General features: G+C 69.1%; 55 protein-coding genes and 1 tRNA gene (2 of these 56 only partly in view). 32 read left to right on the forward strand and 24 right to left on the reverse strand.

What is annotated here, in order from left to right:
* Together IEY63_RS02725 and IEY63_RS02730 are read left to right on the forward strand one after the other, a co-directional pair.
* Positions 1 to 1,206, forward strand: the 3' portion of a protein-coding gene (locus IEY63_RS02725) for an ABC transporter substrate-binding protein (RefSeq protein WP_189067408.1). Its footprint begins 33 nt before the window's first position; 1,206 of the gene's 1,239 nt are visible here — the last part of the coding sequence; the start codon falls outside the window, past its left edge; its stop codon occupies positions 1,204 to 1,206.
* A gap of 69 nt (positions 1,207 to 1,275) precedes the next feature.
* Positions 1,276 to 3,309 carry a beta-N-acetylhexosaminidase gene (locus tag IEY63_RS02730; RefSeq protein WP_189067409.1) on the forward strand — a complete coding sequence of 678 codons (2,034 nt, stop codon included), beginning with the start codon at positions 1,276 to 1,278 and terminating at the stop codon, positions 3,307 to 3,309.
* A gap of 78 nt (positions 3,310 to 3,387) precedes the next feature.
* On the opposite strand, the gene IEY63_RS02735 is transcribed toward IEY63_RS02730, so the two are convergent.
* The 3 genes from IEY63_RS02735 to IEY63_RS02745 form a co-directional block, all read right to left on the reverse strand.
* On the reverse strand, positions 3,388 to 3,906 hold the full coding sequence (locus tag IEY63_RS02735; RefSeq protein ID WP_189067410.1) for a hypothetical protein: 519 nt from the start codon (positions 3,904 to 3,906) through the stop codon (positions 3,388 to 3,390).
* A gap of 131 nt (positions 3,907 to 4,037) precedes the next feature.
* Positions 4,038 to 5,819 carry a translational GTPase TypA gene (typA, locus tag IEY63_RS02740; RefSeq protein WP_189067411.1) on the reverse strand — a complete coding sequence of 594 codons (1,782 nt, stop codon included), beginning with the start codon at positions 5,817 to 5,819 and terminating at the stop codon, positions 4,038 to 4,040.
* 136 nt (positions 5,820 to 5,955) lie between these two features.
* Positions 5,956 to 7,257: an AI-2E family transporter gene (locus IEY63_RS02745; RefSeq protein WP_189067412.1), complete on the reverse strand. Its 1,302-nt coding sequence runs from the start codon at positions 7,255 to 7,257 to the stop codon at positions 5,956 to 5,958.
* A 148-nt stretch (positions 7,258 to 7,405) separates the two neighbouring features.
* Between IEY63_RS02745 and IEY63_RS02750 the strand changes: the two genes are divergently transcribed.
* Positions 7,406 to 8,212, forward strand: coding sequence for a TerC family protein (locus IEY63_RS02750; RefSeq protein WP_229784437.1), 807 nt, complete (start codon positions 7,406 to 7,408; stop codon positions 8,210 to 8,212).
* On the opposite strand, the gene IEY63_RS02755 is transcribed toward IEY63_RS02750, so the two are convergent.
* Positions 8,213 to 9,148: a GNAT family N-acetyltransferase gene (locus IEY63_RS02755; RefSeq protein WP_229784438.1), complete on the reverse strand. Its 936-nt coding sequence runs from the start codon at positions 9,146 to 9,148 to the stop codon at positions 8,213 to 8,215.
* 131 nt (positions 9,149 to 9,279) lie between these two features.
* Between IEY63_RS02755 and IEY63_RS02760 the strand changes: the two genes are divergently transcribed.
* From IEY63_RS02760 to IEY63_RS02770, 3 genes are all read left to right on the forward strand, one after another.
* Positions 9,280 to 10,926, forward strand: a complete 1,647-nt coding sequence (locus tag IEY63_RS02760; RefSeq protein ID WP_189067414.1) for a methylmalonyl-CoA mutase family protein — start codon at positions 9,280 to 9,282, stop codon at positions 10,924 to 10,926.
* A 116-nt stretch (positions 10,927 to 11,042) separates the two neighbouring features.
* Positions 11,043 to 11,237: a hypothetical protein gene (locus tag IEY63_RS02765; protein ID WP_189067415.1), complete on the forward strand. Its 195-nt coding sequence runs from the start codon at positions 11,043 to 11,045 to the stop codon at positions 11,235 to 11,237.
* Positions 11,238 to 11,339: 102 nt separating this feature from the next.
* A complete protein-coding gene (locus IEY63_RS02770) occupies positions 11,340 to 12,275 on the forward strand; it encodes a diacylglycerol/lipid kinase family protein (RefSeq protein WP_229784439.1) in 936 nt (311 codons plus the stop codon).
* Between the two features lie 5 nt (positions 12,276 to 12,280).
* On the opposite strand, the gene IEY63_RS02775 is transcribed toward IEY63_RS02770, so the two are convergent.
* Positions 12,281 to 12,868 (reverse strand): RecX family transcriptional regulator, encoded by a 588-nt coding sequence (locus IEY63_RS02775; protein ID WP_229784440.1) that lies wholly within the window; start codon positions 12,866 to 12,868, stop codon positions 12,281 to 12,283.
* A gap of 239 nt (positions 12,869 to 13,107) precedes the next feature.
* Here IEY63_RS02775 and rpsT point away from each other — a divergent pair, with 239 nt between their 5' ends.
* On the forward strand, positions 13,108 to 13,386 hold the full coding sequence (gene rpsT / locus IEY63_RS02780; RefSeq protein WP_189067418.1) for a 30S ribosomal protein S20: 279 nt from the start codon (positions 13,108 to 13,110) through the stop codon (positions 13,384 to 13,386).
* Between the two features lie 218 nt (positions 13,387 to 13,604).
* Here rpsT and IEY63_RS02785 read toward each other — a convergent pair whose 3' ends face one another.
* Together IEY63_RS02785 and lepB are read right to left on the reverse strand one after the other, a co-directional pair.
* Positions 13,605 to 14,117 carry a hypothetical protein gene (locus tag IEY63_RS02785; protein WP_189067419.1) on the reverse strand — a complete coding sequence of 171 codons (513 nt, stop codon included), beginning with the start codon at positions 14,115 to 14,117 and terminating at the stop codon, positions 13,605 to 13,607.
* 67 nt (positions 14,118 to 14,184) lie between these two features.
* Complete coding sequence (gene lepB, locus IEY63_RS02790) at positions 14,185 to 14,784, reverse strand: signal peptidase I (protein WP_189067420.1); 600 nt, start codon at positions 14,782 to 14,784, stop codon at positions 14,185 to 14,187.
* A gap of 227 nt (positions 14,785 to 15,011) precedes the next feature.
* Between lepB and IEY63_RS02795 the strand changes: the two genes are divergently transcribed.
* The 7 genes from IEY63_RS02795 to IEY63_RS02825 all read left to right on the forward strand — a co-directional run bounded on the left by IEY63_RS02795 (position 15,012) and on the right by IEY63_RS02825 (position 22,507).
* Positions 15,012 to 15,356 (forward strand): FKBP-type peptidyl-prolyl cis-trans isomerase, encoded by a 345-nt coding sequence (locus IEY63_RS02795; protein WP_189067421.1) that lies wholly within the window; start codon positions 15,012 to 15,014, stop codon positions 15,354 to 15,356.
* 135 nt (positions 15,357 to 15,491) lie between these two features.
* Complete coding sequence (locus IEY63_RS02800) at positions 15,492 to 16,250, forward strand: DeoR/GlpR family DNA-binding transcription regulator (RefSeq protein WP_189067422.1); 759 nt, start codon at positions 15,492 to 15,494, stop codon at positions 16,248 to 16,250.
* A gap of 64 nt (positions 16,251 to 16,314) precedes the next feature.
* Positions 16,315 to 18,369, forward strand: a complete 2,055-nt coding sequence (locus IEY63_RS02805) for a beta-galactosidase (protein WP_189067423.1) — start codon at positions 16,315 to 16,317, stop codon at positions 18,367 to 18,369.
* Positions 18,362 to 19,858 carry a glycoside hydrolase family 36 protein gene (locus IEY63_RS02810; RefSeq protein ID WP_189067424.1) on the forward strand — a complete coding sequence of 499 codons (1,497 nt, stop codon included), beginning with the start codon at positions 18,362 to 18,364 and terminating at the stop codon, positions 19,856 to 19,858. The genes IEY63_RS02805 and IEY63_RS02810 overlap by 8 nt, the downstream gene beginning before the upstream one ends.
* Positions 19,855 to 20,985 (forward strand): galactose-1-phosphate uridylyltransferase, encoded by a 1,131-nt coding sequence (galT, locus tag IEY63_RS02815; protein WP_189067425.1) that lies wholly within the window; start codon positions 19,855 to 19,857, stop codon positions 20,983 to 20,985. Before IEY63_RS02810 ends, galT begins: the two co-directional genes overlap by 4 nt.
* A complete protein-coding gene (gene galK / locus IEY63_RS02820; RefSeq protein ID WP_189067426.1) occupies positions 20,982 to 22,025 on the forward strand; it encodes a galactokinase in 1,044 nt (347 codons plus the stop codon). Before galT ends, galK begins: the two co-directional genes overlap by 4 nt.
* Positions 22,026 to 22,084: 59 nt before the next feature.
* Complete coding sequence (locus tag IEY63_RS02825; protein WP_229784441.1) at positions 22,085 to 22,507, forward strand: GNAT family N-acetyltransferase; 423 nt, start codon at positions 22,085 to 22,087, stop codon at positions 22,505 to 22,507.
* A gap of 3 nt (positions 22,508 to 22,510) precedes the next feature.
* Here the strand turns inward: IEY63_RS02825 and IEY63_RS02830 are convergent, their stop codons facing one another.
* Genes IEY63_RS02830 through IEY63_RS02845 form a run of 4 tightly spaced genes read right to left on the reverse strand, consistent with a single transcriptional unit; the run spans position 22,511 to position 25,214 of the window.
* Entirely contained in the window at positions 22,511 to 22,960 is a 450-nt protein-coding gene (locus tag IEY63_RS02830; RefSeq protein ID WP_189067428.1) for a hypothetical protein, read from the reverse strand.
* 16 nt (positions 22,961 to 22,976) lie between these two features.
* Complete coding sequence (locus tag IEY63_RS02835) at positions 22,977 to 23,378, reverse strand: DUF4259 domain-containing protein (RefSeq protein WP_189067429.1); 402 nt, start codon at positions 23,376 to 23,378, stop codon at positions 22,977 to 22,979.
* Complete coding sequence (gene ispG, locus IEY63_RS02840; protein WP_189067430.1) at positions 23,375 to 24,598, reverse strand: flavodoxin-dependent (E)-4-hydroxy-3-methylbut-2-enyl-diphosphate synthase; 1,224 nt, start codon at positions 24,596 to 24,598, stop codon at positions 23,375 to 23,377. The genes IEY63_RS02835 and ispG overlap by 4 nt, the downstream gene beginning before the upstream one ends.
* Before the next feature lie 46 nt (positions 24,599 to 24,644).
* Positions 24,645 to 25,214, reverse strand: coding sequence for a TetR/AcrR family transcriptional regulator (locus IEY63_RS02845; RefSeq protein ID WP_229784442.1), 570 nt, complete (start codon positions 25,212 to 25,214; stop codon positions 24,645 to 24,647).
* Between the two features lie 125 nt (positions 25,215 to 25,339).
* Here IEY63_RS02845 and IEY63_RS02850 point away from each other — a divergent pair, with 125 nt between their 5' ends.
* Both IEY63_RS02850 and IEY63_RS02855 read left to right on the forward strand, forming a co-directional pair.
* A complete protein-coding gene (locus IEY63_RS02850) occupies positions 25,340 to 26,083 on the forward strand; it encodes an MBL fold metallo-hydrolase (protein ID WP_229784443.1) in 744 nt (247 codons plus the stop codon).
* 112 nt (positions 26,084 to 26,195) lie between these two features.
* Positions 26,196 to 26,531: a DNA-binding protein gene (locus IEY63_RS02855; protein ID WP_189067431.1), complete on the forward strand. Its 336-nt coding sequence runs from the start codon at positions 26,196 to 26,198 to the stop codon at positions 26,529 to 26,531.
* A 50-nt stretch (positions 26,532 to 26,581) separates the two neighbouring features.
* Here the strand turns inward: IEY63_RS02855 and IEY63_RS02860 are convergent.
* Positions 26,582 to 26,656, reverse strand: a tRNA-Val gene (locus IEY63_RS02860).
* 198 nt (positions 26,657 to 26,854) lie between these two features.
* Between IEY63_RS02860 and rimP the strand changes: the two genes are divergently transcribed.
* From rimP to infB, 4 genes are read left to right on the forward strand one after another with little or no spacing between them, the layout of a single operon-like run.
* Entirely contained in the window at positions 26,855 to 27,310 is a 456-nt protein-coding gene (gene rimP, locus IEY63_RS02865; RefSeq protein WP_189067432.1) for a ribosome maturation factor RimP, read from the forward strand.
* 55 nt (positions 27,311 to 27,365) lie between these two features.
* Positions 27,366 to 28,550: a transcription termination factor NusA gene (gene nusA / locus IEY63_RS02870; protein ID WP_189067433.1), complete on the forward strand. Its 1,185-nt coding sequence runs from the start codon at positions 27,366 to 27,368 to the stop codon at positions 28,548 to 28,550.
* 3 nt (positions 28,551 to 28,553) lie between these two features.
* Entirely contained in the window at positions 28,554 to 28,832 is a 279-nt protein-coding gene (locus IEY63_RS02875) for a YlxR family protein (protein WP_189067434.1), read from the forward strand.
* A gap of 30 nt (positions 28,833 to 28,862) precedes the next feature.
* Complete coding sequence (gene infB, locus IEY63_RS02880; protein WP_189067435.1) at positions 28,863 to 30,680, forward strand: translation initiation factor IF-2; 1,818 nt, start codon at positions 28,863 to 28,865, stop codon at positions 30,678 to 30,680.
* A 103-nt stretch (positions 30,681 to 30,783) separates the two neighbouring features.
* On the opposite strand, the gene IEY63_RS02885 is transcribed toward infB, so the two are convergent.
* Positions 30,784 to 31,386: a hypothetical protein gene (locus IEY63_RS02885; protein ID WP_189067436.1), complete on the reverse strand. Its 603-nt coding sequence runs from the start codon at positions 31,384 to 31,386 to the stop codon at positions 30,784 to 30,786.
* A gap of 137 nt (positions 31,387 to 31,523) precedes the next feature.
* On the opposite strand from IEY63_RS02885, the gene IEY63_RS02890 reads away from it, so the two are divergent.
* The 3 genes from IEY63_RS02890 (at position 31,524) to argC (ending at position 35,381) form a co-directional block, all read left to right on the forward strand.
* Entirely contained in the window at positions 31,524 to 31,865 is a 342-nt protein-coding gene (locus IEY63_RS02890) for a hypothetical protein (RefSeq protein ID WP_189067437.1), read from the forward strand.
* A 58-nt stretch (positions 31,866 to 31,923) separates the two neighbouring features.
* Positions 31,924 to 34,212: a protein translocase subunit SecD gene (secD, locus tag IEY63_RS02895; protein ID WP_189067438.1), complete on the forward strand. Its 2,289-nt coding sequence runs from the start codon at positions 31,924 to 31,926 to the stop codon at positions 34,210 to 34,212.
* 125 nt (positions 34,213 to 34,337) lie between these two features.
* Positions 34,338 to 35,381: an N-acetyl-gamma-glutamyl-phosphate reductase gene (argC, locus tag IEY63_RS02900; protein WP_373290893.1), complete on the forward strand. Its 1,044-nt coding sequence runs from the start codon at positions 34,338 to 34,340 to the stop codon at positions 35,379 to 35,381.
* Positions 35,382 to 35,477: 96 nt separating this feature from the next.
* Here argC and IEY63_RS02905 read toward each other — a convergent pair whose 3' ends face one another.
* The 8 genes from IEY63_RS02905 to IEY63_RS02940 form a co-directional block, all read right to left on the reverse strand.
* A complete protein-coding gene (locus tag IEY63_RS02905) occupies positions 35,478 to 36,320 on the reverse strand; it encodes a DegV family protein (protein ID WP_189067440.1) in 843 nt (280 codons plus the stop codon).
* Positions 36,321 to 36,413: 93 nt separating this feature from the next.
* Complete coding sequence (gene recQ, locus IEY63_RS02910) at positions 36,414 to 38,618, reverse strand: DNA helicase RecQ (RefSeq protein WP_189067441.1); 2,205 nt, start codon at positions 38,616 to 38,618, stop codon at positions 36,414 to 36,416.
* Positions 38,619 to 38,665: 47 nt separating this feature from the next.
* Positions 38,666 to 39,562, reverse strand: coding sequence for a hypothetical protein (locus IEY63_RS02915; RefSeq protein WP_189067442.1), 897 nt, complete (start codon positions 39,560 to 39,562; stop codon positions 38,666 to 38,668).
* A 47-nt stretch (positions 39,563 to 39,609) separates the two neighbouring features.
* A complete protein-coding gene (locus IEY63_RS02920) occupies positions 39,610 to 40,122 on the reverse strand; it encodes a GNAT family N-acetyltransferase (protein ID WP_189067443.1) in 513 nt (170 codons plus the stop codon).
* A gap of 59 nt (positions 40,123 to 40,181) precedes the next feature.
* A complete protein-coding gene (locus IEY63_RS02925) occupies positions 40,182 to 41,279 on the reverse strand; it encodes a polyamine ABC transporter substrate-binding protein (RefSeq protein WP_189067444.1) in 1,098 nt (365 codons plus the stop codon).
* On the reverse strand, positions 41,276 to 42,085 hold the full coding sequence (locus IEY63_RS02930; protein ID WP_189067445.1) for an ABC transporter permease: 810 nt from the start codon (positions 42,083 to 42,085) through the stop codon (positions 41,276 to 41,278). Before IEY63_RS02930 ends, IEY63_RS02925 begins: the two co-directional genes overlap by 4 nt.
* Before the next feature lie 88 nt (positions 42,086 to 42,173).
* Positions 42,174 to 43,001, reverse strand: a complete 828-nt coding sequence (locus IEY63_RS02935) for an ABC transporter permease (RefSeq protein ID WP_229784444.1) — start codon at positions 42,999 to 43,001, stop codon at positions 42,174 to 42,176.
* A gap of 88 nt (positions 43,002 to 43,089) precedes the next feature.
* Positions 43,090 to 44,220, reverse strand: coding sequence for an ABC transporter ATP-binding protein (locus IEY63_RS02940; protein WP_229784445.1), 1,131 nt, complete (start codon positions 44,218 to 44,220; stop codon positions 43,090 to 43,092).
* Between the two features lie 142 nt (positions 44,221 to 44,362).
* Between IEY63_RS02940 and IEY63_RS02945 the strand changes: the two genes are divergently transcribed.
* The 3 genes from IEY63_RS02945 (at position 44,363) to IEY63_RS02955 (ending at position 47,393) form a co-directional block, all read left to right on the forward strand.
* Positions 44,363 to 44,929: a hypothetical protein gene (locus IEY63_RS02945; RefSeq protein ID WP_189067446.1), complete on the forward strand. Its 567-nt coding sequence runs from the start codon at positions 44,363 to 44,365 to the stop codon at positions 44,927 to 44,929.
* A 192-nt stretch (positions 44,930 to 45,121) separates the two neighbouring features.
* Positions 45,122 to 46,111, forward strand: coding sequence for a peptidoglycan-binding domain-containing protein (locus IEY63_RS02950; RefSeq protein WP_189067447.1), 990 nt, complete (start codon positions 45,122 to 45,124; stop codon positions 46,109 to 46,111).
* 208 nt (positions 46,112 to 46,319) lie between these two features.
* Positions 46,320 to 47,393: a peptidoglycan recognition protein family protein gene (locus IEY63_RS02955; protein WP_189067448.1), complete on the forward strand. Its 1,074-nt coding sequence runs from the start codon at positions 46,320 to 46,322 to the stop codon at positions 47,391 to 47,393.
* 163 nt (positions 47,394 to 47,556) lie between these two features.
* Here the strand turns inward: IEY63_RS02955 and IEY63_RS02960 are convergent, their stop codons facing one another.
* Together IEY63_RS02960 and map are read right to left on the reverse strand one after the other, a co-directional pair.
* Positions 47,557 to 48,216, reverse strand: a complete 660-nt coding sequence (locus IEY63_RS02960; protein ID WP_189067449.1) for a pentapeptide repeat-containing protein — start codon at positions 48,214 to 48,216, stop codon at positions 47,557 to 47,559.
* Positions 48,213 to 48,974 carry a type I methionyl aminopeptidase gene (gene map / locus IEY63_RS02965; RefSeq protein ID WP_189067450.1) on the reverse strand — a complete coding sequence of 254 codons (762 nt, stop codon included), beginning with the start codon at positions 48,972 to 48,974 and terminating at the stop codon, positions 48,213 to 48,215. Before map ends, IEY63_RS02960 begins: the two co-directional genes overlap by 4 nt.
* Before the next feature lie 91 nt (positions 48,975 to 49,065).
* Here map and IEY63_RS02970 point away from each other — a divergent pair, with 91 nt between their 5' ends.
* The 3 genes from IEY63_RS02970 to IEY63_RS02980 all read left to right on the forward strand — a co-directional run bounded on the left by IEY63_RS02970 (position 49,066) and on the right by IEY63_RS02980 (position 51,019).
* Positions 49,066 to 49,926, forward strand: coding sequence for a M55 family metallopeptidase (locus IEY63_RS02970; RefSeq protein ID WP_189067451.1), 861 nt, complete (start codon positions 49,066 to 49,068; stop codon positions 49,924 to 49,926).
* A gap of 77 nt (positions 49,927 to 50,003) precedes the next feature.
* On the forward strand, positions 50,004 to 50,513 hold the full coding sequence (locus tag IEY63_RS02975; protein WP_189067452.1) for a DUF3592 domain-containing protein: 510 nt from the start codon (positions 50,004 to 50,006) through the stop codon (positions 50,511 to 50,513).
* A 62-nt stretch (positions 50,514 to 50,575) separates the two neighbouring features.
* Positions 50,576 to 51,019, forward strand: a complete 444-nt coding sequence (locus IEY63_RS02980) for a hypothetical protein (protein WP_189067453.1) — start codon at positions 50,576 to 50,578, stop codon at positions 51,017 to 51,019.
* Positions 51,020 to 51,080: 61 nt separating this feature from the next.
* Here the strand turns inward: IEY63_RS02980 and IEY63_RS02985 are convergent, their stop codons facing one another.
* Positions 51,081 to 51,287, reverse strand: a complete 207-nt coding sequence (locus IEY63_RS02985; RefSeq protein WP_155297515.1) for a hypothetical protein — start codon at positions 51,285 to 51,287, stop codon at positions 51,081 to 51,083.
* A gap of 218 nt (positions 51,288 to 51,505) precedes the next feature.
* On the opposite strand from IEY63_RS02985, the gene pulA reads away from it, so the two are divergent.
* From pulA to IEY63_RS03000, 3 genes are all read left to right on the forward strand, one after another.
* On the forward strand, positions 51,506 to 55,210 hold the full coding sequence (gene pulA, locus IEY63_RS02990; protein WP_189067454.1) for a pullulanase-type alpha-1,6-glucosidase: 3,705 nt from the start codon (positions 51,506 to 51,508) through the stop codon (positions 55,208 to 55,210).
* Positions 55,211 to 55,290: 80 nt separating this feature from the next.
* Positions 55,291 to 55,581, forward strand: coding sequence for a hypothetical protein (locus IEY63_RS02995; RefSeq protein ID WP_189067455.1), 291 nt, complete (start codon positions 55,291 to 55,293; stop codon positions 55,579 to 55,581).
* Between the two features lie 57 nt (positions 55,582 to 55,638).
* A protein-coding gene (locus IEY63_RS03000; protein ID WP_189067456.1) for a nucleoside hydrolase crosses the window boundary here: on the forward strand, positions 55,639 to 55,837 show its start. Its footprint extends 764 nt past the window's final position; the window shows 199 of its 963 coding nt (coding positions 1-199); it begins with the start codon at positions 55,639 to 55,641; its stop codon lies beyond the right edge, outside the window.

A 55,837-nucleotide genomic window follows, 5' to 3' on the forward strand; every position in this document is an offset into this window, starting at 1 on the left:
GCCGCGATGCTCGGCGGGGCCGCCCACGCGCAGAAGACCCAGCTGGAATTCTGGACGATCAGCCTCGCACCTCTGTTCAACGACGAGATGAACCGCCTGGTCACGCAGTTCGAGAAGGAAAACCCGAACGTGGAACTCAAGTGGGTGGACGTGCCCGCCACCGCCATGGAGCAGAAACTGCTGGCGTCCGTGGCCGCCGGCCGGCCCCCCGCTGCCGTGAACCTCAGCAGCGACATGACGGTCAAGCTGGTGCAGCAGGGCGCGCTGGAGCCCCTGGACCTGAGCGCCGCGCAGAAGAAGCTGTACTTCGCCAGCCCCCTGGACACCTTCACGTACGACGGGAAGGTCATGGGCGTGCCGTGGTACTGGGCGCCGAAGGTCGTGGCGTACAACACCGAGATCTTCCGCAAGGCCGGCCTGGACCCCGCCAACCCACCCCGCACCATCCAGACGCTGATCGCCGCCGCCAAGCAGATCAAGGACAAGACCGGCATGTACGGCTTCATGCCGAACATCAACGGGATCAGCATGCTGTACGTGTTCCAGGAGGCGGGCCTGCCCATCCTCGACAAGAGCGGCAGCAAGGCCGTGTTCAACAGCGCCGAGCACGTCAAGCTGCTCCAGACGTACGTGGACCTGTACAAGAAGGGCTACATCCCCGAGGACACCATGCGCCGCGGGTTCACGGCCGCGACCGAGCTGTACTCGGCCGGGAAGCTGGGCATGCTGATCACGGGCCCGCAGTTCATCCTGCGCGTGCAGAACGACAACAAGGCGATCTTCGATCAGACGCGCGTGGCGCCGTACCCGATCAACATCGCCGGGAACGTCATCCACACCGGCCTGATGGGCTTCATGGTGCCCAAGGGCGTGCGCGACAAGGCGCTGGCGCAGAAGCTCGCGCTGTTCCTGACGAACGACGTGAACCAGCTGCAGTTCAGCAAGGTCACGAAGACGACCTTCCCCAGCACCGTGAAGGCCAGCACCGACAAGTTCTTCAAGCAGGGCGGTGCGGACGCCGTCAGCCAGGGCCGCCTCGTGGCGTCCACGGAACTCAAGCGCGCCAAGGACCTGACGCTGGTGTACCCGGACGCCAGCAAGTTGAACAAGGTCTTCAAGGACAACATCGAGGCTGCGATGGCCGGGCAGAAGAGCGCCAAGCAGGCGCTGGATGACATCGTGAAAGCCTGGAACGCCAGCCTGTAAATGGGTCGTGGGAAGCGGGAGGCGGTGCGGGTCATCCTGCACTCGCCTCCTTCCCCTTTCGGAGGACACATGAAACAGCGAATCTGGGGCCTGGGGCCTCTATTGATCAGCCTGAGCCTGGGCGCGGCGGCGACGCCCGTGACCCTCACCCCGACAGTGGAGGCGCGTGTGCAGACGCCCTTCGCGGCGCTCGTCCCGCAGCCGAAGGCGGCGACCTTCCCGAACGGCACGCTGCCCCTGAGCGGGCTGGGTGTGCGCGTGGTGGGGACGGCGCCGGAACTGGGCTGGGCCGCGCGGGACCTGCGGGCCGAGTGGAAGACAAGACTGGGCCTGACACTGGGCGACGCCGCAGCCGGGGCGAAAAGCATCGTGATCGGCACGCTGGCCGACGCCGATCTGGCCGCCCGCGCGAAGGCGGCGGGCCTGACGCCCAGTGGACCGGAAGCCTACGCGCTGTGGGTGGACGACGGGGGCGCGTTCGTGGTGGGCGCGGACGCGCGCGGCGCGTACCTGGGCGCGCAGACCCTGCGGCAGCTCCTGACGCCCGCCGGCGTGCGCTACGCTCGGATCACGGACGCGCCCGCCCTGCGCCAGCGCGTGGCGATGATCTACCTCGACCAGTACAGCAAGGGCGTGAACGACACCCTGATTCCCATGCTGGCCGCCCTGAAGTACAACGCGGTGCTCGTCATGAGCAACTACGTGCAGTGGGACACGGCGAAGGCCGGGGGTTTCGCGCACCCCGGCGGGGCCAGCAAGGCCGAGGCGCGGCGCGTGGCGGACCTCGCCCGAAGCTACGGCCTGGAGGTCATCCCGCTGATCGAGACGCTGTCGCACGCAGGCTGGATGTTCTACGGCGGGAAGAACCTCGACCTGCGGCAGGACCCGGACAGTCAGAACCCGTGGGCGTACGACACCCTGAACCCCGCCACGTACGACCGCGTGATCATCCCGATCCTGAAGGAGGCCGTGGAAGTCTTTGGGCCGAAGGTCATTCACCTGGGGCACGACGAGGTGCGCAACCGCGACCGCTTCCCCGCCCGCGAGAACGGCAAGGCCCTGGGGTTCGAGACGCTGTTCGTGAACGATGTGGTGAAACTCCACGATTACCTCAAGGGACTGGGCGTGGACAGCATGATCTGGCACGACACCGCCTTCGCGGACGCCGTAATCGGCACGCTGCCCGCCCGCCTGCCGAAGGACCTGCAGGTGGCGTACTGGAACTACGCGCCGGGGAACAGTTTCGGCCTGCTGGGTACCATCCAGAAGCTGGGCTTCCCGACCTTCGGGGCCAGCTGGTCCGACCCGGGCAACGCGGAAGGCCACGCGCAGGCCGCCGCGGGTACCGGCGCGCAGGGCATGATCCAGACCCGCTGGACCGGGTACTTCGGGAACCCCAGCATCTGGGACGGGAACGCCGACCAGGGCACGCCGTTCGTGCGCGCGGCGGGCGCCTTCTGGAACCCAGCTGCGCCGCCCGTGAAGGACGCGGAACTCCGCTACCGCGACCTCTACCAACCCACTCCCTACCGCGCCGAGGCGGGCGCCACGGTGGACCTCTCCCCTGTCGTCACGCGCGCCCTGGCCGACGAGGACGGCAGCGGCTGGATCGGGAAGGGCAGGGACATTGACCTGCGCAACCTGAAGCCGGGCGTGCAGCGGCTCGGCGCGTACCTGTTCGACGTCCGGGGCGCCGTGATGCTGCGCGGCAGTCGCGCGAGCGTCAAGGCCCTGCCCGAGCGCGCCACGGTGGACCTGAACCGCAAGGCCCGCGCCCTGGCGTTCCTGCACGTCACCGGCTGGCCCGCCGCCACCAACCGCGAGAAGGTCGGCCAGTACGAGATCGAGTACGCCGACGGGTCAAAGGTCACGCAGCCGCTGGAGTACGGGCGGCACATCCGCGCCTGGACGGACACCGCGCCCACCAGCATGATCCCCGCCCCCGGCTGGAACGGCGTGACCGGCGAGGGCCTGAGCGTCGCCGTGCCTGTCCTCGAATGGGTGAATCCCAAGCCTGATCAGGTCATCCGCTCGGTGACCCTGGTCAGCGCGGGCGGCAATGCCAACCCTGCCCTGCTAGGCCTGACGGTGCTGGGCGACTGACACTCACCCGTGACGCCCGCGACCACCGGCCTCACGGGCCGTGATCGCGGGCGCCGCACTCGGTCAGGGCGGGCGGCGTCAGGGCAGGATGATGTGGCGGTCACCGGACTGCACGCGCGCCCGGTCCTTCCCGCCGTAGGTGTGGCAGCGGGTCAGAACACTGAACGTCCAGGACTGGTCTGGCAGACGGAATCGGACATCCACGCTCACGTCGTCCCGCTGGGCAGTGACGTGACCATCAACCTGCGTGGCGTCCTGGAATCCGGCGGCCAGGACGGCGCTGCGGATGGCGGCCAGCTGGTCCGCCCGGTCACCTTGTGGGGTTTTCATGATGCCGCCGCCGCTGTAGCGCGACCCGATCCCGCCCGGGCAGGTGAACCAGCGGGCGTCGGCTTTTAGTTCAGTGCCCTGAACGGCGCGGGCGCTGGCGGTCATGGCGTCGCGGAGCGTCGCGTCGGCCGCCGCCTGGGTGGCCTCGGCGGAGCGGTCGTCGCGGCCCAGCGAGCAGGCGCTCAGCAGCGTGGCGAGGGTCAGGGCGGCGAGCGTCAGGGCAGCCAGGGGGAACGGGCGGAATCGGGGGACGGTGGTGAAGTTCACGGGGAGCACCTCCTGGGCACACGGGATGAGTCGAGTGTATGGCGTGCAGGTCGTGAGGGCGGTGAGCGCCGGGACAAGGCCAAAGGCAACACCCCCTCCGGGAAGGGAGGGGGCGCGGTGCGTTCCGGACTTTACTTGCGGAAGCTGGGGTTGAGGATCTTCTTGCGCAGGCGGATGCTCTGGGGGGTCAGTTCGACGAGTTCGTCCTCGCTGATGTACTCCAGGGCGTCTTCCAGGCTCATGCGCTTGGGGGGGATCAGGGTCAGGGCCTCGTCGGCGCCGCTGGAGCGGACGTTCGTGAGCTTCTTGTTCTTGCAGACGTTCACGTTCATGTCCTGCTCGCGGGCGTTCTCGCCGACGATCATGCCGACGTACACGTCCTGACCAGCGTCGATGAAGAAGCTGCCGCGGTCCTGGAGTTTCCAGATGGAGTACGCGAACGCGACGCCGTCTTCCATGCTGACCAGCGAGCCGTTCTGGCGGGTCTTGAGTTCACCGGCCCACGGGGCGTACCCGTCGAAGATGTGGCTCATGATGCCTTCGCCCTGCGTCATGCTCAGGAACTGGGTGCGGAAGCCGAACAGCGCGCGGCTGGGGATTTTGAATTCCACGCGGGTGCGGGTGCCCTGGGGTTCCATGTTGACCATCTGGCCCTTGCGGGCGCCGAGGACGCCGATGACGGTGCTGGAGTGCTGCTCGGGCACGTCGATCACGAGGTGCTCGATGGGCTCGTGCTTCTCGCCGTCGATCTCGCGGATGATGACCTGGGGCGCGCCGACCTGCACTTCGTAGCCTTCGCGGCGCATGGTTTCGAGCAGGATCGAGAGGTGCAGTTCGCCGCGGCCGCTGACCTTGAACTCGTCGGGGCGGATTTCCTCGACCTTCAGGGACACGTTGGTCATCACTTCGCGCTTGAGGCGATCGTTGATGTGGCGGCTGGTGACGTACTTGCCTTCCTTGCCGGCAAACGGGCTGGTGTTCGGCTGGAAGATCATGCTCACGGTGGGTTCGTCCACGGTGATGATGGGCAGCGCCTCGGGATCGGCGAGGTCGGCGACGGTCTCGCCGATCTGCGCGTCCTCGATGCCGGCCAGGGCGACGATGTCACCGGCGCCCACCTGGTCGATCTCGATGCGGCGCAGGCCCATGTGGGTGAAGGGCTGCACGACGCGGGCCTTGGTCATGGTGCCGTCTTTGTGCATCAGCTGGACGAATTCGCCCTTCTTGACGGTGCCGCGGTTGACGCGGCCCAGCACGATGCGGCCCAAGTACTCGTTGTAGTCGAGGTTCGTGACGAGCATCTGGAAGGGGGCGTCCAAGTCGACCTTGGGCGCGGGGATGTGCTCGAGGACCATGTCGAACAGTTCGTGCATGTCCTCTTTGGGCTCGTTCAGGTCCTTGAACGCCTTGCCTTCACGGGCGATGGCGTACAGGATCGGGAAGTCCAACTGGTCGTCGTTCGCGCCGAGTTCGGCCATCAGGTCGAAGGTGAGGTTCACGACTTCTTCGGGGCGGGCGTCGTTGCGGTCGATCTTGTTGATGACCACGATGGGTTTGAGGCCCAGTTCGATGGCCTTGCGCAGCACGAAGCGGGTCTGGGGCATGGGGCCTTCGGCGGCGTCCACGAGCACCAGGCAGCCGTCGACCATGCCGAGGACGCGCTCGACCTCGCCGCCGAAGTCGGCGTGGCCGGGGGTGTCGACGATGTTGATCTTCACGCCGTTGTACTCGACGGCGGTGTTCTTCGCGAGGATGGTGATGCCGCGCTCGCGTTCGAGGTCGTTGCTGTCCATGGCGCGCTCGGCGATTTCCTCACCGTGGCCGAGTTTCAGGGTCTGCTTGAGCAGGCCGTCGACGAGTGTGGTCTTGCCGTGGTCGACGTGGGCGATAATGGCGATGTTGCGATATTCCATGTGGTTCAGCTCCCTTGTTGCCGGAGCGGTTGGCCCTCTGCGCTGCTCGCGCGCCGGCGGCCTTCTGCTCTCGTAGGCATGAAAAAGCCCGCCGCACATCGCGTGGGCGGGACACCCAAACGTAGATTCTAGCAGATCAGGGACCGGTTCGGGGGTCGGCGCTGCCGGACCGCCCTTCCGGGTCCGGTTCAGCCTGCGGTTCGTCCGGGGTGACTTCGGTGGACAGTGCGGCTTCCAGGTCCAGTTCGCCCTGTTCTAGCTGGCGTTCCAGTTCAGCTTCCTGAACTTCCGCGCGAGCCTTGCGCACGGCCTCGCGAGCCTCGTCTTCGCGTTCCAGTTGTTCCTCGACGACGCCGCTGATCAGGGCCATGGCAACCGCGTCGGGGATGTCCGGAGCTTCCCGCAGGTAGAAGTGCTGGTAGATGGCCTTGATGACGATCAGGAACGGAACGGTCAGGAAGGCACCCACCAGGCCGAACACCCCGCCGAACAGAATCACGCCGGTCAGGACGGACAGGGGGTGGAGGTTCCCGGCGCCGCCGACGAGGAAGGTGCTGAGGGTGAAGCCGCTCACCTGCTGGAAGACCAGCACGAACAGCGCGACCCACAGGGCCCGCTGGGGGTCTTCGGCTAGCGTGAACAGGATGGGCGGGATGGTGGCGATAACCGGTCCGATGTTCGGAACGAGTTCCCCCAGGCCGGCCAGGATGCCGAACACCAGCCAGTTCTGCACGCCCAGCAGGTAGAAGCCCAGCGCGGTGCAGCTGCCGGTGACCAGCATGACGAGCAGCGTGGCGCGGCCCCACGCGCCGGTCTGCTTGAGGATCTGTGCCAGGGCGTAGGTGGCTTTCAGGCGGTGGGTGGGGGGCACGGCGCCCAGCACGCCGTTCACGAGTGGGACGGGGTTGCCGAGCACGTACACGACCATGACCAGCGTGACCAGGGCTGTGAAGATCCCGCCGATGATCAGTCCGGCGAGGCTGGGGAGCATCTCGGTGACGCGGGCGCTGAGTTTCGTGAGTTGCGCCTGCGCGCGGGCGAAGGCGTCGTCGGGGAGCATGGCGTCCATCTGCGGGTGAGAGCGGAGCCAGGCGTTCAGTTTCGGTTCGATGCGGCTCAGGTCGAAGGTGCTGCTCCCGATGCTGCTGAGCTGCGCCAGGATCGGGGGGATGGTCAGGTAAGCGGTCACGCCCAGCACGGCCACGACCAGCAGCACCGTGAGGGTACCGGCCGCGGCGCGCGGCATCCAGCGTTCGAGGCGCCGGGCGAGCGGGTTGAGGGCGGTGGCCAGGATGACGGCCAGGGTGATGGCCAGCAGGCTGGGGGCGACCTGCCCGAAGAAGGACAGCAGGAGCAGCAGCGCGATGACGGCCGTGGCGACCGGCAGGAGGTTGACCACGAAGATACTGGCCGGCGGGCGGGAGTCGGGGGCGGTCACGGGCCGTCCCGGCGGGCTGCTGAGCGTCGCATGAGAAACGCAGTGTAGAAGCCGCGGGACCCCACCTGAAAGCGCCCGGCAGAGCGCGCACTTGAGCGTCCCTTCACGCTCTGAGCGGCGGCCTGCGGCGCTGCGTAGGGTGGCTGGTGTGACCGAGTTCCTTCACGTCCTGAGCACCCCGCAGGGCTGGGTGGGCGTTCTGAGCCTCACGCTGCTGGAACTCGTGCTGGGCATCGACAACATCGTGTTCATCACGCTGCTCGCCTCACGCCTGCCCCAGGCGCAGCAGGCGCTGGCCCGCACGGTCGGGCTGGGTCTGGCCGTCGTGACCCGCGTGGCCCTGCTGGCTGGTATCGCGTGGCTCACGCGGCTTCAGGCGCCACTGTTCAGCGTGCTCGGGCAGGAGGTCAGCGTCCGGGACCTGATCCTGATCTGTGGGGGCCTCTTCCTGATGATCAAGAGCGTGCGGGAGCTGTCCCGGATGGCCGCTGATCCGCTGGGCAGCAGTGAGGCGCAGGTGGGGCAGGTGTCGCTGCTGAGCGTGATCCTCCAGATTCCGCTGATTGACATTGTGTTCAGCCTGGACAGCGTGATCACCGCCATCGGTGTGAGCGGCGACGTGCCGGTCATGATCACGGCCGTCGTGATCGCCATGATCATCATGGTGGCCGCCAGCGGCCCGATCAGCCGCTACCTGGACACGCACCCGCCGCTGAAGCTGCTGGCCGCGGCGTTCCTGCTGCTGGTCGGCACGAACCTCGTCGCGGAGGCCTTCGAGGTGGGCGTGCCCAGCGCGTACCTGTACTTCACGATGCTGTTCGCGGGCGTGGTGATGCTGTTCACCGTGCGGGCCGCCCGGACCGTGCGCGGCCAGGCGGTGGAACGCGCCGTGCAGGAGGCCCTCATGAGCCGCAAGGACGAGGCCGCCACCGACGATCCTGGCCGAGACAGCTGATCAGGTCAGGGGCACCCACCACCAGCCGCCCACGTCGTGCCGTCCGGCGCGGGTGGCGGCGCCGAGCGCACCCCGGTTGCGGCCGTGGATGGTGCCACTGAGGACCTGTCCGGCGTCCGGGAGGTGCCGGGTGAGCAGGGTGCTCAGCGCCGCGCCCAGCCCCTGTCCGCGGGCGTGTGGGGTCAGGAGGAGCTCCTGTACGACCTGCGCGTCCAATCCCAGCTGCGGATACGCGAGGGTGCCGGCGTACCCGGCCCATTCGCCGCGCCAGTGAACGTCGAACATGGTGCCGGCGTCGATGCACTCCTGAAGATCGTCGCTGCTCAGCAGGCGGGCCTCGTTCGTGTGATGAGGATGGGCGGCGTCCACCTCGGCATACGCGACCTGCGCGTCGGCGTACCGGGTGGTGTTGGAGGTGGGGGTCAGGCTCAGCCCGTCCGGGACAGGATGGCTACTCAGGTCGACTACGGGCGCCGCGAGGACGCGCCGGTCCGGGTCCAGGTCAGGCCAGTCGGTCATGGGCGCGGCGCTCCAGAACCGCAGGCGAGGCGGTTGAAAGTCGGCGTACGCGCGGGCCGCTTCGGCCAGGGCCGGGAGGTCGGCTCGGGTGACGGGGCGGCTGGTGACGCTGACGTCCACGAAGGGTTTCGTGACGTCCAGGCCCTTGAAGCGGATGCTGAGCATGGCGTGCAGGTCGCTGGTCACTGGCGCCCAGCGGTTCAGGTACGCGGGGGCGTCGGGTCCGGCGTTCAGGAATTCGGCACGCTGCGCGGCGAGGTCAAGGTCAGTGGCGAGCTGAAGATCGAACTCGTGCTCTCCTGTCAGGTTCTGGAGGCGGACGGCGCGGTCCAGCCAGTCGTGCGTGGCGGGGTGCTGGGCTTCGAGGGTGAAGGCGGCCAAATCGGCGGCGCTGGGCAGGTCGTTGGGGGTCGTCACTGCCGGACACGCTAGCGTCCGGTCATCGGCCCGGTTGCCGCAGCTGAGGCTGAGAGGCGGGCGCCCTGCTATTCTGAGGAGCAGCCTAACGAGCGTTTGTTCCAGCCTCTCCCCCGCCCCGGAGGTCCCCAATGAAAAGCAAGAACGAGTGGATGCAGAGCGTCTACAGCCCCGCCGCGCAGAAGTTCCCCGAGCGCAAGTACAACTTCAAGAACCTCTCCGACATGGAGCCCGAACCCATCTACACCGCCGACGACCTGACAGACTGGGACGCCGAGCGGGACCTGGGCTACCCCGGCGAGTTCCCGTACACGCGTGGCGTGCAGCCCAGCGTGTACCGCGGGAAGCTCTGGACGATGCGGATGTTCGCGGGCTTCGGCAGCGCCGAGCAGACCAACGAGCGCTTCCACGCGCTGCTGAAAGCCGGGCAGACGGGGCTGAGTACCGCGTTCGACCTGCCCACCCTGATGGGGTACGACAGTGACCACCCCTTCAGCAAGGGCGAGGTCGGCAAGTGCGGCGTGGCCGTCAGCAGCCTCGCGGACATGGAGATCCTGTTCCGCGGGATCGACCCCACGCAGGTCACGACGTCCATGACCATCAACAGCCCCGCGAACGCCATCTGGGCGATGTACATCGCCAACGCGCAGAAGCAGGGCAAGGACCTCGGGCAGGTGGGCGGCACCATTCAGAACGACATCCTGAAGGAATTCATCGCGCAGAAGGAGTTCATCTACCCGCCCGCGCCCAGCGTGAAACTGGTCATCGACACCTTTGAATGGGGTCCGAAGGTCCTGCCGAAGTGGAACTTCATCAGCGTGTCCGGCTACCACATCCGCGAGGCCGGGGCGACCGGCGTGCAGGAACTGGCCTTCACACTCGCGGACGGCTTCCACTACGTCGAGAAGGCCCTGGAGCGCGGGCTGAACATCGACGAGTTCGCGCCGCGCATCAGCTTCTTCTGGGACATCCACAACGACTTCTTCGAGGAGATCGCCAAGCTCCGCGCCGCGCGGCGCATCTGGGCGCGGCAGATGCGTGACCACTACGGCGCGAAGAACCCGCGGTCCTGGATGCTGCGCACACACTCGCAGACGGCCGGGGTGTCCCTGCCCGCCCAGCAGCCGCTGAACAACATCGCCCGCGTGGCCATCCAGGCGCTCGCAGCGGTGCTGGGCGGCACGCAGAGCCTCCACACCGACGCGTTCGACGAGGCCCTGGCCCTCCCCACCGAGGAGAGCGCCGCCATCGCCCTGCGCACCCAGCAGATCATCGCGTACGAGACCGGCGTGGCGGGCGTCGTGGACCCCCTGGCGGGCAGTTACTACGTCGAAAAGCTCACGAACGACATCGAGGCCGCCGCGATGGGGTACATCGAGCAGATCCGCCTGATGGGCGGCGTGGAGGCCGGGATTGACAGCGGCTTCTTCCAGCTGGAGATGGCCGAGGCCGCGTACCGCTACCAGCGCGAAGTTGAGACGAAGGACCGCATCGTGGTCGGCGTGAACGAGTTCGTGCAGGACGCCGTGGAAGTCCCCATCCAGATCATCGACCCGCAGGTGGAGGCGCTGCAGGCCTCGCGGCTGGCGCAGGTGCGGCGCGAACGCGACCCGCAGCGCGCCCAGGCGGCGCTGGACGCCCTGCGGCACACGGCCGTCACGGGCGCGAATTCCATGCCGGCCTTCCTGGAGTGCGCGCACGCGTACTGCACGCTGGGCGAACAGATGGACATCCTGAAGACCGTGTACGGCGAGTACGTGGAACCCGCGATCGTCTGAGCGGCACCGGCAGGGGCGGGGGCATCAGCAGGTGTCCCCGCCCCCTCCTGTCTTCGTGAAGGGACGCTCGTGGGCACGTGAAGGGCCGCGCGCGCCGCCCCGCGTTAGGGTGCGGCATGATCTCCGATGACGCGATCCGCGCCCGCCTGGGCGAACAGGCCAGTTCCGACCGTGAAGTGCAGCTGATGCGCGACCTGCTCCAGGAGCACGCCGCCGGACAGTCCCCTGACGCTCTGAGCGAGGAGGAGTGGCTGCGCCTCGTGGGCCTGATGGAAGCCCGCAAGTTGCAGGGCGACCCCAACATGAAGTGAGGGCAGGCCCGCGCCACGGCCCCCCGTGCCTGCCGGTGCGGGGGCTGAACTCGGTTGATGCACCGGGGGGCGGGACATGGCACGCCGTATGCTGAGGGGACTGTGAGTGACGCTTCACCCCCCCGCCCAGCGAACCTGCCTGAACTGGCCGTCGTGCTCAACCCGCACGCGGGCGGTGGACTGGCCGTGCGGGCCTGGCCGGACCTGCGCGCCGAACTGGACCGGCGCGGCCTAACGTACAGCCTCATTCAGGAGGAGAACGCCGCGCTGGCCCTCCAGCGGGTGCAGGCCCTGCCAGACAGCACCGCGCTGATGGCCGTGGGAGGCGACGGCACCGTGGGCGCCCTGCTGCCCGCAGTGGTGCAGACCGGGCGGCCACTGGCTGTCATGCCGCTGGGCACCGGCAACGATTTCGCGGGCCTGCTGGGCCTGAAACCCGGTGCCTTCGCGGAGGCGCTGGACCGCCTGGCATTCACGCCGCGCGCCGTGGACGCCCTGGCGGTCCGCGCCTGCCACGCGGACGGCCGCGTGACGGAACGGACGCTGCTGAACGGCCTGGGCATGGGCTTCGACGCGGACGTCACCGCAAACATGGACCGCGTGCCCGCCCGCGTACAGGGCTTCGCCCGCTACGCCTGGGCCGCCGTGGCAACCCTGCGCGCCCTGGCGCTGGCCGACGTGACGGTCGAGGCCGACGGCGCGCCGCTCTACGCGGGTCCCAGCGCCATCGTGGCCGTCATGAACGGCACCCGGTACGGCGGCGGGTTCCTCATCAGCCCCCGCTCGGACGTGCGGGACGGGCGCCTGAACGTCATCGTGGGCGGTCCGATGAACTGGCGCCAGCTGGCCGGGCTCCTGGCCCGCGTGCTGCGCGGCACGCACCTCTCGCACCCCCTTGCGCATCACGCCGCAGCGCGGCAGGTCTCAGTCCGCTGGAACCGGCCAGTCCGTATTCACCTGGACGGCGACCTCGGCACGCCGGTCACCCGGGTGGACGTGACCGTGCTGCCCGGCGCGGTGCGCCTCCTGAACGCCTGACCGGATCAGTCCCCGTCGGTGCCGTCATCTCCGGACCAGTCGGGCTCCTCCCCGGGCTCCGGGGCGGGGCGGTCCGCCATGAACTCCCGCAGGGCAGGCCAGATGACGTTGCCGGTATAACCGCGCCGCGCCAGGAACGCGAACGCACTGGCCTGCGGGTCCCGCTTGCGGGCCAGGGAGGACCAGCGCCGCTCCAGCAGGGCCAGCACCTCCTCGTGCTCACGGTCCGGATCGCGGGCGCTCACGACCTCCTGAATCAGGCCGTCACTGACGCCCCGCCGCTTCAGGGTCTGCCGGACGCGCATGGTCCCCACCCCCCGGCGGGCGCCCTCACTGCGGGCCACCTGCTCGTCGTTCTGGTACCCGAGTTCCTGCACGCGGCCCAGCACCTCGCTGACCAGCTCCGCATTCTCCGTGCGGCGCTCCAACCGGGTTCTGAGCTCAGCGGCACTTAGGGCGCGCTGACCGAGCGCGCGAAAAGCGTACGCCAGCAGCGCGTCGCGCTCCTCCTGCGGGTCCCGGACCCTCGCGAGGCGCGCCGGGTCCGGCTGGGCATCCGGGGCGGGGGCCGATCTGGGGCGGCGGGCTCTCACCCGACCAGTATGGCGCGCCCGTCCGGCGCGGAAGGTGGCGGCCACCCCGGACGCCCTTGCCGGACCCCGGGCCATGCCGCTATAGTGCTCAGGTTGCCCACCCACAGTGAGCGACCCGGCCAGACCTTCACAGGACAGGCCGGCGCGCCGAGGCACAGCTGCGCCCGGACGCTCGCGTTCCCGCCATGGGAACCGCCCCGATCCGCCAGACAGGCGGCGGGAGAACAAGGAGAACCACCATGGCCCTTCGTCACAAATCCGCCCAGAAACGTCACCGCCAGAGCCTCAAGCGCCGCCTGATCAACCGCAGCCGCAAGAGCACCATCAAGACCTTCAGCAAGAAGGCCGTCGTGGCCGCCCAGACGGGCGCCGAGGACGCCGCTGCCGTGCAGTCCCGCGCCGAGAGCCTGATCGACAAGGCCGCCAAGGGCAGCACCATGCACAAGAACACCGCGGCCCGCAAGAAGAGCCGCCTGGCCAAGGCCATCAACAAGGCCAAAGCCGCTCAGCAGGGCTAAACCGCCCAGATGGGAGAAGCGCGTCCGCTCAGGCGGACGCGCTTCTTTTGTACCCCACGCAAGTCGAACCTCATGGGCGACGTGATGGGCGGGACCTGCGCGACGGCAGACCTACCGTCTCTGGCGGCAGTGTCCGGGCATACCAGCTGCCCTGCGTACGCTGAACTACGCTGGCCAGCTCAGTGCGAAGGCGGCCAGCGTGCCTCAGGTGCCCGGCTTTACTTGAACTTGACGCTCGCCAGGACCTTGTCAAAGGTTGCGCTGGCCTGCGCGAACCGCGCGGGCGTGTCGGTCAGCTGGAAGGAGTAGAGGTTCTTGGCGCCCACGCCGTACCAGACGCGCATCTTCAGCTGCCCCTTGGGGTGCGTGAGGGTGTAGCTGCGCTCGACGCCGCTCAGCGCGCCGATCTTCATGGTGCGGCTGGCGGTCTGCTTCACGGTGGCGCCGGTGCCCTTGATGCCCGCCTCGAACTTCTTGAATTCACCTTCCGGGGTGGGCTTCCCACCGGCCTTGTCCACGAACAGCAGGCGCATCAGGGTGGCGGGCGGCGCCTTGGCGGACACGATGGATACGCCGCTGGTGCCGTCCTTGAAGTCCACGCCCAGCCACCCCTGGGGCAGCTTGACGGTGAATGGCAGTTTCGGATCGCTGTAGGTGACGAGGGTCTGGGCAGCGGCAATGCCGGTGAGACTCAGGGCGGTGAGGAGTAGGGCGGGTCGGGCAAACTTCATGAAGGGCACCGTACTGCGCGATTGTGAGCGCCCTCCCCTCGCCGGGTGAATGGACGCTGGCCGACGGTCAGCGGGGGATCAGGCCGGGTCTGGGCCACAGGCGCAGGTCGGCTGGTCCTGCCGCGTCGCGCAGGTCCACTGGCCCGTACGTCCGGCTGTCCAGGCTCTCCCCGATGCGGCGGTTGTCCCCCATGACCCACACCTTGCCCGGCGGGACGCGCAGGGGCGTCTGGTCGTCCACGAAACCCTGGCTGGCGTAACTTTCGCTGATGGGGCGGCCATTCACGGTCACCCGGCCGTTCTGGATGGCGACGGTATCGCCGGGCAGGGCCAGCACGCGTTTGACGTTGTACTGGCGGTGCCGCACGCCATATACGGTTTCGTAGGCGTACGGGCTGTCGGCAGGCGCTTTAAAGATCAGCAGGTCACCCCGGCGGGGATAGGGGCCGCCGAGTCCCCAGGCGCGCAGCCAGCGCGGGTATTTGAGGAGCAGCAGAACGTCCCCGGACGTCAGGGTGGGGTTCATGGAGTCGCCGTCCACGCGGGCCAGCGTGAAGGCGAAGGTGGTCAGGAGATACACGCCGAGGGCGCTGAGCAGCCAGGGCCGCCACTGCTCGGTCTGGGGTGCGTCCGGTGCGGGCCGGGTCGGGTCGGGCGGGGCGGTCACAGCTGGTCAGGGTACTGCACGGCCGCCTGCATGGTCTTCTCACTCGAACTCATTGGGCCTGGGGAGGAGTGCGGTGGATTTCCTCTCTGACGCGAAGGGCGGTGCATTCCGGCTCCTGAAGCACCCCTTGAGCATCTGCCCATCCGGCGGGGTGGCCACTTAACTGTCTTTAGGGTCACTTCAGGTGAAGTGGCGGACAGGTGTCCAGAACCGTTACCCTGTCGCGCATGACTGCTGAAGGGAAGACGGAAGGACTGAAGATCGACAAGTACCACGAGGGCACGGGTGAACAGGCGCAGGCGGGCAAAATGGTGCGCGTGCACTACACCGGCACGCTGGAGAACGGCCAAAAGTTCGACAGCAGCCGCGACCGTGGCGAGCCGATCGAGTTCCCGCTGGGCGTCGGGTACGTCATCCAGGGCTGGGATCAGGGCATCGCGCAGCTGCGCGTGGGCGATAAGGCCAAATTGACCATCCCTTCCCACCTGGGCTACGGCGCGGCGGGTGTGCCCGGCGTGATTCCCGGCGGCGCGACCCTGATCTTCGACGTGGAACTGATGGACGTCCGCTGAGCGGAAGCCCATGTGAAGCCCCGACCTGCACGGTCGGGGTTTTTTGTGCCGCTGTGTGCCTGTCCAGCGGCGCCCGCTTGCTGCTGCTTCATAACTTTCGTAATATTCGAAAGACATGAAAGTTTCAGGACGTGCATGATTGAGGGCCGACGCAGCGAGATCGTCGCGCTGGTCCGCCAGCACGGCGAGCTGAGCGTGACGGAACTCTCGGGCCTGCTGGGCGTCTCGGAGGTTACGGTCCGCAGTGACCTGAACGCGCTGGCGCAGGCCGGGCACGTGCGGCGCACGCGCGGGCGGGTCAGCCTGCCCCTGGACCTGCGGCGCGAGGCGCCGCTGGAGACCAGCATGCGCGAGTTCGCATCTGCCAAGCGGCGCATCGGGCAGGCGGCGGCCGCCCTGGTCCGCAGTGGCGACACCGTGTTCCTGGACGTGGGCAGCACCACCTCCGAGGTCGCGCGGGCGCTGTCCCCGTCCCTGCAGGACGTGACGGTCGTGACGAACGGCCTGAACATCGCCCTGCTGCTTGAGCGCCTGCCGGGCGTGCGGGTCATCGTGACCGGCGGGACGCTGCGGCCCCTCCAGCACTCGCTGGTCAGTCCGTACGCGCTGGACGTGCTGCGCCACATTCACGCCGACCGGCTGTTCCTGGGCTGCAACGGCGTGCACGCCACGTCGGGCGTGACGAACGCGAACCACGAGGAGGCCGAGGTCAAGCGCCTGATGGCCGGGCAGGCGCGCGAGGTGGTGGTCGTGGCCGATCACCGCAAGCTGGGTGTGGTCAGCCGGGCGTTCATCACGCCGCTGGACCGCGTGACGACCCTGATCACCGACCGCGCCGCGACCTCTCCCCCGCCGGACGTACTGGACGCCGTGAAGGACGTCCGCGTGGTCTGACCCGCTGCCTGCCCTGCCTGTACAGAAACCGGTTACCGACCCTCTCCCCCACCCGAGGCCCCCCATGACCCACCCCGAACCCACCACCGCCGACTTCCTGATGCTGGGCACCTGCGATTACCCCGAGCATGTGCCCTCCGACCGCTGGGCGCCGTACGCGCGGCAGCAGGCGGAGCTGGGCCTTCGCTTCGTGCGGGTCGCGGAGTTCGCCTGGAGTCGCCTGGAACCCGGCCCCGGTGAATTCGACTGGGCGTGGCTGGACGACGCGATCGCCGCGTATGCGGCCGAGGGCCTGCGGGTGGTGATGTGCACGCCAACGCCCACGCCGCCCGCGTGGCTGATCCGCGCGCACCCGGAGATCCTGGCGTTCGACGATCAGGGCCGCGTGCGGGAGTTCGGGTCGCGCCGCCACTACGATTTCGCGTCCCCCGTGTTCCGCAAGCACTCGCGCCGCATCACGCGCGCGGTCGCCGAGCGGTACGGGGCGCACCCGGCGGTGGTGGGCTGGCAGACCGACAACGAGTTCGGCTGTCACGGCACCAGCCGCAGTTACGGCGGCGCGAGCGAGGCGGCGTTCCCCGGGTGGCTCCAGGCCCGTTACGGCACGCTGGACGCGCTGAACGAGGCGTGGGGCAACGTGTTCTGGAGCATGGAGTACACCAACTGGGCGCAGGTGAAGGCCCCGGCGCTGACTGTGACCGAACCGAACCCGTCGCACGTGCTGGACTACCACCGCTTCGCGTCGGACCTGATCACATCGTTCCAAGCCGAGCAGGTAGAGATCCTGCGGGAGCTGTCGCCGGGGCGGTTCGTGACGCACAACTTCATGATCTTCGAGTCGGGCTTCGACCACTACGACGTGGCGCGCGGCCTGGACTTCGCCACCTGGGACAACTACCCGACCGGCATGCTGGAATTCTTCGCGCCGCCCGGCGTGGGCGAGAACCTGAAAACCCACTACGCCCGCACCGGGCACCCGGACCTCGTGGCGTTCAACCACGACGTGTACCGCAGCCTGATGCTCGGAAAAGACGGGCTGGGCCGCGACGGGGCGGGCACCCCGAACGGCTTCTGGGTCATGGAGCAGCAGTGCGGGCAGGTGAACTGGGCGCCGTACAACCCGCTGCCCGCTGGCGGCGCGGTGGCGCTGTGGACGGCGCAGGCGTGGGCGCACGGCGCGGACGTCGTGAGTTACTTCCGCTGGCGGGCCGCGACGATGGCACAGGAGGTCATGCACTCCGGGCTGCTGCGGCACGACGAGACGCCCGACCGGGGCTTCGCGGAGGTCGCGGGCCTGGACCTCACGCAGTTCCCGGTGGGCCCGGTCCCGGCGCGCGTGGCGCTGCTGCACGACTACGAGAGCCTGTGGATTTTTGATCAGCAGCGGCACGCGGCGGGCCTGAGCTACTGGGCGCAGACGGTCACGTACTACATGGCGCTGCGCTCGCTGGGCGTGGACGTGCAGATCACCCACCCGGACGCCGACCTGAGCGGCTACGCGGCGGTGGTCGCCCCGGCGATCACGCTGGTGCCCGAGGAGCGGGCGGCGCGCTGGGAGGGGGCGGCGCAGGGCGGAACGCCGTTCGTGTTCGGGCCGCGCACGGCGTTCCGCACGCCGGGCGGCGCGACGTGGTCGGATGGGCAGTTCGGGCCACTGTCCAGCATGACCGGGGCGCGCCTCTTGCAGTACGACAGCCTGCGCCCCGGCGTGACGCAGGGCGTGACCGGCGCGTTCGGGAACGTGGACGCGAGCCTCTGGGCCGAGAGTTACCGCGTGACCGGCGCGCAGACGCTCGCCACGTACGCCGGTGGGCCGCTGGACGGGCAGAGCGCCGTGATCCGCCACGGGAAGGCGACCGTGATCGGCGCGCACAGCCTCGACCTGATCCGGGCGGTGCTGAGCGAGGTGCTGGGCGGCGCCGGCGTGCCGCTGCTTGATCTGCCGGAGGGGGTGCGCGTGTCACGCCGCGCGGAACGGACGCTGGTGCAGAACTGGCATCCGCACGCGGTGACGTGGGGCGGCCTGGAGCTGGGGCCGGTGAGTTCGGTGGTGCTGGGCGGCGACTGGATGCCCACGGAAGGGAAAGGAGCGCAGGGTGAAGGAGTCGACGGTGAGTAGGTGGACGGTGAACGAGGCCCCGCAGGACCTGCGGGTGTTGATCAGTGGATTCCAGTCGTGGAGCGAGGCGGAACTGCGCCCGCTGACGGACGTGCAACCCTGCCCGGGGCAGGGCTGGCGGGTGGAGCAGGGGCACGATCCGGGCTTCCCGCCCAGCGGCGAGGCCGGGGTGTGGCGCAGCCATACCGTGCTGGCGCTGGTCCGCGCGGACGGCAGCGGCTGGGTGGGCAGTGTGGGGGACGCCACGCGCACCTTCGCGCAGTGGGAGGCCCGCGCCGGAGCCGCTGACGTGACCGTGACCTGCACCCTGGAAGGCCCCGACGTTCCCGTCACCTGGGAGGAGAGCGGGGACGTGATCGCCACGCTGGAGGCCCGCGCCGCCGAGTTGGGCGCGGCGATGGGCGCGCGGACGCCCGCGCCGCTGCGGGTGTGGTGCTCGTGGTACTCGTACTACCGCGAGGTGACACTAGAGGCCATGCTGGACAACGCCCGGCTGGCCCGCGAGCACGGCCTGGACTTCGACGTGTTCCAGCTTGACGACGGCTTCCAGACGTTCCTGGGCGACTGGGAGGACCCCAGCGCCCACTTCGGCGGGCACGCCCGCGAGCTGCCCGCCCGCCTCGCGGAGCTGGGCTTCACGGCGGGCCTGTGGCTGGCGCCGTTCCTGGTGCAGCCCCAGAGCCGCCTGTTTCGCGACCACCCCGAGTGGCTGCTGCGTGGCGAGGACGGCGCGCCGCTGGCGTTCGGGAACAACTGGGGCGGCCCGTACCACGCGCTGGACACCACCCACCCCGGCGCGCTGGACTGGATCCGCGAGCTGGGGCGCACGGTGCGCGGCTGGGGGTACACGTACCTGAAGATCGACTTTTTGTACGGCGCGACGCAGCCCGGCGTGCGCCACGATCCCAGTGTCGGGCGGGCTGAGGCGTACCGCATGGGCCTGCAGGCGTTCCGGGACGGCGTGGGCGAGGACGCCTTCATCCTGGCGTGCGGGGCGCCGCTGGCGCAGAGCATCGGGCTGGTGGACGCCATGCGCACCGGACCCGACGTGGCCCCGATGTGGGATGAGGAGTCCCGCCGCGTGTGGCTGGGCGACGCGACCGGCCCCAGCGCCCGCAACGCGCTGCACACGGCACTGAGCCGCTGGTATCAGCACGCGTGGTACCAGCCGGACCCGGACGTGGCGATCTGCCGCCGCGAACTGAGCCTCCTCAGCGCCACCGAGCGGGACGCCATTGCCGGGATGCTGGACATCATCGGGGGCCTGCGGGCCAGCAGTGACCCGGTCAGCCTGCTGGACGAGGAAGGCCGCGCACTGCTCCGGCAGTGCCTGACGGTCAGCACCCCGGACCGCCCAGTGACGCTCGCGGCGCCCTTCGGGGACGCAGTGACGCACTTCACGCGCGGCACGTTCAACCTCACCGACCACGCTACGGACGGCATTCCCGCGCACGGGTACCGGCCCAGCACCGGAAAGGAGCAGGTATGACGACCGAACCCACCACCGAAGCCCTGCCCGGCGGGTACCACACCGCTGATTTCACGAAACCCGACGGGCGCAGCCTCACCCTGTACGGCCTCCAGCCCGTGCGGGTGGACAGCGAGATTCCCAGCCCCAGCCCGGACCCCGTGGACGCCCGGCCCCTCATGCGCTGGCATCCGGTGCGGGGCGAGTGGGTCATGTACGCCGCGCACCGCATGGGCCGCACGTTCCTGCCCCCGCCGGAGTACAACCCCCTGGCCCCCACCCGCGACCCCGCGCACCCCACCGAACTGCCGCGCGGCGAGTACGACATCGCCGTGTTCGACAACCGCTTCCCCAGCCTGACCCTCACGGCCCCCGATCCGGAGCCCGGCCCCGCCGGGACGCGCGCCGGCGTGGGCAAGTGCGAGGTCGTGGTGTTCAGCCAGAGTGCCCAGGGCCGACTGTGCGACCTGACAGACGAGCAGATCAGCCTGCTGCTGGCCGTGTGGGCGGACCGCACCACGCGCCTCGCGGAGACCGGGCAGATCAACGCGGTGCTGCCCTTCGAGAACAGGGGCGTGGAGGTCGGCGTGACCCTGCACCACCCGCACGGACAGATCTACGCCTACGATCACGTGCCGCCGGTCGCCGCGCGGGCCGCCGCGCAGATGGACGCCTACGTCGCCGAGCACGGCCGCCCCTGGCTGGAGGACTTCATCCAGGAGGAACGCGCCGCTGAAGACCGCATCATCCGCGATGACGGCGCGGCCCTGAGCGTCGTGCCGCCGTTTGCGCGCTACACCTACGAGACGTGGGTGCTGCCCACCCGGCCCGTCAGCCTCCTGAGTGACCTGAGTGACGCCGAGCGGCACAGCATGGCGCGGGTGCTGCGGGACGCGCTGCGCCGCCTGGACGGCCTGTTCGGCGTGCGGATGCCGTACTTGCTGACCGTGCATCAGGCGCCGCTGGACACGCCCCGCCCGGCGTTCCCGCTGCATATCGAGATCTACCCGTACCTGCGCGCCCCGGGCCGCCTGAAGTTCCTGGCGGGCACCGAGCAGGGCGCCGGGGAATTCGCGAACGACAAGTTCCCGGAGGTCGCCGCCGCCGAGTTGCGCGCCGTGCCGGACACCGCAGGAGATGGACTGTGACCCCCACGAGTTACGAACAGGTCTTCGGCGCCGCGCCACAGGCGACGGCCCTGGCCCCGGGCCGCGTGAACCTCCTGGGTGAACACACCGACTACCAGGGGGGCTTCGTGCTACCCACCGCCATCCCGCAGCAGGCGGCCGTCTCGCTGGGCCGCAACGGCACGCAGGAGCACGTCCTGTACTCCGCGAACCTGGATCAGACCATCCGTGTGCCAGTCGGTGAGGTCGGCCCCGGTTTCGCGCCGTACCTGACCGGCTGCTTCGCCCTGAGTGGCGTGCAGGAGGGCCTGAACGCCTTCGTGACCAGTAACGTGCCCAGCGGCGGCCTGAGCAGCAGCGCCGCGCTGGAAGTCGCCACGCTGCGCGCCCTACGGGACCTGCTGCCCCTGGACCTAGATGACGTGGCCCTGGCGCTGCGCGGCGTGCAGGTCGAGCACGAGTTCGTGGGCGTCATGTGCGGCGTGATGGACCAGATGGCGAGCTCCCTGGCGAACACGCGAACCATGCTCCTGATCGACACCCGCAGCCTGGAACGCCACGCCATTCCCTTCCCGGCCGGGGCGGAGGTACTGGTGCTCGACTCCGGCGTGCCGCGCCGCCTCGCCGAGAGCGGGTACAACGAGCGCCGCGCGCAGGTCGAGGAAGCCGCCCGCCTGCTCGGCGTGCCGCAGCTGCGCGACGTGACCGACCCTGCCGCCGTCGAGACGCTGCCGCCCGTCCTGCGGGAGCGCGCCCGGCACGTCGTCACCGAGAATGCCCGCGTGCTGGCCGCGCTGGAACCCGGCGTGGACGCCGCCCGCTTCGGGCAGCTCATGAACGGCAGCCATGCCAGCCTCCGGGATGACTACGCCGTCAGCCACGAACGCGTGGACGAACTCGTCGCGCTCCTCCAAGCGCACCCGGACGTGTACGGCGCCCGCATGACCGGCGCGGGCTTCGGCGGCGCCGTTGTTGCCCTGGTCCGCCAGGGACACGCCACCGCCGCCGCGCAGGCCGTTCTCGCGGAATACAGCGAGCGGGGCTCCCAGGTCGTCCCCTAGGCCACCCGTATGCCAGTGTGCCGATGCCCCGCACGCGGATAGACGGCACACTGGCAGTTGTGACTCAACCCAGCTATTCCCTCACGACGTCCCTGGACGGCCTCACACCCGGGCAGGTGCAGGGCTTCTTCGTGAGCTGGCCGAACCCGCCCACGCCCGAGACGTTCCTGCGCCTGCTGACCGGATCGTACCGGGTCGTCCTCGCCACCCATGGTGGTCAGGTCATCGGCTTCGTGCAGGCGGTCAGTGACGGCATGCTGACCGCGTACATCCCGCTGCTGGAAGTCCTGCCCGAGTGGCAGGGCCGGGGCGTGGGCCGCGCCCTGATGACCCGCATGCGGGACGAGCTGGGTCACCTGTACGCCGTGGACCTCGGCTGCGACGATGACCTCGTCCCGTTCTACGAGCGGCTGGGGATGAGGCGCGGCAACCTGATGGTCACCCGCACCTACGCGCGGCAGAACGGGTCACAGCCGGAGTGACCCTCACCAGTACCGGAACAGCAGATCGCCGCGTGTCCAGCCCAGGTGCCGCGCCCCCTTGGCCGCACCGGGTGGCAGGCGGTCCAGGTCGGCGCGGTCCGGTGTGCCGTTCAGCCACGCGGCGTCCGGCACGACCCAGCCGCGCGCGTGCCACCACGCAGTCAGGCCGGGCGGGTTCCGGTAGGGCGGGAAGGTCGCCGCCGGATGCGTGGCGTCCGTGAATACCAGCAGTGGCCAGTCGGTGTGCGCGAGCAACCTCACCTCTGCCCCACCCACCGCAGACCGCAGGGTCTGCCCCCGCACGCCCGTCAGGGGATCGAGGTGAAGCCCGCCAGTCAGCGTCCAGCCGAGTTCGCGGGCACAGCGGTGCAGGTCCGCAGTCAGGCGGGCCGGGGCGTGCGCGTCCGCGCGGGTCAGGTCGACCCGCAGCCAGGGCAGCGCGCCCGGGTCCATGCTCAGCCCTGCACGCTCAGCTGAGGGCGGCGCGGAGGCGCTGGAGGTCCTCGCGCCACGCGTCGGCGTCCTCGCTGTCCTCCCACAGGTCCGGGAGTTCGCTGCCGGGCCCGAGGACGCGTTCCAGGGCTTCCATGGCATGCCCGCGCAAATGGGTCAGTTCGGCGGGGTCGGCGTCCTGCACCCAGGCGCGCAGGGCGGCGTCGGTTAGGGCGCTGGTGTCGCCCGTGAGGACAGCGGCGAGGGTCTCGGCGGCGGCGACGGCGCGGTGGCCTTCCTCGGCTTCCAGGTAGTCGTTGTCGGGGTCTAGCGCGACGTCGAAGGCTTCCGCCAGGGCGTACGCGCCGTCCTGCACGATCTCGGCGGCGTACTCGGCAGCGGCTTCGTTCTGGAAGGGGCCGACGCCCCAGGCGATCATGCGGGGGCCTCGGTGCGTCCGTAGCGCTGCTGGACGTATTTCTCCATCAGGTCCTGGAAGTCCTCGGCGATGCGGGGGCCTTTCAGGGTGGTCAGGAGTTTGCCGTCCTGGTAGACGGGCGCGCGGGGGTCCTCGCCGGTGCCGGGCAGTGAAATGCCGATGTTGGCGTGTTTGCTCTCGCCGGGGCCGTTCACGATGCAGCCCATCACGGCGACCTGCATGTCCTCCACGCCGGGGTATCTGGCTTTCCAGTCGGGCATGGTGTCGCGGATGTAGTCCTGGATTTTCTGCGCGAGTTCCTGGAAGAAGGTGCTGGTGGTGCGGCCGCAGCCGGGGCAGGAGGTGACCTGGGGGAGGAACTGGCGGATGCCGAGGCTCTGGAGGATCTGCTGGGCGACCTCGACTTCCAGTTTGCGGCTCGCGCCGGGTTCCGGGGTGAGGCTCACGCGGATGGTGTCCCCGATGCCCTCGATCAGTAGGGGCGCGAGGGCGGCGCTGCTGGCGACGATGCCTTTCATGCCCATGCCGGCCTCGGTCAGGCCGAGGTGCAGGGGGTAGTCGCACAGCGGGGCGAGCTGGCGGTACACCTGCCAGAGTTCCGGGGCGCTGCTGACCTTCACGCTGATCAGGATCTTGTCGTGCGCGAGGCCGAGTTCCTCGGCGTACGCGGCGCTTTCCAGGGCGGAGACGACCATCGCGTCGATCATGACGTCCGTGCCGGTCTTGGGGGAACCGGCGGCGGTGTTCTCGTCCATCAGGCGGGCGAGGACCTGCTGGTCGAGGCTGCCCCAGTTCACGCCGATGCGCACGGGCTTGTCGAACTCCTTGGCCACCTCGATCATGGTCGCGAAGTTCGCGTCGTGGTGCTGCCCGGCGCCGACGTTGCCGGGATTGATGCGGTACTTGGCGAGCAGGCGGGCGGTTTCGGGGAATTCGCGCAGGAGGATATGGCCGTTGTAGTGGAAGTCCCCGACGATGGGCACCTCGATCCCGACCTCTTTCAGGCGGGCGATGATGTCGGGGATGGCGGCGGCGGCCTCACGGGTGTTGACGGTGACGCGCACGATCTCACTGCCCGCCCGGGCGAGTTGCGCGATCTGGATGGCGGTGGCTTCGGCGTTGGCGGTGTCGGTGTTCGTCATGGACTGCACGACGACCGGATGGGCGCTGCCCACCATGACCCCCCCGACGTTGACGCTGACGGTCTGGCGACGCTTCATGCCGCCCAGTGTACGCGGCGGCGTGCGGGACCGGCTGGAAGCAGGATTACGCCTGGGCGGCGCGTGCCATGCGGTCCAGGATCGCGTTCAGGCCGATGTCCAGGCCGTCCTGTGGGCCGCTGACGCCGTATAGGCCGCTGCGTTCCAAACTGGCCGCGCCGTGCAGGAACGTCCAGTAGGCGACGGCGTGCCCGGTGTCGTCGGGGTTGCCGGTCAGCGCGCCCACGTGGGCCAGGAGGGCGTTCCAGAGGTGTTTTCCGGCGCTGGTCTTGATGCCTGGGGGCTGTTCGGGGCGTGGCGTCATCAGGAGGTCGTAGGTGTGGGGGCGGGTGCGGGCAAAGGTCAGGTAGGCCTGGGCGACGGCATTCAGGGCGTCACGGGGGTCGAGTGTTCCGGCAGCGGCGGTCAGTTCGAGTCGTAGATCGTCGGCGGCGTGTTCCGCCAGCTGGCCCAGCAGGGCGTCGCGGCTGTCGAAGTGTCGGTACAGACTGCCGGGGCGCACCCCGAGGGCGTCGGCGAGGGGCCGCATGGCGAGCGCGTCGGGACCGCCCTGGTCCAGGAGGGTGTGGGCCGCCTGGATGATGCCCTCACGCGTGAGCTTGGTAGGGTACGGCATAGCGAACAGTGTACGTCTTGACGCCTGAAAGCCGAAGGTGTACGGTGTTCACCATCAAGGCGAACGGTGTTCACTATGAAGTGGACCCCAGCGCCACCCCCTCTCACCCACCCCGGAGGTTGCCCATGACCCGCCCACCCATCCGCCTCGCGCAGTTCAGCCTGATCAACACGTACCTCGTGCCGGAAACCGATGGCCTGACCCTGATTGACGCCGGACTCAGCGGCATGGACCGTCGCGTGAACCGGGCTGCCGCCCAGCTGGGCCTGCCCCTGCGCCGCGTGGCACTCACGCACGCGCACAGCGACCATGTCGGTGCCATCGACACCCTGATGACCCAATGGCCCGGGCTGGAACTCCTGGTCGGTGCGGGCGACCTGCCGCTTCTGGCCGAACAGGGCATGACGACCCCGCCCACCCGGCTGTTGCGCGGCGGGGACCGCGTGGGCTCCCTGACCGTCATCGACACGCCCGGCCACTCGCCCGGCCACGTCGCGTACCTCGACGAACGCGACGGCACGCTGTACAGCGGCGACACCTTCGTGAACGTGCCGGGTCTGCGGGTCGCCAGCGTCCTGAACGCGATCTTCCCGCTGCCGACCTTCGGCACGCACGACCCGGCCGCCACCACCCGCAGCGCCCGCACCCTGCTGGACGTCCCAGCCCGCGCGCTCGCCACCGGACACGGACCCGCCGTCCGGGACCCACAGGACGCCATGCGCCGCGCCGTGCGGGACGCCGAATCCGGCCGCACACCAGGCGCCGTCACCCGGACCGTCGCAGGGTGGATCGGTCGCCTGACCGGCATGACCACCCGAGCCGCCGTCGCCGGCAAGACCCTCACCGCCCATCCGGACGGCGGCCGCTGAAGCGCCTCACCATCCCGGAACCGTCTCATCAAGCCTGAGGCAATCCGTCATCCCCCGCACCTCTGCATGCCCGCCTACGCTTGCCCTGCCGCGCGCCTGCCACGGTGGGAATATGACGACGAAAGCAGTGGACCTCAATATTCCGAGACAGGTGCAGCACAACGCCGAGCGCGGCCTGAAACTGCGCGACGAGCATGGCTTTGGCGGTACCGAGGTCGGGGAGCACATGGCCGAGCAACTCGCCGCGGGCGGCACCCTGACCGAGAAGGAGGTCCGGCACGTCGCGCAGTACTTCCCCCGGCACGCCCACGACAACCTGGAGGAGACCGGCGCGGACGGGGAGAAACCCTCGCGCGGATACATCGCGTGGCTGCTCTGGGGCGGAGACGAGGGCCGCCACTGGAGCGAGAAGATCGTGGCGCAACTGGACCGAGTGAGCGGCGACTGACGACGCGACAACAGCATGAAAAAACCCCGCTCCTGGCGGGGTCCTGTGCGTGGTGGGCGGTGAGGGATTTGAACCCCCGACCTATCGCTTGTAAGGCGAGAGCTCTACCGCTGAGCTAACCGCCCGCGCGGCCTGACACTGTAGGGGATGGGGGGGTCCGGGCGCAAGTGGGGGGCCGCCTGGGCACGCGGTTTGTGACGGCTGGCGTGCGAATTCGCGCATGTGGGGTATACTGGGGGGGTAATTCCTCGAAGGGGGTGGGCGGTTCGCTCACCTTTTTTCGTGGAGGGGGTGGTTTCAGGCTGCTGGTCAGCCGGTACAATATGAATAACAACGACAACAATTTGATGCAGCTTGCGAGTGGCGCCCTGGAGCCCCTGGGGTTCGAGGTGCTGGAAGTGCAGATGCAGAACATGGGCGGGCAGCCGATCGTGCTGGTTCGCATTGACCGTCTGGACGAGCAGCCGGTCACGGTGGATGATCTGGCGCGTGCGAGTCGCGCGGCGGAAGAGGAATTTGACCGGGTTGACCCGGTGGCGGGGGAGTACCGTCTGGAGTTCGAGTCCCCGGGCGCGAAGCGGCCTCTGCTGCGCGCGCGGCACTTTGAGCGGATGCTGGGCCTGAAGGTCCGCGTGCGTGCTGAGGGGCACTCGTTCACGGCGCCCCTGACGGGCGTGGATGGCGACCGCGTGACGTTCGACGTGAATGGCGAGCCGGTCACGTTGACGGCCGGGACGTTCCAGGCGAACCTCGCCGAGTTCCCCGACCGACACCGCTGAACCCCCCTGAGAATCATTCGTGGGTGCCTGACGCGCACCCAGAAGGAAGCGTGAGATGACCCAGCCGGAATTTAACTTCGCTGACGCGCTGCGTGAAGTGGCGCAGGCCCGCAACATCAATGAAATGCAGCTGATCGAGGCGTTCGAGCAGTCCCTCGCTCAGGCGTACACCCGCAACGTCGAGCCCGACAAGCGCATCGAGGTGCACCTCGACCCCCAGAGTGGTGATCTGGAGGTGCTGGTCGTGCGCGAGGTCGTCGAGAAGGTCGAGGACGAGCACCTGCAGATCTCGCTGGCGGACGCGCTGGAACTCGATCCCGGCGTGGAAGTCGGTATGGAGATGGAGTTCCCCGTGGACCGCGAGAAGTTCTCCCGCATTGCCCTGCAGGCGGCGAAGCAGACGCTGACGCAGAAGATGCGGGAAACCGAGCGGAACGTGGTCTTCAACGAGTACAAGGACCGCGAGGGTCAGGTGCTCACCGCGCAGGTTGTGCGCAGTGACAACAAGGGCAACTGGTTCGTGGAACTCGGCGCGGGCGAGGCGATCCTGCCGCCCCGCGAGCAGATTCCCGGCGAGAAGCTCACGCCGGGGAACCGCGTGAAGATCTACCTGAAGGAAGTCCGCAAGACGCCCAAGGGCCCCACGATCCTCGCCAGCCGCGCCGATGAGCGCCTTCTGGACTACCTGCTCAAGCAGGAGATTCCCGAGGTGGCCAACGGCATCGTAGAGGTCAAGGCAATCGCCCGTGAGGCGGGCCAGCGCAGCAAGGTGGCGGTGTTCAGCCACAACAGCAACGTCGACCCGATCGGCGCGTGCATCGGGCACCGCGGGAACCGCATTCAGGCCGTGACGGGCGAACTGGGCCGCGAGCGCGTGGACGTGATCCTCTGGGACGGGAACACCCGTGACTTCATCCGCAACGCCCTCTCGCCCGCCAAGGTGGGGCTGATCGAGGTGCTGGCCGACCGCCGCGAGGCGACCGTGACCGTCACGCCCGATCAGCTGTCCCTGGCGATCGGTAAGGGCGGGCAGAACGTGCGCCTGGCCGCGAAACTGACCGGTTTCAAGATTGACCTGCGTGAAACGGCCGCGATCAGCGACCTGGACGCCGCCATGCAGCAGGCCATGCAGGACGAGCAGGACGGCCGCGACTCGGGCAGCGCCCAGTCGGCATTCGACGCGCTGTTCAAGGACAGCAAGTCCGTCGCGACCGCCAGCCCGGACGACGAGCAGGAGTAAGCCTTGACGGCCGCCCCCTCCCCCACCACCAGGCACGTACCGGAGCGGACGTGCGTGGCATGCCGCCGCCGCCGCGCGCAGGGCGATTTTCTTCGCCTGAACCGGGACGCGGAGGGCCGCTGGCAGGTGCAGGAGGGACCGCGCACGGGCCGCGGCGCCTACGTGTGTGCCGACAGTCCCGCGTGCTGGGCGGATAAGCGGCTGCGCCGCGCGTTCGGGGCGCAGGCCCCGGTCGTCTTGCAGCTGCTCCTGAACCGATCCACTGATTTACCCCGCGCCTGAGCAGCGGCGCGGATCTCACCGGAGGTGAGCATGTCGAAAGTTCGTATTTACACCCTCGCCAAGGACCTTGGCGTCGAAAACGCGAAGATGCTGGAAATCCTCGATGGGCTCGGCGTGTCCTACAAGAGCGTCAGCAGCACCATTGAGGAAGACACCGTCGAACTGATCAAGGAAATCCTGGCCGCCGAGGCCGATGGCGGCAGCGCCCCCGCCCAGGCGGACGCTGAGGCCACCACCGAAGCGCCCGCTCAGGCCGCCCCCCAGGCGACCGAGGCGGCGCAGCCTGAAGCTGCCCCAGTCGCCGAGAAGGCCGAGGCGCCCGTGAGCAGCGAGAAGGAAATTCCGCACCGCGCGCCGGTCGTGACGATCATGGGTCACGTCGACCACGGCAAGACCAGCCTGCTGGACTACATCCGCAAGACGAAAGTCGCCGCCAAGGAAGCCGGGGGCATCACCCAGCACGTCGGGGCGTTCGAGGCGAAGACCAGCAAGGGCAAGATCGTGTTCATCGACACGCCCGGCCACGAGGCCTTCACGACCATCCGCGCACGCGGCGCGAACGTCGCGGACATCGCGATCATCGTGATTGCCGCCGACGACAGCCTGATGCCGCAGACCCGCGAGGCCATCGCGCACGCGCAGGCCGCCAAGGTCCCCATGATCATTGCGATCAACAAGGTGGACCTGCCCCAGGCCGACCCCGAACGCGTCAAGACCGACCTGACCCAGCTGAACCTCGTGCCCGAAGAGTACGGCGGTGACCTGATCGTCGTGCCCGTATCCGCCAAGACCGGCGAGGGCGTCGAGGACCTGCTGGAGTACATCAGCCTGACCGCCGAACTCGAGGACCTGCGCGCCGACCCGAAAGGGGCCTTCAGTGGCGTGGTCATCGAGGGCAAGGTGGACAAGCAGGCGGGCGTCCTGGCGACCGTCATGGTGCAGGAGGGCACGCTGCACGTCAGCGACTTCCTGGTCGTGGGCGAGAACTACGGCAAGATCAAGGCCATGACCGACAGCAACGGCGCGCGCATCAAGGAAGCAGGCCCCAGCACCCCAGTGCAGGTCCTGGGCTTCAGTGAGGTGCCCAGCAGCGGCGAGAAGGTTCAGAGCGCCAAGAACGAGCACGCCGCCCGTGAAGTCGTCGCCGGCCGCGCCGACGTGCGCCGCGACGAGGAAGACGCCCGTGACCGCCGCAAGGGCCAGCGCAGCCTGGAAGACCTCCTGGGGCCGCTGGGCACCATCCGCACCGTGAACCTGATCCTGCGCGCCGACACGCAGGGCAGCGTGGAAGCCATCCAGGGCATCCTGGCCCGCAAGGAAAAGGATGACGTCAAGATCAACGTGATGCTCGCCGGGATCGGCGCGCCCACCGAGGGTGACGTGCTGCTGGCCTCCACGGCCGAGGCGACCATCCTGTGCTTCAGCGTCACCGCGTCCGGCGGCGTGAAGAAGGTCGCCGAGACCAAGGGCGTGGACATCAAGTCCTTCCGGATCATCTACGAACTCATCGACGAGGTGGACCGCCTGATCAAGGGGAACCTCGAACCCGTGTTCGAGGAGAAGTACCTGGGCCGCGCCGAGGTCCGCATGGTCATCCGCCACCCCAAGAGCGGCAACATCGCCGGGTCGTACGTCACCGACGGCAGCCTGAAACGCAACGCGAAGGCGAAAGTCACGCGCGGCAAGCAGGTCGTGTACGAGGGCACCATCGTGGGCCTCAAGCGCTTCAAGGACGACGTCCGCGAAGTGCAGACCGGTTACGAGTGCGGCATCAACGTGGACTGGAACGACGTGATGGAAGGCGACATCATCGAAGCCAGCGAGATGGTCGAAGTCGAGCAGAACTAAACCTCGCCCGAACAGCAGGAACCTCCACGTGGGGTTCCTGCTGTTTCATGGCGGCGGGCGCAGCACCCACCCCCCGCCACGGGAACGGGGGGTGAATCTGGCTTCAGGTGCCGCTGGTGGTGCCGGCAGCGCCGCCCTGGTCGGGACCGTCCTGACCCTGCGAGCCCTGAGTGTCCTGACCCTGACCGCGCGGGCCACCGGGGCCCAGGGGGCCGTCGTGGGGTCCGTGACCGCCGCGTCCGGGGCCGCCGGGGCCGCGACCGCCGAAGGCGAAGGGGTTGTCCGTGAGGTGCTGTTTCATGTCGGCGGCGCGGTCCGCGGGGATGTCCCCGGCTTTCACGGCGGCGTCGATGGTGGCGGTGCCTGCCTTCACGGCGGCGGCCTTGAGTTTCTCGGGCGTGGTGCCCAGCTGCTGGGCGAGGTTGGTGAGGAACGTGTCGGCGTAGTTGGTGCCGCTCGGGGCCGGGCGGGCGCCGGGCTGGCCCTGCATTTGCCCGGGTTTGGTCTGGCCGGGTTGGGTCTGGCCGGGTTGGGTCTGGCCCTGCTGGCTCCGCTGGCCGGGCTGGGCGGGCTGCACGCGCTGCGGCACCTGCGCGGTGACGCTGGCGCCGGCCGCGGCGGTCGTGCTGGCGCTCTGCTGGGCCAGCACCGCACCGACGGTCAGGGGCAGCGCGGCGAAGGCGATCAGGGGAAGGCGGGTTTTCATGGGGGCACACTCCTGGAACGAAAGGCTGATGGGACGGTGGGTGGGGACGTCCGGACGCCGACCACGCGGGCAGTGTGCGGGGCTGGTGTTAAGAGGCCGCTAATTCGGGTGGGTGCGGTCTGCTATCCTGGGTCGCTTTGAGATTCCCGCGTTCCCTCCGACGGGCGTGGCAGCGGACGCTGCTGACGCTGCCGGGCCTGTTCCCGCTGCTGCCGCTGCTGGCAGTAGTGCTGGGTCAGCCGTGGAACGTCCCTGATGCCGGACGCTGGGCGGCGGGGAATATCGCGCCGGCCCTCCCGGAGTTGCGGCCCGCGCCGCCGCCCGGCGCGCCGGTGCCGTTCGTGGCCGGGGACGCGCCGCGGCCGCTGGTGGTGCCGCCAGCCCCGCCCCGCGGGTCCGTGCCGCTGCCGGTGTGGTCGGAGCCGGGCGGGCCGCCCCGCCTGAGCGTGCTGGGGCGGCGGCAGTCCGATGGCGGCTGAGTGTGGGGTGACGGTGAACCCTGACCTGAAGCCCCTGAACTGAATGGAGTTGTGAATCGTGACGTACGGAAAGAAAGGCAAGAAATCCGGTCGCCCTGCCCCGCGCAGCGCGCCAAGCGCAAGTAAACCGAACCTGTGGACGGGCCTGCTGCTGCTGCTGACGCTGCTGGCGTCGGTGGCGTACATCTGGCGCCCCTGGGAACACAAGGACAACGTCTGGAGCCTGTGGAATGACAAGTTCCAGTTCATGACGCTGGGCCTGGACCTCAAGGGCGGCCTGCGGATCGAGCTGACGCCGGAGACGGGGACCGCCACGAAGGATGAGCTGGACCGCGTGAAGACGGTCATCGAGAACCGCATCAATGCGCTGGGCGTGGCCGAGCCGACCGTGACGGTCGCGGGTGGCAAGCGCGTGGTCGTGGAGATTCCGGGCGCGACGCCCGCCGTGCAGGACCGCGCGCGCGAGATCATCAAGCAGACCGCGCGTCTGGAGTTCCGGATCGTGCAGGCGAACGCGCAGCCGGATCAGAAGCTGGCGCAGGAGAACCCCCGGTCGGGCGGGTACACGCTGGCGCAGCTGGGGCCGGTCGAGGCGACGGGTGAGGTCATTCAGAACGCGCAGGCGGCGACCGATCAGCGCAGCGGGCGCTGGATCGTGACCTTCCAGAACACGGACGCCGGGTCCGCGAAATTCGGTGAGTTCACCGGCAAGAACGTCGGGAAGCTGATGGCGGTGGTGCTGGACGACCAGATTCAGAGCGTGGCGACGATTCAGCAGCGCCTGAACCGGGACGTGCAGATCACCGGGAATTTCAGCGCGGCTGAGGCGCAGCAGCTGGCGCTGGTGCTGAAGTCCGGCGCGCTGCCCATCAAGATCCGGACGGAAGCCGAGCAGTCCATCGGGCCGAGCCTGGGCGCGGACGCGATCCGCAGCGGCGCGGTCGCCTCGCTCGTGGGGATCGGGCTGGTATTCGTGATGCTGTTCGGGTACTACGGCTTCTGGTTCGGTCTGGTGGGTGCGCTGGGCCTGCTGTTCTCCAGCATCGTGATTCTGGGGATGCTGGCGGGGTTCGGCGCGACGCTGACCCTGCCGGGCATAGCGGGTCTGGTCCTGACGATCGGAGCGGCCGTGGACGGGAACGTGATCTCGTTCGAGCGCATCAAGGAAGAGCTGGTCAAGGGTAAGGGCATCAAGAACGCCATCCGCGCCGGGTATGACCACTCGACGGCGGCGATTCTGGACGTGAACGCGTCTCACCTGCTGTCGGCGCTGGCGCTGTATACGTACTCGACGGGGGCGGTGAAGGGCTTCGCGGTGACGCTGATCATCGGCGTGATCGCCTCGACCTTCTCGAACCTGGTGTTCGCGAAGTGGTTCATTCAGTGGCTGTCGCAGCGAAAGCCGAACATGAGCGCGCCGCAGTGGATCAAGGAAACCCACATCGACTTCATCAAGCCCGCGACGATCATCACGACGCTCAGCGTGCTGCTGGCGATTGCGGGCGGCGTGACCGTGCTGACCAAGGGCCTGAATTACGGCGTGGACTTCTCCTCGGGCACGACGATCACCGCGAAGACCAGCGCGGAGACGACCACCGAGCAGGTGCGCTCGGCCGTGACGGGCGCCGGGGTGGCGAAGGCGAACGGGCAGAGCACCGTAATCCTGCGCAACACCGTGGCGGGTCAGTCGGGCGCGTCGTACACCATCAAGGTGCCGGAGCTGAGCACCGAGGAGATCCGTACCGTGCAGGCCGCCGTGCAGAAGCTGCCGCAGGGCAGCGTGCAGGCCACCGAGACGGTCGGCCCGGCGGTCGGGAAGGAACTGACGCAGAAGACCATCTACGCGGTGCTGCTGGGCCTGGGCCTGATCCTGGTGTACGTGGGCTTCCGCTTTGACTTCATCATGGGCCTCGGCTCGATCCTGGCGGCCGTGCACGACGTTATGATCGCCATGGGCCTGTTCGCGCTGCTGAACCTGGAGTTCACGGTGGCGACCGTGGCGGCGCTGCTGACACTGATCGGCTACTCGCTGAACGATTCGATCATTGTGTCCGACCGCATCCGCGAGAACATCAAGGAGATGCGCGGCAAGTCGTACCGCGAGATCGTGAACCTGGCGATCAACCAGACGCTGTCACGCACGGTCATGACGTCGATCAGCACGATGCTGCCGCTGCTGAGCCTGCTGATCTTCGGCGGCCCCGTGCTGCGGGACTTCAGCCTGGTGCTGCTGGTGGGCATCCTGATCGGGACGTACTCCAGTATCTACATCGTGGCGCCGCTGGTGGTGTACTTCGAGGAGTGGCGGGACCGCCGCAAGACCGGGGGGCAGGCCGCGAAGGCCTGAGGCTGTCCTCGGAGTTGGTGGTGGGGTGCGCCCCCACCACCGCTTTTCATTTGAGACCTTACAGGAATCTACACGTATCACTCGACAGGCCATGATGGGGCGGGGTATGCTGCCCGGCGATGAGCATGCACGACCAGAAAACCGTCGCCATTGTGGGCGGCAGCGGCTACGCGGGCGGAGAATTCCTGCGCCTCGCCCTGAACCACCCCCACCTGAACGTCACGCAGGTCACCAGCGAACGCAACGCGGGCACCCCCGTCAGCATGGTGCACCCCAACCTGCGCGGCCGCACCACCCTCAAGTTCCGCCGGGCCGCCGAGCTGGACGAGGCCGATATCATCGTGCTGGCCCTCCCGCACGGCAGCGCCGCGAAGAAGATCAGCGAGTATGAGGCCAAGGGCAAGGTCATCGTGGACCTGTCCGCCGACTTCCGCCTGAAGGACCCCGAGGTCTACCGCGCCACGTACGGCGAGGACCACCCCACCCCCGAGAAACTGGGCGAGTGGGTGTACGGCAACCCGGAACTGCACCGTGAGGAGCTGCGCGGCGCGACCCGCATCGCCTGCGCCGGGTGCTTTGCCACCAGTGTCATTCTGGCCCTGTACCCGCTGCTGAAACTGGGCGTGCTGCTGCCCAAGGACATCATCGCGACCGGATTGGTCGGCAGCAGCGCCGCCGGGGCCAGCGCCAGTGACAGCAGCCACCACCCCGAGCGGGCCGGGAGCCTGCGGGTGTACAAACCCGTCGGGCACCGCCACACCGCCGAGGCGCAGCAGGAACTCCCGGGGCACTTCCCGCTGCACCTGACCGCGATCAGCACCCCGCGCGTGCGCGGCATCCTGACCACCGCGCAGGCCTGGATTCCCGACGGGTACAGCGACCGCGACGTCTGGAGTGCCTACCGCGAGGTGTACGGCGCCGAACCGTTCATCCGCATCGTGAAGGTCGCCAAGGGCATTCACCGCTACCCGGACCCCATGCTGCTGGACGGCACGAACTACTGCGACATCGGCTTCGAGATGGACCAAGACACCGGGCGCGTGGTGCTCATGTCCGCCATCGACAACCTGGTCAAGGGCACCGCCGGGCACGCCATCCAGAGCCTGAACATCGCACATGACTGGCCCGAGACGACCGGTCTGGACTTCGCGGGCCTGCACCCCGCCTGAGCCGCGGCCATACCCGGCAGGCGGGCAGGCAGGACGGAAACCCTGACATGAGAGGCGGCCACCCCAGGTGCGGGTGGCCGCCTCCACTGTGCCGCCTCAGCCGATGGGCAGGGCGTTGAAGCCGAAGGTGCCGGGGCCGACGTGCGCGCCGATGACAGGCCCCATCAGCTGCACGCGGCCGCGCTGCACGTTCAGGCCGCTGGCGACCATCGCGCTGCGCAGCGCGTTGATGCGTTCCGCGTCGCGCCCGGCGTGCATGATCGTGACGCTCAGTGGCGTGTTCCCGAAACGCTGCTTGAGGCTGCCGAGCATGTCCGCCGCGGCCTGATCCACCTTGACGCGGCGGTTGGCTTTCAGTTCACCGCGTTCGAAGGTCAGGACGGGCCGCACGCCCAGCACGCCGCCCAGCAGGGCCTGGGCGCGCCCGATGCGGCCGCTGCGGCGCAGGTAGTCCAGGGTCGCGACGGACAGTTCGGCGTACATGCTGTTGCGGGCCTCCTGCACGGCGCGCGCCACCTGATGCAGTTCCAGCCCCGCACTGACCTGCTCGCGGGCGACCAGGGCCAGCTCCGCGAGGGGACCGCAGGCGACCTCGGTGTCGATAACCTGAATGCGGGCCGTTTCGCCCAGCTGCTGCGCGGCCTGCTGGGCGTGCTTCACGGTGTCCGAGAGTTTCCCGGAGATGTGCAGGCTGACGACCGCGTCGTGCGTGCTGAGCAGCTCGAGGTACCGCTGCTCGAAGGCGGCGACGGTGACGGGTGACGTGGTGGCGCTGCCGCCGGCGCGCATGTGATCGTACACGGCGTCCGGATCAATGTCCTGCCAGTCCAGGAGCGTGCGCTGCTGCATGGTGACGTGCAGGGGAATGATGTGAATGCCCAGTTGCTTGGCATTGTCTGGGTGCAGATCACAGGTGGAGTCGGCGAGAACCGCAATCATTCTCTTTATCTATGCTTTAACGTATTACAGTTCTGTGACGCCATTCAGCCCGACGTAACAAATTTCCCTTTTCTTCAACTGGGCCTGCGCTGTTCAGTCGGTCAGAGCCGCGCGGACGGCGGCGAGGACCTGCGCGCCGTACGTCTCGATGCGCTTCGGGCCAAAGCCCGGAATGCCGTGCAGGTCCGTCTCGGTGCGGGGTTGCCGCTGCGCCAGGGCGTCCAGCGCGGCGTTCGGGAAGATCAGGAAGGCGCTCAGGCCCGTCTCCTGAGTGATGGCCCGCCGCGTCTCCCGCAGCGCCGCGGCCACCTGCTCGGTGCGGGCCGGGTCGGGGGCCACGTCGCCCAGCAGCGCGGGCGGCGCCGGGGACTCCAGCAGCGGACGTCCGCGCAGGGCCCCCAGCACCGCCGAGTTCTCACGCGCGCCGCGTTCCTGAGGCGTCGCCGGACGAACCGGGGCGGGCCGCCCATCCAGGCTGTCGCGGACGATCTGCACGACCTCATCCCCGAAGTCTGCGAGTTTGCGCTGCCCGACCCCACTGACGGTGCCCAGGCTGGCGTGGCTGGTCGGCTTGAGTTCCGTGACGCCCTTGAGGGTCGCGTCGGTGAAGATCACGTACGGCGGCACGCCCAGGCTGCGGGCGCGTTCCAGTCGCCACGCGCGCAGCGCCTCGAACAGCGGCTGGTCCTCGGGGGTGACGGGGGCGCGGCCCGCGCGGGGCTGCTTCTCGGCCCTGCGGCCCGCCGCGCGGGGTATCAGGGTGTCAGCGCGCAGGGTCAGCGTGGTCTCGCCCTTCAGGAGAGTGCGGGCCTTGCCGGTGGCGCTCAGGCCGTGGTGTTCTCCGGCGGCCAGGAAGCCCAAGCTGACCAGCTGGCGCAGCACGCCCCGCCACGTCTTCTCGTCATGCGCGGTGCCCACCCCGAAGGTGGGGAGGGTGTGGTGGTTCATGCTGACGACCCTCTCGGTGGCGCGGCCCAGCAGCACGTCCGTCAGGTGCGCCGCGCCAAAGCGGTTGCCGGTGCGGATCGCGGCGGACAGCGCCATCTGCGCCTCGCGGGTCATGTCACGCACCTGCGGCGGGTTCAGACAGGTGTCACAGTTCCCGCAGGGGCCGTGGTAGTCCTCGCCGAAGTACGCCAGGAGCACCTCGCGGCGGCAGGCGGCGGTCTCGCAGAAGGTCAGCAGGGCATCGAGTTTCCCGGCCTCCACGCGCTTGACCTCCTCGGGCGCGTCGCTGCTTGCCAGCATGCGGCGCACGTTCACCACGTCACTCAGGCCGTAAACCATCCAGGCGGTGCTGGGCAGCCCGTCGCGGCCGGCGCGGCCCGTCTCCTGGTAGTAGCCCTCCATGCTCTTGGGAAGGTCCAGGTGGGCCACGAAGCGCACGTTGGGCTTGTCGATGCCCATGCCGAACGCGACGGTGGCGACCACGATCAGGCCCTCCTCGTTCAGGAAGCGGTCCTGCGCGAGGGTCCGTTCGCGCGGCGGGAGGCCCGCGTGGTACGCGACGGCGTCCACGCCCTGCGCCTGAAGCCACTTCGCGGTTTCCTCGACGGACTTGCGCGACAGGCAGTACACGATCCCGGCGTCCCCGGCGTGCTCCGCGCGGATGAAATCCAGCAGCTGGGTCTTGGGACTGTCCTTCTGCCCCACCCGGTACTGAATGTTCGGGCGGTCAAAGGACGACACGAACTGCGGGGCAGTCCCCAGATCGAGCACGCGCAGGATGTCCGCGCGGGTGCGGTCATCGGCGGTGGCGGTCAGGGCCAGGCGCGGCACCTGCGGGAAGCGCTCGGGCAGGACGCTCAGGCCCTGGTACTCGGGCCGGAAGTCATGACCCCACTGCGAGACGCAGTGCGCCTCATCCACCGCGAACAGGGCCAGCGGGGCGCGCTCCAGCAGGTCCAGGGTGCGGGGCAGCAGCAGGCGTTCCGGGGCGACGTACAGCAGGTCCAGCTCCCCGTTCAGCAGGGCCGCTTCGACCTCGCGCACGCCGTCCAGCGACAGGGTGGAGTTCAGGTACGCGGCGCGCACGCCCAGGCCGCGCAGGGTGTCCACCTGATCTTTCATCAGCGCGATCAGCGGCGAAACCACGATCCCCACGCCGGACCGCAGCAGGCTGGGCACCTGATAGCACAGGCTCTTGCCGCCGCCGGTGGGCATCAGGACCAGGGCGTTGCCGCCCCCGGCGACGGTCTGCACGATCTGCGCCTGCACGCCGCGGAACGCGTCGTACCCCCAGACGAGTTTCAGCAGGTCAAGAGCGGCAGTCGTGGTGGTCGGGGCGCGCACAGACATCGCCCACAGCATAGCGCGTTACGCCCAGCGCGTAATGCAGCCGGGCGTCACTTCACCTTGTCTGCCACCGGGATCATCACCGGCACCCGCAACTCCTGCTCGGCCTTCGCGAAGCGCTCGCGCAGGAACCGCCCATGCGTCAGCAGCGCCTGCCCACCCGACTGCAACGACCCCGCGATAATGTCCTGCACGCCGTCCAGCAGCAGTTCCAGCTGCTCGGTCAGCAGCGCCGCACCGGTCTTGCCATCCTGAATCACGCCGGTATCCGCCAGCGACCGCGGCAGCTTCAGGTACGCCTGCACCGCCTCCGGCGCGTACTCCTCGCGGATCGCGCGGGCCACGAAGAACCCCTCGGTGCCCTCCAGACCCTGATCCTTCAGCAGCGCCAGCGCCTCCTGCGTGCGCAGGTTCAGCGCCACCAGCTGCGCGCGCGCCTGGGCCGGCAGTCGCGCGTCCGCCAGATAGGCCGCCAGCGGCCCCTCCCCCACCACGGCCGTCTGGGCCACCGGGACCGGCGTGCCACTCACCTGGGCGGGCAGCTCGGCGGGACGCTCCTCACGCGCCGCGCGCCGCTCCCGACGCCCCCCGCGCGCCGGGCCGCCCGACGCCAGCCAGCCCAGCGCCATGAAGAACAGCGGGAACATCAGCCATGACGCGCCCAGCCCGATCAGCACAGCGGCTCCCGCCAGCGCCGCCAGCAGACCACCGCGCGACGAGCCCCAGCGGCCAAAGGCCCGCGACCCGAAGTACCCGATCAGGATGCCCGCAACCGGGTGAGGCAACCACTCGGCGCCCAGCAGCGTCAGAACCACCACGGGAATGAGCGCACGGATCACCACCCGCGCCTCGCGGCCCTTCGGACCGAACACCGACTGCGCGAAGAACGCGATGGCGAACGCCGCCGCGACATGCACCATCCAGGCCAGCGGCCCCAGGTCAATCATGCCCCCAGCGTACACCCGAGCCCAGGCCGCTGCGCCCGCCAGAACGCCTACGCGCCCAGCTGCAGCTGAAGAAACACGAGGTCCAGCCAGCGGCCGAACTTGTGCCCCACCTCCCGGAAGTGCGCGACCCGCTCGAAGCCCAACTGCTCATGGAAAGCGAGGCTCCCAGCGTTCTCGGCGTCCACTCCGCCGACCAGCGAGTGCAGGCCACGCGCGCGGGCCTCCGCGATCAGGGGGAGCATCAGGGCGCGCCCCACGCCGCGCCCCCGCAGGCCGTCCCGGACGTACACGCTGTGCTCGGCCGTGAAGCGGTACCCGGGCTTGGCGCGGAACGGCCCGAAGGTCGCCCAGCCCACCACCTCCTCAGCGGTCACGGCGACCCAGACGGGCCAGCCGTGCGCGGTCTTCTCGTCGAACCAGTCCTGCCGGGAGACCAGCGTGACAGGTTCCAGGTCGTACGAGGCGGTCGTGTGGAGAACCGCGTGGTTGTAGATGTCCGTGATGGCCGGAATGTCCGCGCGGGTCGCGGCCCGGACGGTTACAGCAGACGCGTCAGTCATGGCGCCACCGTAGGCGAGCGCCACGTGCCACGCAAGGCCAACGCCACGCTCCCTGCGCCTCAGCGGCTCTTGAGTTCCGTCCAGATGCGGTCGTACAACCGCTGCGGGCGCCCCGCTGGCAGTTCACCGATGAAGTCCAGGCGGCCGTCGGCGAGCCACGCGGCGGGCGGGTTCAGCGCGGGGATGTCCTTCAGGAAGTCGTCCAGGTACGGGCGGGCGGCGGCGTTCGGCGTGGCGTAGTAGGTGTAGTTACTCAGTTGCGCGCCGTTCTCCGCGTCCAGGATGAAATCGATGAAGCGGTGGGCCAGCGCGGGGTTGGGGCTGCGTTTCAGGACGACCAGGGTGTCCATGCTGATGGTGGTACCCTGCCGGGGCAACAGCACCTGCACGTTCTCGTCCTCCTCGGTGGCGATCAGCAGGTCACCCACGTAGATCTGACCCAGGTCCACGGTCTTTGCCAGCAGCTTATTGCGGGTGCCGGGGCCGCCGTCGAAGCCCTGGAAGCCCTTCTTCGCCACCACGCGGCGCAGCAGGTCGCGCGCGGCGCGGAGCTCCTCGACGCGGGTGGTGTTCGCGCTGAAGCCCAGGTACTTCAGGGCCGCGCCGATCACCTCGCGCGGATCGTCGAGCAGCACGAACGAGCGGCGGTCGTCCGCGCCGAAGATCTCCGCCCAGGTGTCCTGCGGCACGTACCGCTCGCGGTTGTAGGCCAGTCCGGTCGCGGCGTACTGGTACGGCACGGAGTAGACGTTGCCCGGGTCGTAGTCGGCGTTCAGGAAGCCGGGCGCGATGTTCTTCAGGTTCGGCAACCGGGATTTGTCCAGCGGCTGGAGCAGTCCGGCGCGCACCATGGTCTGCACGACGTAGTTGCTGGGCACCGCGAGGTCGTACTGCGCCCCGCCCCCCTGGAGCTTGGCGAGCATCGCCTCGTTGCTCTCGAAGGTGTCGAGCACGACCCGCACGCCGTTCGCCTTCTCGAAGACTTTCACCAGATCGGGGTCGATGTACTCCGACCAGATGAACACGCGCAGCGTCTTGCCGTCCCCGCGCGTGACGGGAGCCGCCGCGCCCGGCTGGGCCTGCGCGGGTTTCTGCACGCGGTAACAGCCGCTCAGGAGGAGCAGCCCCGCACCGGCCAGCAGCGCGGCCCGCTTCACGCGTCCCTCCGGGGACGCAGCAGCGCGTTCGCCGCGACGATCGCCACGACTGTCACGAGCACCAGCAGCGCACTCAGCGCGTTGATGTCCGGCGTCACGCCGCGCTTCACGTTCGTGTAGATCAGCACGGGCAGCGTGCTGAAGCCCGACCCGCTCGTGAAGTACGTGACCACGAAATCATCCAGGGACAGCGTGAACGCCAGCAGCGCCCCCGCCAGCACGCCCGGCATCGCCAGCGGCAGCACCACCCGCCGGAACGACTCCCAGCCGCTGGCGCCCAGGTCGCGGGCGGCCTCCTCCAGTTCCGGGCCGTACCCGGCGAGCCGCGAGCGCACCGTCAGGGCCACGTAACTGATCTGGAAGGTCACGTGCGCCAGCAGCACCGTCCAGAAGCCATTGTCGAAGGTCCACCCGGCGCGTTCCAGGCCCTGCCGGACGAACGAGTAGAACATCAGCAGACTGACGCCCATCACCACGTCCGGCACCACGATGGGCAGGACGAGCAGGCCCGTCAGCGCCGTGCGGAAGCGCAGCGTGTACCGCCACAGACCCAGGCCCACCAGCGTGCCCAGCACCGTGCTGACCAGCGTGCTGATCAGGGCGATCTCCAGCGTGTGCGCCAGCGCCTCGCGCACGTCCGCGCGGGCGAACAGCACCCCGTACCACTTCGTCGTGAAGCCCGCCCACGTCGCCCCGAAGCGCGAATCGTTGAACGAGAACACCACCAGCACAATGATCGGCAGGTACAGGAACGCGTACACCAGCCACGCCCACGCACTCAGCGCCGGATGCGTCCGCCGCATCATGAGGCCCTCCGGGCCGCCAACAGGTGATAGTTGATGGTTGATAGGTAATCCATCGACCATCGACTATCAACTTTCAACTGGCGCAGCCTCATACGAGTTCCTCCAGGCCTTTTTGACCGGCCACGCGGGCGTAGGCCCACAGGCCCAGCAACACGGCGCCCATCAGCAGGAAGCTCAGGGCGCTGCCGTACGGCCAGTCGCCCGCCTGCCCGAACTGGTTCTGGATGAGGTTCCCCACCAGGGCCGTTTTCGCGCCGCCCAGGATGTCGCTGACGACGAAAGTGCCCAGCGCAGGAATGAACGTCAGGAGGATGCCCGCCACGAGGCCCGGCAGGGTCTGCGGGAACACGGCGCTCAGGAACGCCCGCACCGGCGGCGCGCCGAGGTCATCGGCGGCTTCCAGCAAGCGCCAGTCGATCTTCTCGACGCTGGAGTACACGGGCAGCACGAAGAACGGCACGAACGCGTACACCATGCCCAGCAGCGTGGCGGTCAGGCTGGGCACCAGATCGAACGGGCGCAGGATCAGGATCCAGGCGTACACGCGGATCAGGAAGTTCGTCCAGAACGGGATGATCAGCAGCAGCAGGAGCAGGTTCTTGCGCCGCGCGTCCTGCCGGGCGATGTAGAACGCCAGCGGGTACCCCATCAGCATGCACAGCGCCGTGCTGAGCGTGGCAACCCACACGCTGCGCCACAGCACCCGCACGTTGTCCCCCGTCCACTCCTGGAACAGCGCGTCGTAGCCGAACACCCGCTGCCAGGACTCCAGCGTCCACGGGGCGCCCACCTGCGCCAGATCGGTGCGCGTCAGGAACGAGTAGCCCAGCATCACCAGCGCAGGCACGATCAGGAACACGGTCAGCCACAGCACGCCCGGCCCCAGCGTGGCGAAGAAGCGACGAACCGTCAGCACAGTGCACCTTCGGTGCGGTGATGGGTGAAGGTTGATGGTTGATAGAGGAGCGTTCCATCAACCATCAACCCCCTACTTTCAACCCCCCTCACGCTTCTTCCAGCACGACGAGGTTGTCGGGTGGGAGGTACAGGGCGACCTGTTCGTCGTAGTCGAAGTCCTCGTCCGCGCCGATGTCCGCGTTCAACTGGAAGGCGACCAGTTGCTGCCCGCCGGCCTGGAGGAGGTACTGGTTCTCAGCGCCGGTGTACACGATGTCGTCCACGCGGGCGCGGATCTCGTTGCCCACGGCCAGGTCGTCGCGTTCCATCCGCAGTTTCTCGGGGCGGACGGACAGCGTGACACTCTGGCCGGGGCGCAGGCCCGCGCCGTGCGTGGTGCGCAGCGGGCCGTGCTCGGTCTGCACGGTCGCCTCGTGGCCGTCCACAGTCAGGACCGTGCCGGGGATGAGGTTGCTACTGCCCAGGAAGTTCGCCACGAACGCCGTCCTTGGGCGCTCGTACAGTTCCTCGGCGCGGCCCAGCTGCTCGACGCGCCCGCGGTTCATCACGGCGATGCGGTCACTCATGACCAGCGCCTCCTCCTGGTCGTGGGTGACGAACACGAAGGTCATGCCTAAGCTCTCCTGCAGGTTGGCGAGTTCCACCTGCAACTCCTTGCGCAGCTTCAGGTCCAGCGCGGAGAGCGGTTCGTCCAGCAGCAGCACCTGCGGTTCGTTCACGATGGCGCGGGCCAGCGCCACCCGCTGCCGCTGACCGCCGGACAGCTGATCTGGGCGGCGCGCGGCGAAGTCCGCGATGCGCACCCGCTCCAGGGCCGTCATGACCCGCGTGCGGATCTGCGCGGCGGGTACGCCCTTCATGCGCAGCCCGAAGGCCACGTTATCCTGCACGGTCATGTGCGGGAACAGCGCGTAACTCTGGAACACCGTGTTCACGTCCCGCCGGTGGGGCGGCACGCCGGTCATGTCCTGCCCGCCGATCAGCACCGCGCCCGCGTCCGGACTCTCGAAGCCCGCCAGGATGCGCAGCAGCGTCGTCTTTCCGCAGCCCGACGGGCCCAGCAGGCTGAAGAACTCGCCGCGGCGGATGTCGAGGTCGATGTCGTCCAGCACGCGCGTCTCTGCGCCGCCCGGCGAGCGGAAGCTCTTGCGCACGCCACGCACGCTCACGGCGGCGTCCTGCGCCAGTTCACGGGGCCGTTTCCCCTTGAAGGTCACGCCGCTGATGACGTCACCCCGTCCACAACTTCGGTCATCTGCCGATTGTACGGGCCAGCCGCGCCCGTCCGCCTTTCGGGGGACGAGGCCCTCATGCGCGGCGGGTACAGTGCCCGCATCTGCCCTGCCGGAGGTGACCCCCATGGACCTTGAAGCAATCGTTGTACCTGTCCTGTTCTTCGGCAGCGTGTTCGGTTTTCCGCTGCTGCGCCGCCAGATGATCCACCGTCACGAACTCGAACGCGAGGCGCTGCGCCGGGGCCTGCTGCCCACCCGCGTGACGCAGGAGCACCCCGCCCTGCCCGCACCCGCCCCGTACAGCGGCAGTGCCGGGGACGACGCGCCCACCCTGGCGCTGCGCCTGCCGGAACCGCACCGGCTGTTCGCGCTGGCGCTGCTGTGCCGCCTGGAGGACACCCCCCCACCTGCCGAGGAACGCTCGCGGACGCTGCTCTCGCAGATCCGGCTGGAATACCTCCCGGAGACCCTGCGCGCGTACCTGCACCTGACGCCCGCCGGGCGTGAGCAGTTGCGCGCCCAGGGCCGTGACCCCGAGGGCCTGCTGCGTGAACAGCTTCAGCGCCTGAACGAGGGCCTGGATGACCTGCTGCGCCACGACCACGCCGCCGCCGACCGGCTGCTCACGCAGGGGCACTTCCTGCGGGACCGCTTCGGGGCGCCGCATGGGGAGCTGCTCAAGGCGCGCTGACCCGCCGGGTGCGTTCCCGGACTCCCCCGGTGCTGTTTGGCCGGGGGTGACCCTACTGGGAACTGGTGTGCACCACCACCCGGTCTGCCGGGGGCATGGAAGCGCTACATTCAGGGTCACGCGTCAATTCACGGGTTCCTGATCGTTCACCCGAACGGTCCCTCTTCCTTTCGCGCGTGCCCGGAGGTCCCCATGAGCGTCCGTCTTCCCCTGCTTCTCACCGTGCTCCTGGCCAGCTGCGCCGCCCCCACGGCGCCCACCGCCACCCTCTCGCCATCCCCCACCCTGGGCGCGCAGTCCGTCCTGACGTGGCAGGCGCTGCGGCAGGGGGACAGTGGCCGCGACGTGGTCACCCTGCAGTACCTGCTGCGCCACCGTGGCTACACCCTGAGCGTGGACGGCGCGTTCGGCAGCGGCACGGACAGCGCCGTGCGGTCCTTCCAGAATTCAAACGGCCTGACGGTGGACGGCATCGTGGGCGGTAACACCTGGGAGAAGCTGATCGTGACTGTCCGCCAGGGCGACAACAACAATGCGGTGCGCGCCGTGCAGGATCAACTGCGCAGCGGGTACGGCTACACGGGCGTGACCGTGGATGGAGCGTTCGGTCCGGCAACTGACAGCGCCGTGCGGGACTTCCAGGGCAAGCGCGGCCTGAGCGCGGACGGCGTGGTGGGCCTGAACACCTGGAACGCCCTGGTGACCGGGGCCAGCACCGGCGGGTCGAGCACGGCCGCCAGCCTCGCGCAGAGCATCCTGAACACCAGCCGCGTGACACTGGGCACCAGCAGCAGCACCACGAATGGCAGCCCCCGGCAGAACCTGCTGGACACGGCCGCCGGGAAGGCCGCCACGCGCGGCTGCGCCAGTAACGCCAACTGCGGCCTGACCGTGTACCTGAAAAAGAGCATGTTGCAGGGCATGTCCGACCTGTCGCGCAGCAACAGCTTCTACGTGACCTCCATTGCGGGCGGCGTGCATTCCACGTACTCGGATCACTACGCGGGGCTGGCGTTCGATATCGGCATCTGGAACGGCGTGAGCCTCAGCAGCCCGAACAGCTCGCACACGGCGGCACGTAACGCCTGCATTGCGGCGGGCAGCGACCCGGGGCAGACCTTCGACGCGTACCACGATCCGACCGGCGGGCACAGCAACCACGTGCACTGCGCGTGGAACTGACCATGACGACACGGCTGATCCCCGGTCAGGCCATGGGCCCGGTCCCCCTGACGCCTCCACGCCCCGCGCCGGCGACTGTGTCCGGGGATATCACCTGGTCCCGGGTGGGCAGCGCGGCTTCTAGCACACCCGGCCCCGCGCTCTGTACGGCGTCCGCTCAGCCCCGGCCGCGCGCCCCGTACGCCACCTTCGCCCCCCGGAGGAAACGATGAATACCTTGCACCGGCGCGATGTCCTGCGGCTGGGGCTGCTGGCGAGTGCCAGTGCCGTCCTGGCGGGCTGCGGTGTGCCCCTGACGCGCGTGCCTGAACGGCTGAACGCGCTGGCGGTGGCCGCGCCGGGCATTTCGGGCTGCGCGACGTGGCTGGCGCAACCGGCGAAGTCCCCCATCGTGCTGCTCGCGGCGCGCCCCACCCGCATCCTGGTGCACCACACCGCCAGCGCGAACACCACCGACCTGTCGCAGGCGCAGGCGTTCAGCCTGGCGCGGAGCATCCAGCAGAGTCACTTCTCACGCGGGTGGATCGACACCGGGCAGCAGTTCACGGTCAGCCGGGGCGGGTACGTCCTGGAGGGCCGGCACCGCAGCCTGGAAGCCGCGCAGGGCGGCACGCAGCACGTGCAGGGCGCCCACTGCGACGGGCAGAACGACGTGGCGGTCGGCATCGAGAACGAGGGCACGTACATGACGGTCTCGCCGCCCGCCGGGCAGTACGGCGCGCTGGTGGGCCTGTGCGCGTGGCTGTGCCAGCAGTACGGCATTCCCGCCACGGAACTGTACGGGCACCGGGACTTCAACAGCACCGACTGCCCCGGCGACGTGCTGTACGCGAAACTGCCGCAGCTGCGCGCGGACGTGGCGGCGCGCCTGGGCGTGCAGGTGCGCATCTGGCCGACCACGAAGACCGGCATGACCGGCGAGCGGGTCCGCAGCGCGCAGCGCCTGCTGATCGCCGCCGGGCAGACCCTGACGGCAGACGGCAGCTACGGCAGCGGTACAGCCAGCGCCGTCAGCGCCTTCCAGTCGGGGGCGGGCCTCACACCGGACGGCCTGATCGGGTCGGCCACCTGGGAACGCCTGATCCGCACGGTTCGCCAGGGTGACAGCGGCCCGGCGGTGCAGGCGGCGCAGGGACAGCTCGCGGCGCGCGGATACGCGGTCACAGTGGACGGCGCGTTCGGGCCCGCCACTGAGAGCGCCGTGAAATCCTTCCAGGCCAGCAGAAACCTAACGGCAGACGGGATCGTCGGGCCGAACACCTGGCTGGCGCTGGAAAGCTGAGGGGCAGGCGAGACAACGGTGTTCAGGGAGCCTGAGGGATTTTCTCAGTCTTCCTGAACCGAGCAGCGCGAGAAGCCGCTGACCCCAGCGGGTGGAAGTGGAGTTGAAGGGCGTGCCGTTGGCCCCAGGGTGGAACTGGACACCGCTGTGTGTAACCGGCGGCCTACGCCTCGCCGGGCAGTTCCTCGACCTGCACGCCCAGCAGCTGAGCGAGGTCGAGCACCTGCGCGGCTTCCACCGTGACGCCCTGGAGGTCGGCGGCCCCGGCGCGCAGGCCACCCAGGGCGCTGCCGCGCAGGTCCGCGCCGTCCAGCCGGGCGCCGCGCAGGTCGGTGCGGTGCAGGCGGCAGTCGCGCAGGACCGCGCCGGGCAAGTTCGCTTCCATGAAACTGGCCTCGCTGAGGTCGCAGCCGTTCAGGTGTAGATGCGCAGCGTCGGCACGCTGCCAGACGCTCAGGGGCGCGTGGACGCGGGTCAGGCGCACGTGCCGCAGCCGCACGCCGGCGGCCTGGAGGCCCAGCAGGCGCGAGCCCGTGACCTCCACGCGCTCCAGGCTCACGTCCGTCCAGCGCGCGCCACTGAGGTCGCAGTCCTCGAAGCGGACGTCCAGCAGACGCACGCGCTCCCAGACGCTGCCAGTCAGGTTCACGCGCCGGAACACGCACCCGGCGAAGGTGACGCTGTGCAGCGCGGCCAGGGCGGGCCAGTCCCCCTCGAATAGCGCGCCGCGCAGGGTCGCCTCGTCTTCGATCTGGTCGGGGCTGGGCGCGCGGACGCCGCCACGCGGGAATTTCGGGGGGTTCGGCGCGGTGGGCCTTCTCACACCGTCAGGATCTCATGGCCCTTCGCGGTGACGACGACAGTGTGCTCGAACTGCGCGCTGGGGCTGCTGTCGGCGGTGACGACCGTCCAGCCGTCGGCCAGCAGGCGCGTCTCGGGGCGGCCCAGGTTGACCATGGGTTCGATGGTGAAGACCATGCCCGGCTGGAGTTTCAGGCCGGTGTAGCGCGCGCCGTAGTGCAGGACGGTGGGTTCCTCGTGCAGGCGCTTGCCGATGCCGTGCCCGGTGTACTCGCGCACCACGCCGTACCCACGGCCCTCGGCGAGGCTCTGGATGGCGTGGCCGATGTCGCCCAGGCGCGCGCCGGGTTTCACGAGGTCCAGCGCGTCCTTCAGGGACTCGCGGGTGGTGTCGACGAGGCCCTGCACCTCCGCGCTGACCTGCCCGACCGTGTAGGTGGTGCAGGCGTCCCCGTAGTAGCCGTCGAGCAGCACGCCAATATCCACGCCGATGATGTCGCCGTCCTTCAGTTCGCGGGCGTCGGGGATGCCGTGGCAGATGACCTCGTTCACGCTGGCGCAGATCGTGCCGGGGAAGGGGTTGTTCTTCGGGCCGTACCCCAGGTACGCGGGAATCGCTCCGGCCTTGCGGATGTGCTCCTCGGCCAGCTGGTCAAGTTCCTTGAGGGTCACGCCGGGTTTCACGTACGGCGCGAGGACACGGAAGGTGTCGGCGACGAGCGCGCCCGCGCGGCGCATGATCTCGATTTCACGGGCGGATTTCAGGGGCACGCGGCTCATAACGAATGAGGCTAACACGCCCGCACCGCGCCGGGGCCGCCGCAGGTCACGCTCCGCACGCCCTCCCCGGCCCGCTGGTAGGCTGCCAGCCATGACCGAGCGGCGAGTGGTGATCAGTGTGGACATGGAGGGCGTGACCGGAGTCTCGAGCTGGGTGCAGGTCAGCCCCCCGGAATTCGGCGGTCTGGTGAGCAGCGCGGAGTACGAACGCGCCCGTGAGCGCATGACGCTAGAGGCGGCGGCTGCCGCGCAGGGCGCGCTGGACGCCGGGGCGACCGACGTGCTCGTGAACGACAGTCACGACACCATGCGCAACCTGATCCCGGAGCTGCTGCCGGACGGGGTGCGCTTCACGAGCGGTAACGACAAGCCGCTGAGCATGGTGCAGGGCGTGCAGGAGCCCGGGGTGGTGGGCCTGCTGTTCGTGGGGTACCACGCGCGGGCCGGAAGCGTGCGCGGGCCGCTGGCGCACACCTGGAACGGTTTCGTGCGGGACGTGGTCGTGAACGGCGTGAGTACCGGCGAGTACGGCCTGAACGCCCTGCTGGCCGGGCATTACGGCGTGCCGGTGCTGTTCGCGTCCGGGGACGACGTGGCCATGGGCGAGATCACGGCGGAACTGGGCGCCGGGGTGGTCACGGTGCCCGTGAAGGAGGGCCTGAGTGCCTTCGCGGCGGCGCACCTGCACCCGCGCGAGGCGCAGCGCCGCATCCGGGACGGCGCGCGCCGGGCGGTGGAGGCGGCAGGCGACGCGGCGCCCTACGTGACCCGCTGGCCCGCGCACGCGCAGGTGAGTTTCAACCATCAGGCCCGCGCGGACGCCGGTGAGCGCGTGCCCGGCGTGACCCGCGTGGACGCCGTCACGGTCGGCTGGCACAGCCCGGACGCGTACCACCTGTTCCAGACGTTCCGCATGCTCGCCAAGGTGGCCGAGGTCCGGCTGGACGGCTGACGCCCGCAGCGCGTTCATGAAGGCGTCCCGACCCAACCCGGACCGTGCCCGCAGGAGCGGCAGCGACACTGCGGGACATGTCCCGTCCCCCGCGCCGTCCCCGCCCTGGCTACCCGGCCGTGCCCCTGCTCCTGCTGCTCGTCGGGGCGCTGCTCCTGGGCTCCGGGGTGTGGCAGTCGGGGCAATCCCTGCGGGCGGCGCGCTGGCCGGTGGCGACCGGCACGGTCACGCGGGCGCAGGCCGTACCGGGGGGCCGTTTCGCAGACCGGCGCGGCTGGCGGCCAGAGGTGAACTACACCTACCGAGTAGCAGACCAGATGTACAGCGGCGAGCGACTGAACTTTTTCCGGTTGAACACCACGTCTCTGCGGGGCGCGCGGCGGGTGCTGGCGCAGTACCCGGTGGGGCAATCGGTCCCCGTGCATTACGACCCCCAGCAGCCGTCCCGGAGCGTGATGCATGTGGGCCTAGGCCTGTCCTGGCCGCTGTGGCTGCTCGGCGCGGCCTCGTTGGTGCTGGGCGGCGCGGTCCTGTGGGCCGGGCGCGGCGGCGCACCGTGGGGCGGGCAGACGTGGCTGCCGAAGTGACTGCGCAGCCCGCACTGAACGTTCCGCCACGTTCTCACCGGCCTGGTTGGTACCCTGCGCGCATGATCCGGTTCCTTCCCCTGCTGGCCGCCCTAACGCTCTGTGCGCCCGCCTCTGCCGCCGTGGCGTGGGCCGGGGCGGACGCCACGACCAGTGGCTTCGGCGTGCACGCGGGCGCGGCGCTGCTGCCCATCCCGTTTGTCGGCACGGTGGGCCTTGAGGGCAGCGCCGAGCGGTCCTGGCGCGTCACGGGCACCTCGGCGAACCGGGTGGCGCTGGGCCTGACGCTGCGGGACCTGAACATTCCCCTGTCGAAGGTGGACGCGTTCGCTACGCTGGGCGGGCAGGCCCTGCTGCCCTCCAGCGGTGGCGCCACCACCTACGCCCTGTACGGCGAGGCGGGCCTGCGGGGCCCGGTGTTCGGCCCGGCGGGCTGGCGTGCCTTCGTGCGGGGCACGAGTGCCGGGACCTTCGGGGCCGGACTGGGTCTGGAACTGCGCTTCTGACGAATCCCAGCACAGAGCGCGGCGCGCCAGTGCAGATGGCGCGCCGCCTCCTCCTGTATGGTTATCCGTCGTTGGTGTTGTCGTTCTCGGGGTCCATCTGGCGGTTGGGTTCGCCGTGCTCCACGCCGATGTCGGGGTTGCCGGGGCTGTCCTGCACCACGCCACGGTCGTCGTAGTCGCTAGGAATATGGCGCAGGCTCTCGGCGTCACTGTGGTCGTGCTGAGGTTCGTCGCGGGTTTCGTCGCTGGTGTGTCCGGTGCCGGTCATGGGGCTCAGCGTAGGGACGTGCAGGTCGGGCTGCGTGTGGGATGGGTCAAGGCAGCTTGATGCGGCGTGGAACGCTTCCAGAAGGAGTGGGACGGACCGTGCCGGCCAATGGCGAGAAATTGAGCGTTCTGCCCGATGTTTTCAGCCCAGTCCGGCCAGAGGTCATGACCTCGACCTCACCCCCGTTCCCGTTTGGAAGCGCTACAATTTCCATACCAATGAAAAGACTGGCGACCCTCCTGACGGTCGCGCTGTCTGCTTCGGCAGCGGCGCAAACAACCCTGCCTGCCGACACCGCGCGGGTGCACTACCAGCGCGCGGACGGCGCCTACGCGGGCTGGGGCCTGCACGTGTGGGAAGACACCACCGCCCAGGTCGCCTGGGACAAGCCCCTCGCCCAGAGCGGGAAGGACGACTTCGGCACGTACTTCGACATTCCCCTGAAGCCCGGCGCGCAGAAGCTGGGCTTCATCATGCACAAGGGCGACACCAAGGACGCCGACAAGGACCTGTGGTTCGACCTGAGCCGCGGCCGTGAACTGTTCCTGAAATCCGGCAGCCTGAATGTGGCCTACGCGAAGGCCGGGCCGTTCACAGTGGACGCCAGCCAGGCACCGGTCGCGCAGGCCGCGGCACCCGCGACCACCGCTCCCGCCGCGACTCCGGCGGCCAGCAGCAGCGCGCAGCCCATCCCGAAAAACGTCCTGCGCGTGCGCTACGTCCGCCCGGACGGCAAGTACGACGGGTGGGGCCTGCACGCCTGGGAGGACACCACCGCCCAGGTCGCCTGGGACAAGCCCCTGACGCCCACGGGGGTGGACGCGGGCGGCGCGTACTGGGACGTGCCGCTGAAAGACGGCGCGGCGAAGATCGGCTTCCTCGTGCACAAGGGCGACGAGAAGGACCCGGGCGCGGACATGTTCGCCGACCTGACCAAGGGGAACGAGGTGACCGTCACTAGCGGCAAGGCCGACTTCGCGTATGGCGCGCCCGCCGTGCTCAGCGACCCGCCCGTTCCGGCGGGTGTGGCGCGCATCAACTACTACCGCCCGGACGGCAAGTACGACGGCTGGGGCCTGCACGCCTGGGAGGACACGACCGCCCAGGTCGCCTGGGACAAGCCCCTGACGCCCACGGGCACGAATTCGTTCGGCGTGTACTGGGACGTTCCCATGAAGACGGACTGGAAGAAACTGGGGTTCATTGTGCATAACGGCGACAACAAGGATCCGGGTGCGGATCAGGTGCTGACGAGTGAGATGGGCAATCAGGCGTGGATCGTGAGCGGGAACGCGGCCGTGAACACCACCCGCCCCGATACGAGCGTGCGCACGGTGGGCGACCTGACGCGCCAGCAGGCGGTCATGCTGTCACGCGACCTGATCGCCGTGAAGCCGGAGTTCGTGCAGCCGGGCGCGCTGCTGACCCTGCACGCCGCGCGCGCAGGCGGCCTGAAGCTGACGGCGGCGGGCGTGGACGGCGGAGACACCCTGACGCTGGAGGAGGTCGAGGGGGGCCTGAGCGCCGCCCTGAAGGCGAAGGCGCCGTACCTGAGCAGCTACGCGCTGCTGCGCGTGCGCGCCGAGGACGCCGCGCGCGTCGGGTCTGTTCTTCAGGGGCAGGTGGCGGTGAGCAGCGTGATGCCGGACGGCACGGTACTGGACGCGACCGGCGTGCAGACCGCCTGGGCCCTGGACGACCTCTACGCGTACGACGGCGCGCTGGGCGCGCAGTGGCAGGGGAACATTCCCACGCTGCGCCTATGGGCCCCGACCGCGCAGGACGTCAAATTACGCCTGACCGTGCCCGGCGGCCAGGAAATGGTCGTGCCTATGACCCGCGACGCGAAGGGCGTCTGGACGGTCAAGGGCGCGCAGACCTGGCGCGGCGCCGCCTACCAGTACGAGGTGAAGGTGTACGCGCCCAGCACCGGCAAGGTCGAGACGAACCTCGTGACCGATCCGTACTCGGTGGCCCTGACGCGCAACAGCACCCGCTCGGTGCTGCTGGACCTGAACGACCCGGCCACCAAACCGCAGGCCTGGGACGCCCTGAAGAAACCGGCGCTGCGTTCGGCGGGCGACCTGAGCTTCTACGAACTGCACCTGCGCGACTTCAGCGCCGCCGACAGCACCGTCCCGGCGGCGCAGCGCGGCACGTACCTCGCGTTCACGCTGCCCGGCAGTGACGGCGTCAAGCACCTGAAAGCCCTGGCCGACGCGGGCCTGAAGGCCGTGCACCTGCTCCCCACCTTCGACATCGCCACCATCAGCGAGGATAAGGGCGCGTGGAAGTCCCCCGGCGACCTCACGAAGTTCGCGCCGAACAGCGACGAGCAGCAGAAGGCCATCGGCGCCGTGAAGGATCAGGACGCGTACAACTGGGGCTACGACCCGTACCACTACATGGTGCCCGAGGGCAGCTACGCCGTGAACCCCGACCAGCGGACCCTGGAGTACCGCCGCATGGTCGCCGCGCTGAACGGCATGGGGCTGCGCGTCGTGCAGGACGTGGTGTTCAACCACACCGCCGCCAGCGGGCAGGCGGACCGCAGCGTCCTGGACCGCATCGTGCCCGGTTACTACCACCGCCTGAACGCCAATGGCGGCGTGGAGAACAGCACCTGCTGCTCAAATACCGCCACCGAGCACGTCATGATGCGCAAGCTGATGGTCGACACGCTGGTTCTGATGGCGAAGGCCTACAAGGTGGACGGCTTCCGCTTCGACCTGATGGGGCACCACATGGTCGCCGACATGCAGGCCGCCCGCAAGGCGCTCGACGCCCTGACCGTGCAAAAAGACGGCGTGGACGGCAAGAGCATCTACCTCTACGGCGAGGGTTGGGACTTCGGCGAGGTGCAGGGCAACAAGCGCGGCACGAACGCCACGCAGCTGAACCTGTTCGGGCAGGGCATCGGGACCTTCAACGACCGCCTGCGTGACGCGGTGCGTGGCGGCAGCCCCTTCGGCGGCCTGCAGGAGCAGGGCTTCGCGACCGGGATGTTCGTGCTGCCCAATGGGCAACCTGCGAACACGAACAAGGCCAAGGCCCTGAGCCTCGCCGATCAGGTGCGGATCGGCCTGACCGGGAACCTGCGCGACTACCGCTTCACCGATGCGACCGGCAAGGCCGTGAAGGGCGCCGAGGTGAACTACAACGGCGCGCCCACCGGGTACGCGGCCAGCCCCCGCGAGGCGATCACGTACGTCAGCGCGCACGACAACCAGACGCTGTTCGACGCGGTCCTCCTGAAAGCGCCCGCCAGCGCCACTTCCGCGCAGCGCACCCGCATGCAGAACCTCGCCAACAGCGTCGTGCTGCTCGGGCAGGGCCTGCCGTTCAGCTACGCCGGGGACGAGATCCTGCGCTCCAAGAGCTTCGACACCGACAGCTACAACAGCGGCGACTGGTTCAACACCCTGGACTTCACCGGCAAGGGCAACGGCTTCGGCAAGGGCCTGCCGCCCGCCGAGAAGAACGAGGCGAACTGGAACCTGTACCGCAGCCTGCTGGGCAACCCGGCCCTGAAACCGTCAGCGGCGGACATCCAGCGCGCCTTTGACCACTACCGCGAGATGCTCCGCGTCCGGTACTCCAGCACCCTGTTCCGCATGGACACCGCCGCGCAGGTGCAGCAGGGCCTGACGTTCCTGAACGTGGGCCCGGCGCAGCAGCCCGGCGTGATCGCCATGAAACTCAGCGGCGCCGTGAGTGCCACCAACCCCTACCGGAACGTCGTGGTGGTGTTCAACGCCACCGGCCAGAGCGTGACCCTCAGCGACGCGGCCCTCGCGGGCCTGAACCTCAGCTTGCACCCCGCGCTGGCCGTCAGCACCGACGCGACCGTGAAGACCAGCCGCGCGAGCGGGAACAGCGTGACGGTGCCCGCGCTGACCACCGCCGTCTTCGTCGGGAAGTAAACCCGCACCGGACAGGGGGCCGCCGGGCGACCGGGCGGCTCCCTCCCGTTCATCCCCTCGCGTACACTGGACGTCCACTCATGCAGACCATCGAGAACCAGACCTTCACCAAAAAGCGCATCGAACTGGACGGCACCCAGTTCCAGAACTGCACGTTTACCGAGTGCCTCCTCGTGTACAAGGGCACGGACGGCACCGCCATGAACGGCTGCCAGCTGGACAACACCGGCTTTGCCTTCGAGGGGAACGCCGCGAAGACCATTGAACTGCTCGCCGCGATGCACAAGGGTGGCTTCGCGGAGCTCGTGGAGGCGACCATCGCCACCATCCGTGGCGAGGAACCCCAGCAGCCCGGTACTGCGCAGGCCTGACACTGACGTTCAGGCGGGCGGCCTCCTGCAGTGGGGCCGCCCCTTTCTGTGGGCGGTATGCTGCCGCGCGTGACTAGACTCCCGCTGCCCGTGATTCTCGATGGTGACCCTGGTCTGGACGACGCCGTGGCGTGGCTGCTCGCGCTGGGCAGCCCGGAGGACCTGCGGGTGCTGGGCGTGACGACCGTGCACGGAAACGTCTCGCTGGACCGCACGACCCGCAACGCCGGGGTGACGCTGGCCCTGGCGGGCGCGG

The sequence above is a fragment of the Deinococcus radiotolerans genome (genome assembly GCF_014647435.1).
GTDB lineage: Bacteria > Deinococcota > Deinococci > Deinococcales > Deinococcaceae > Deinococcus > Deinococcus radiotolerans.

Bases quoted from the DNA above. Each gene is read 5' to 3' on its own strand.
- IEY63_RS02920 (WP_189067443.1), bottom strand. From the start codon at position 40,122: ATGACTGACGCGTCTGCTGTAACCGTCCGGGCCGCGACCCGCGCGGAC.
- IEY63_RS02985 (WP_155297515.1), bottom strand. From the start codon at position 51,287: ATGACCGGCACCGGACACACCAGCGACGAAACCCGCGACGAACCTCAG.
- IEY63_RS02805 (WP_189067423.1), top strand. From the start codon at position 16,315: ATGACCCACCCCGAACCCACCACCGCCGACTTCCTGATGCTGGGCACC.
- IEY63_RS02800 (WP_189067422.1), top strand. From the start codon at position 15,492: ATGATTGAGGGCCGACGCAGCGAGATCGTCGCGCTGGTCCGCCAGCAC.
- IEY63_RS02905 (WP_189067440.1), bottom strand. From the start codon at position 36,320: ATGATTGCGGTTCTCGCCGACTCCACCTGTGATCTGCACCCAGACAAT.
- pulA (WP_189067454.1), top strand. From the start codon at position 51,506: ATGAAAAGACTGGCGACCCTCCTGACGGTCGCGCTGTCTGCTTCGGCA.
- ispG (WP_189067430.1), bottom strand. From the start codon at position 24,598: ATGAAGCGTCGCCAGACCGTCAGCGTCAACGTCGGGGGGGTCATGGTG.
- IEY63_RS02970 (WP_189067451.1), top strand. From the start codon at position 49,066: ATGACCGAGCGGCGAGTGGTGATCAGTGTGGACATGGAGGGCGTGACC.
- IEY63_RS02995 (WP_189067455.1), top strand. From the start codon at position 55,291: ATGCAGACCATCGAGAACCAGACCTTCACCAAAAAGCGCATCGAACTG.
- IEY63_RS02930 (WP_189067445.1), bottom strand. From the start codon at position 42,085: ATGATGCGGCGGACGCATCCGGCGCTGAGTGCGTGGGCGTGGCTGGTG.
- IEY63_RS02850 (WP_229784443.1), top strand. From the start codon at position 25,340: ATGACCCGCCCACCCATCCGCCTCGCGCAGTTCAGCCTGATCAACACG.
- rimP (WP_189067432.1), top strand. From the start codon at position 26,855: ATGAATAACAACGACAACAATTTGATGCAGCTTGCGAGTGGCGCCCTG.
- map (WP_189067450.1), bottom strand. From the start codon at position 48,974: ATGAGCCGCGTGCCCCTGAAATCCGCCCGTGAAATCGAGATCATGCGC.
- IEY63_RS02945 (WP_189067446.1), top strand. From the start codon at position 44,363: ATGGACCTTGAAGCAATCGTTGTACCTGTCCTGTTCTTCGGCAGCGTG.
- galT (WP_189067425.1), top strand. From the start codon at position 19,855: ATGACGACCGAACCCACCACCGAAGCCCTGCCCGGCGGGTACCACACC.
- IEY63_RS02760 (WP_189067414.1), top strand. From the start codon at position 9,280: ATGAAAAGCAAGAACGAGTGGATGCAGAGCGTCTACAGCCCCGCCGCG.
- typA (WP_189067411.1), bottom strand. From the start codon at position 5,819: ATGGAATATCGCAACATCGCCATTATCGCCCACGTCGACCACGGCAAG.
- argC (WP_373290893.1), top strand. From the start codon at position 34,338: ATGCACGACCAGAAAACCGTCGCCATTGTGGGCGGCAGCGGCTACGCG.
- IEY63_RS02915 (WP_189067442.1), bottom strand. From the start codon at position 39,562: ATGATTGACCTGGGGCCGCTGGCCTGGATGGTGCATGTCGCGGCGGCG.
- IEY63_RS02885 (WP_189067436.1), bottom strand. From the start codon at position 31,386: ATGAAAACCCGCCTTCCCCTGATCGCCTTCGCCGCGCTGCCCCTGACC.
- IEY63_RS02830 (WP_189067428.1), bottom strand. From the start codon at position 22,960: ATGGACCCGGGCGCGCTGCCCTGGCTGCGGGTCGACCTGACCCGCGCG.
- IEY63_RS02845 (WP_229784442.1), bottom strand. From the start codon at position 25,214: ATGCCGTACCCTACCAAGCTCACGCGTGAGGGCATCATCCAGGCGGCC.
- IEY63_RS02765 (WP_189067415.1), top strand. From the start codon at position 11,043: ATGATCTCCGATGACGCGATCCGCGCCCGCCTGGGCGAACAGGCCAGT.
- infB (WP_189067435.1), top strand. From the start codon at position 28,863: ATGTCGAAAGTTCGTATTTACACCCTCGCCAAGGACCTTGGCGTCGAA.
- IEY63_RS02855 (WP_189067431.1), top strand. From the start codon at position 26,196: ATGACGACGAAAGCAGTGGACCTCAATATTCCGAGACAGGTGCAGCAC.
- IEY63_RS02955 (WP_189067448.1), top strand. From the start codon at position 46,320: ATGAATACCTTGCACCGGCGCGATGTCCTGCGGCTGGGGCTGCTGGCG.
- IEY63_RS02730 (WP_189067409.1), top strand. From the start codon at position 1,276: ATGAAACAGCGAATCTGGGGCCTGGGGCCTCTATTGATCAGCCTGAGC.
- IEY63_RS02975 (WP_189067452.1), top strand. From the start codon at position 50,004: ATGTCCCGTCCCCCGCGCCGTCCCCGCCCTGGCTACCCGGCCGTGCCC.
- IEY63_RS02950 (WP_189067447.1), top strand. From the start codon at position 45,122: ATGAGCGTCCGTCTTCCCCTGCTTCTCACCGTGCTCCTGGCCAGCTGC.
- recQ (WP_189067441.1), bottom strand. From the start codon at position 38,618: ATGTCTGTGCGCGCCCCGACCACCACGACTGCCGCTCTTGACCTGCTG.
- IEY63_RS02795 (WP_189067421.1), top strand. From the start codon at position 15,012: ATGACTGCTGAAGGGAAGACGGAAGGACTGAAGATCGACAAGTACCAC.
- nusA (WP_189067433.1), top strand. From the start codon at position 27,366: ATGACCCAGCCGGAATTTAACTTCGCTGACGCGCTGCGTGAAGTGGCG.
- rpsT (WP_189067418.1), top strand. From the start codon at position 13,108: ATGGCCCTTCGTCACAAATCCGCCCAGAAACGTCACCGCCAGAGCCTC.
- IEY63_RS02980 (WP_189067453.1), top strand. From the start codon at position 50,576: ATGATCCGGTTCCTTCCCCTGCTGGCCGCCCTAACGCTCTGTGCGCCC.
- IEY63_RS02835 (WP_189067429.1), bottom strand. From the start codon at position 23,378: ATGATCGCCTGGGGCGTCGGCCCCTTCCAGAACGAAGCCGCTGCCGAG.
- IEY63_RS02785 (WP_189067419.1), bottom strand. From the start codon at position 14,117: ATGAAGTTTGCCCGACCCGCCCTACTCCTCACCGCCCTGAGTCTCACC.